Below are 57,515 nucleotides of genomic sequence, written 5' to 3'. Positions count from 1 at the left end.
GCCCGTGCTTACTGGCAAGCCTCGCACTCGTCGAAGCCAGGATCGCCCGGACGCATCATGCAAACCGGACCATCGGCTTCGGGTGCCGCTTCGACCGCGGCCGCGGCAGTCGCTGCCGCCGCTGCCTGGAAGCCGCCGCCCACGCCACCCGTCGCGCCGCTCACGCCGAAGCCGCCTGCCGCGCCGCCTGCGCCACCCGAGCCTTCATGACCGGAGCTCACCGCGTTCAGCGCGCCGTGCGCGACCGTCGACTTCTCGACGTGCGTCGCCGCCATCGTGCGGAGGTAGTAGGTGGTCTTCAGACCGCGCAGCCATGCGAGCTTGTAGATCTCGTCGAGCTTCTTGCCCGATGCGCCCGCCATATAGATGTTCAGCGACTGCGCCTGGTCGATCCACTTCTGACGACGCGAGGCCGACTCGACGAGCCACACCGGATCGACTTCGAACGCGGTCGCGTAGATCGCGCGCAGGTCGGCCGGGATGCGGTCGATGCGCGACAGCGTGCCGTCGAAATACTTCAGGTCGGCGACCATCACTTCGTCCCACAGGCCGCGCGCCTTCAGGTCGCGCACCAGGTAGTCGTTGACCACCGTGAACTCGCCCGACAGGTTCGACTTCACGTAAAGGTTCTGATAGGTCGGCTCGATGCACGCCGACACGCCGATGATGTTCGAGATCGTCGCGGTCGGCGCGATCGCCACGCAGTTCGAGTTGCGCATGCCGTAGGTCGAGATGCGCGCGCGCAGCGCGGGCCAGTCCATCGACTCGCTCGAATCCACCTCGACATAACCGCCGCGCGCTTCGGCGAGCAGCGCCACCGAATCCTGCGGGAGGATGCCGCGGTCCCACAGCGAACCGCGGTAGCTCGAGTAGCGGCCGCGCTCTTCGGCGAGCTCGGTCGACGCGTAGTACGCGTAGTAGCAAACCGCTTCCATCGAGCGATCGGCGAACTCGACCGCTTCCTGCGACGCGTACGGCGTGCGCAGCATGTGCAGGCAGTCCTGGAAGCCCATGATGCCGAGGCCGACCGGACGGTGCTTGAGGTTCGAGTTACGCGCCTTGGCGACCGCGTAGTAGTTGATGTCGATCACGTTGTCGAGCATGCGCATCGCGACGCTGATCGTGCGCTTGAGCTTGTCGTGGTCGAGCACGAGCGTGCCGTCGGCCTGCTCCTTCAGGTGCGCGACGAGGTTCACCGAGCCGAGGTTGCAGACGGCGATTTCGGCGTCGCTCGTGTTCAGCGTGATTTCCGTGCACAGGTTCGACGAGTGGACGACGCCGACGTGCTGCTGCGGCGAGCGCACGTTGCACGGATCCTTGAACGTGATCCACGGATGGCCGGTTTCGAACAGCATGCCCAGCATCTTGCGCCACAGCTGCGCTGCCGGAATCTTCTTGAACAGCTTGATCTCACCGCGCGCGACCTTGTCTTCGTAAGCCGTGTAAGCCACTTCGAATTCGGCGCCGAACTTGTCGTGCAGATCCGGGCAGGTGGACGGCGAGAACAGCGTCCAGTCGCCGCCTTCCATCACGCGCTTCATGAACAGGTCGGGAATCCAGTTCGCGGTGTTCATGTCGTGCGTGCGACGACGGTCGTCGCCGGTGTTCTTGCGCAGCTCGAGGAATTCCTCGATGTCGAGGTGCCACGATTCGAGGTACGCGCACACCGCGCCCTTGCGCTTGCCGCCCTGGTTCACGGCGACCGCCGTGTCGTTGACGACCTTCAGGAACGGCACGACGCCTTGCGACTTGCCGTTGGTGCCCTTGATGTGCGAGCCGAGCGCGCGCACGCGCGTCCAGTCGTTGCCGAGGCCGCCGGCGAACTTCGACAGCAGCGCGTTTTCCTTCAGCGCTTCGTAGATGCCGTCGAGGTCGTCGTCGACCGTGGTCAGGTAGCACGACGACAGCTGCGAGCGATGCGTGCCCGAGTTGAACAGCGTCGGCGTGGACGACATGAAGTCGAAGCTCGACAGGATGTTGTAGAACTCGATCGCGCGCGCTTCGCGGTCGATCTCGTTCAGCGACAGGCCCATCGCGACACGCATAAAGAATGCCTGCGGCATTTCAATGCGCACGCCGTCGTGATGCAGGAAGTAGCGGTCGTACAGCGTCTGCAGACCGAGGTAGCCGAACTGCAGGTCGCGGTTCGCGTCGAGCGCGGCACCCAGACGCTTCAGGTCGAACTGCTGCAGCTTGTCGTCGAGCAGGCCGGCGCCGATGCCGCGCTTGATGAACTGCGGGAAGTACTCGGCATAGCGCACGCCCATTTCGGCTTGCGTGACTTCTTCCTCGAGGATCTCGCGGCGGATCGTATGCAGCAGGATGCGCGAGGTGACCTGGCTGTAGGCCGGGTCCTTTTCGATCATCGTGCGGGCAGCGAGGATGGCCGAGTCGTACACCTGGCTCATCGGCACGCCGTCGTACAGGTTCTTCACCGTTTCCGCGACGATCGGCTCGGCGCTCACCGCGTCGCCGAGATTCGCGCACGCGGACTCGATGATGCCGCGCAGCGCGGCCATGTCCAGCGGACGCGTGATGCCGTTGTCGGTCACGTTCAGGCCCGGCGTGCCGGGGGCCTCCGCATGCTCGTCATGCGCGCGCGCCTGGTTGCGCTTCTCGCGATACAGCACGTACGCACGCGCGACGTTGTGCTCGCCGCCGCGCATCAGCGCGAGTTCGACCTGATCCTGAATGTCTTCGATATGGAACGTGCCGCCGTTCGGACGGCTGCGCACCAGCGCGCGCACCACGTTCTGCGTGAGTTGCTCGACCAGTTCGCGCACCCGCGCCGACGCCGCGCCCTGACCACCGTTGACGGCGAGGAACGCCTTCGTCACGGCGATCGCGATTTTCGACGGCTCGAACGACACCACGGTGCCGTTGCGGCGGATCACCTTGTAGTCGGCGTAGTTCGCTTGCGGCGCGAGCGACTGGGCGCCTTGAGTCTGGCCGAACGCCTGGCCAGTCGGTGAGCCCTCGTACCGGGTCGTCACGTTGTCGGTGGTTTGCATGTGCAAAGCTCCTGGTCTTGGAAATGGCGGCGAGTGCCGCGGATTAAAACGAACGCCGCGCCGCCGCGTGCGCGTGCGATGAGGTGCAGGAAGGCCGGCTACGCCGGTTGGCGGGATGCAACTGCGAGGAAGCCTGGTTCGATTTGATGACGGTCTTCATCGGGTCGGTCGCGATCACTGGCTGGTCCTTTCCTGAATGCTTCTGGATGCGGCCGGAGATCCCCCACCGGCTGCGCCCCAGGAATTTTTTGTTCGCTGTCTGGAATGCTTGCGGCGCCATGCTCGGGAAGCGGGGCGCCGCAGACTTATCCACTCTTATTCACTCGGTTATGCACATGGTTATTCACAGCACAACACAAGATATAGTGCGAAACTCAGTTGTCGGCACCAAGTATAGTGGAGATTCGAGGCAGGTCAAACCGTTTTATTTGCGTTCGAAGTCTTGACTTTTGCGTCGCGCAACGCGCATAAGCTCCCCGGAGAAGCAGGCTGCGCCTCGTTCTCTGCGGATCACGCAAGATCGTGCGAAGGGGGATTACCGCGTTTCGGAAAACTTGAGATAGGGGAAATACCGACCGTCGAGCGACGTGTCGCTTTGCAGCCGGGGCCACTCGAAATGTGGACCGGGATCGGTCTTGCGACCGGGCGCGATGTCGGAGTGACCGGCAAGCGCGTCGATCGGATAGCGCGCCTTCAATGCGCTCACGAGCGTGGCGAGCGTGCGGTATTGCGCCGCCTCGAAGGCGGTGGTGTCGCTGCCTTCGAGCTCGATGCCGATCGAGAAATCATTGCAGCGCTCGCGGCCGAAAAAGTTCGACGGCCCCGCGTGCCACGCGCGCTCATTGCACGACACGAACTGCTCGAGCGCGCCGTCGCGATGAATCACGAAATGCGCGGACACGCGCACGCCGCGCAGATGGGTGTCGTAGTACGGGTGAGCATCGCAGTCGAGCGTGTTCTGGAACAGCTCGGCAATCGCGGTGCCGCCGAACTCGTTCGGCGGCAGGCTGATGTTGTGAACGACGATCAGCGTCGGCACCGCGCCTTGCGGCCGCGCTTCGAAGTTCGGCGACGCAAGCTTGCGCGCGGCGGGAATCCAACCGTCGGCATCGACGGTGTACGCGCCGCTCATCGGGCGTCGCGGCCGCTCGGACGCGCGCCGTGGCGCTGCGCGTGCGCAGTGCAGCAGAACGTCTGCCCCGCGACGCTGACGGAGTCGCTCTTCGGCGCATGCACGCCGCACTCGACGCAGCGGATCATCGGCTCGGCAAGCTGCGGCGCCTGGCCATTCGAAGCACGCGCGCCGCCCTGCGCGGCGCCGGCACCGTTGGCGCCATGGGCACCGGTGCGTTGCGCGGATTGCGCGTCGTGGCGGCGCAGCGCCTTGACGATCCATTGACCGACGATGAACAGCAGAATCAGCAAAAAGATTTGTCGCATGGGGACACTCACACTACAGGCCGGTGCAACAGCACCTCTAAAACAAAACGGCTGCCGACGTACGCGAGCAACAGCGCGACGAACGAGGCCAGCACCCAGCGCAACGCCGCACGGCCGCGCCAGCCGGACACCTTGCGCGCGGTCAGCAGCGCGCCGAACATCACCCACGAAAGAATCGCGAACACGGTCTTGTGATCGAGCCGCAACGCGCGGTCGATCAGTTGCTCGCTGAACAGGATGCCCGATAGCAACGTCAGCGTCAGCAGCACGAAGCCGGTGCCGATCAGACGGAACAGCAGCTTCTCGAGCGTGAGCAGCGGCGGCAGCGTGTCGAGCCAGCTCGACCACCAGCCGTTGCCCGCCGCCGCGTGTCGCTGCGCGAGACCGCCACGCATCGAATGCAGACGCCGTTCGACCGCCAGCATCAGCACCGCGTGCAGCGCCGCGATCGCGAACAGACCGTACGCGATGTTCGCGATCAGAAAGTGCAGCTTGAACATCGGCGCGGCCGCATACGGCAGCACGCGCACGCCGCCGAACGCGAGCGGCAGCAGCGACGCGACGCACGCAAGCGGCAACACCAGCAGGCGCAGTCCGTCGAGCGGGAAAAAGAAACTTTCGATCCAGTAGATGCCGGCGCCGAGCCAGAACATCGCCGACAGCGCGAACGCGAAGCCGAACACCATCGCGTTCTGCGGGAAGATCGTGGTGTGCAGCAGCACGCCGTGTGCGAGCAGCGCGACGAACAGAAGCGCGCGCCCGGGCGCGCTCATGCCGGTAGCCACCGAAGCGCCCGCGCTCACGGCATGAGCGGGCAGCGGCGGCACGCTCTCGAGCAGCGGATGCACGGCCGCGTGCCGGTGCGAGCGCCAGCCGGCCACGGCAAGGCCGCCGTAGAGAAGCGCGGTGAGGGCATACAGTACAATATCCATATTCGAAGTTTACACTAGGGCCCTGCTCCGCGACGTCTAGCGCTTCGCGCACTGCGCGGGCCCCACCGTTCATCGCTCCCCATGCTCGACAATCTGACTCAACGGATGGCGCGCGTCGTCAAGACGCTGCGCGGCGAAGCCCGGCTCACCGAGGCCAACACCCAGGAAATGCTGCGCGAGGTGCGTCTCGCACTGCTCGAGGCCGACGTGGCGCTGCCCGTCGTGCGCGAGTTCATCGCGAAGGTCAAGGAGAAGGCGCTCGGCGAGGAAGTGCTCGCCAGCCTGTCGCCGGGTCAGGCGCTCGTCGGCGTCGTGCAGCGCGAGCTGACCGCGGTGATCGGCGGCGATTACGAAGGCAAGGCCTCCGAGCTCAATCTCGCGGTCACGCCGCCCGCGATCATCCTGATGGCAGGTCTGCAGGGCGCCGGTAAGACGACCACGGTCGGCAAGCTCGCGAAACTGCTGCGCGAGAAATACAAGAAGAAGGTGCTGACCGTCTCGTGCGACGTCTATCGTCCCGCCGCTATCGCTCAGCTGAAAACGGTGACCGAGCAGGTCGGCGCGGACTTCTTCCCGTCGGAGCCGAACCAGAAGCCGGTCGACATCGCGCGCGCCGCAGTGGACTGGGCCAAGCGTCACTACCACGACGTGCTGCTCGTCGACACGGCCGGCCGTCTCGGTATCGACGAAGCGATGATGAACGAAATCGCCGCGCTGCACGCCGCGCTGAAGCCGGCGGAAACGCTGTTTGTCGTCGACGCGATGCTCGGTCAGGATGCGGTCAACACCGCGAAGGCGTTCAGCGACGCGCTGCCGCTCACCGGCGTCGTGCTCACCAAGCTCGACGGTGATTCGCGAGGCGGCGCGGCGTTGTCGGTGCGTCACGTGACGGGCAAGCCGGTCAAGTTCGTCGGTGTCGCCGAAAAACTCGACGGCCTCGAAGTGTTCCACCCGGACCGCATGGCGAGCCGGATTCTCGGCATGGGCGACATTCTCGCGCTCGTCGAGGAAGCGCAGCGCGGCGTCGACGTGCAGGCCGCGCAGAAGCTCGCCGACAAGGTCAAGAAAGGCGGCGACTTCGATCTCAACGATTTCCGCGCGCAACTCACGCAAATGAAGGGCATGGGCGGCCTGTCGTCGCTGATGGACAAGCTGCCCGCGCAGTTCCAGCAGGCCGCGGCGGGCGCCGACATGAGCCAGGCCGAGAAGCAGATGCGCCGCATGGAAGGCATCATCAATTCGATGACGCCGGCCGAGCGCGCCAAGCCCGAACTGATCAAGGCGACCCGCAAGCGGCGCATCGCCGCGGGTGCGGGCGTGCAGGTGCAGGAAGTCAACCGCATGCTGAACCAGTACGAACAGATGCGCACGATGATGAAGAAGCTCAAGGGCGGCAACCTGCAGAAGATGATGCGCGGCATGAAGGGCATGATGCCCGGCATGCGCTAAGCTTGATCGGGACGGCGCGCGCTAGCGCCGATGCGCGGCGCGGCTGACTTCGGCATCGTGCGGGTTTATTCCGTAGCGCATTGCGCCGTCCCTCGCAGGAACGTCCCTCGGGACGTGGCCACCCACACTATGTATACAGTTACCGTCCGTCAGACGTCATGAACCGCGAAGAAGCCCTCCATATTTTTCAACATTCCGAAGAGATCGTTTCGGCCTCGGACGTCGGTGCGTCGATCGTCCGCATGGCGGGCGCCATCCGCGACGAGATGAGCGAGGACTTCCCGCTCGTGCTGTCGGTGATGGGCGGCGCCGCGGTATTCACCGGCATGTTGCTGCCGCACCTCGATTTCCCGCTCGAGTTCGACTACATCCACCTGACGCGCTACCGCAATACGACCAAGGGCAGCAACGACATGCAATGGCGCGTCGCGCCGGCCGAGTCGGTCAAGGATCGCGTGGTGCTCGTGCTCGACGACATCCTCGACGAAGGCGAGACGATGGCGGCGATCCGTGACCGCATCCTCGCGATGGGTGCGAAGCGTTTCCTGTCCGCGGTGCTGTGCGAGAAAATCATTCCGAAGGCGAAGCCGCTGCGCCCCGATTACTGCGGCTTCGAAGTGCCGGACCGGTACGTGTTCGGCTGCGGGATGGATGCGAAAGGCTACTGGCGCAACCTGCCGACCATTCGGGCGTTGACCGAGGGCGCGTGAGCGGCGCATCCGAGTTGATCTCGCCAACCGGCGAAAAAAAAGCAGCCTGCGAGGCTGCTTTTTTATGGCTGCTTTTCTACGACCGGGAAGGTGGCAACTTGCGCACCCGCTGCCGCTTCACAGCTTGTGCACGAAAGCGCGGATCCCGCCGAGCATCATCTCGACTGAAATCGCGACGAGTACGAGCCCCATCAGCCGCTCGAACGCCGCCATCACCCGTTCGCCGAGCCACGCCTGAATGCGCTCGGCGAGCATCAGCACGATCGCGCAGATGATCATCGTGACGGTCAGCGCACCGACCCACTCGAACGTCTTGCCCGGCGCCTGCGAGGTCAGCAGCATGACCGTGGCCAACGCCGACGGCCCCGCCAGCGCCGGAATCGCGAGCGGCACGATCAGCGGCTCGCCGCCGCGCGCGTCGCCACCGAACGGACCGTCCGGATGCGGAAACACCATGCGCAGCGCGATCAGAAACAGCACGATGCCGCCGCCGATCCGCAACGACTGGTCACTCAGGCTCATCATGCGCAGAAAGCTCTGCCCGAGCACCATGAACACCAGCAGGATCGCAAACGCGATCGCGACCTCGCGCAGGATCACGATCGTGCGACGCTCCGGCGTCACACCGCGCAGACAGCTGACGAAGATCGGGATATTGCCGAGCGGATCGGTGATCAGGATCAGCAGCACCGTCGCGGACAGGAAGGTGTACTCCACTGCCCGCTCCGCTTAGTTCGCGAGCGCCGCGCGCACTTTCTCGATCACGGTCTGCGCGGCGTCCGCGACCGGCAGCAGCGTCGCTTCGGCGTCACGGCGGCCCTGATACTCGAGCTTGCCGTCCTTCAGACCTCGGTCGCCGATCACCAGCCGATGCGGCACGCCGATCAGCTCCCAGTCGGCGAACATCACGCCCGGACGCTCGCCGCGATCGTCGAGAATCACGTCGATGCCGGCCGCGACGAGTTCCGCGTACAGCTTGTCGGCCTGTTCACGTACCGCATCGCTGCGGTCATAGCCCATCGGGCACAGCACGACTTCGAACGGCGCAATCGACTCCGGCCAGATGATGCCCTTGTCGTCGAAATTCTGTTCGATCGCGGCGCCGAGGATACGCGTGACGCCGATGCCGTAGCAGCCCATTTCCATCGGGCGCGGCTTGCCGGTTTCGTCGAGGCAGGTGGCGTTCATCGCTTCGGAGTACTTCGTGCCGAGCTGGAAAACGTGACCCACTTCGATGCCGCGGCAGATGTCGAGCACGCCCTTGCCGTCCGGCGACGGATCGCCCTTCTTCACGTTGCGGATATCGGCGACGACCGGCTCCGGCAGGTCGCGGCCCCAGTTCACGCCGGTGGTGTGATAGTCGACCTCGTTCGAGCCGACCACGAAGTCGCTCATGTTCGCGACCGTGCGGTCCGCGATCACCTTGACCGGCTTCTTCGTGTCGATCGGACCGAGATAACCCGGCGGCGTGCCGAACGTCTCGATGATCTCGGCTTCGGTGGCCATACGGAAGTCGGCGAGACCGGGCAGCTTGCCGACCTTGATCTCGTTCAGATCGTGGTCGCCGCGCAGCATCAGCAGCCAGATGGTCGGCTCGGCGCCTTCGTTTTCGGTGGCGAGAATGACCGACTTGATCGTGCGCTCGAGCGGAATGTTCAGCAGTTCGGCGACGGCCTCGCACTTCGCCTTGCCCGGCGTCGCGGTCTTTTTCGCGTCTTCAGTGGGCGCGGCGCGTTGCGCGATCAGCGGCAACGCGTCGGCGGCCTCGACGTTCGCAGCGAAATCGGAGGTCGGGCAATAGGCGATCGCGTCTTCGCCGGTGTCGGCGATCACGTGGAACTCATGCGAGCCACTGCCGCCGATCGAGCCGTTGTCCGCCGCCACCGCGCGGAACTCCAGGCCGAGGCGCGTGAAGATGCGCACGTACGCGTCGTACATCTTGCGATACGTCTCGCGTAGACCTTCCGCGTCCTTGTCGAACGAGTACGCGTCTTTCATGATGAATTCGCGGCCGCGCATCACGCCGAAACGCGGACGGATCTCGTCGCGGAACTTCGTCTGGATCTGATAGAAGTTGACCGGCAGCTGGCGATAGCTCTTGATCTGGTTGCGCGCGATGTCGGTGACGACTTCCTCGTGCGTCGGGCCCATCACGAAGTCGGCCTGCTTGCGGTCCTTGAAGCGCAGGAGCTCGGGGCCGTACTTCTCCCAGCGGCCCGATTCCTGCCACAGCTCGGCCGGCTGCACGGCCGGCATCAGCAGTTCGATCCCGCCGGCCCGGTTCATTTCCTCCCGCACGATCGCTTCCACCTTGCGGATCGAACGCAGGCCAACCGGCAGGTAGTTATAGATGCCGCCCGCGACGCGACGGATCATGCCCGCGCGCACCATGAGCTTGTGGCTGATGATTTCGGCGTCGGCGGGCGCTTCTTTGAGGGTGCCGATAAAGAAACGGGAGGCTTTCATTCAAGGTGTCCAAAAGCGGCGGCTTCCGGTGGGACCGCCAGAAAAAGGTGAAAACATGGGAAAAATCGACACAGATCCGCGGCGAAGCCGGCATGGTTCGCCCGACCGGCGGCGCGCTGCCCCTGAGCAGCGCTGAAACTGCCGCACAAGCCTGTCTCACAAGGGATAGCGCACGGAAAACCAACAGGCTACCGCAAACACGGGCCTGTTGCGGCGAATCGGTCCATTCTTATGCGATTCGGTGCGTAGGGTCCGTTATCTGTTTATAATCAAAGCAATTTTAAAGGATTCGAAGGTGGTTGTATGCTGGATCGTGAAGGCTTTCGCCCGAACGTCGGCATCATCCTCTTGAACGCGCACAACGAGGTGTTTTGGGGCAAACGGCTCCGTGAACATTCCTGGCAGTTTCCGCAGGGGGGCATCAAATATGGTGAGACCCCCGTGCAAGCGATGTATCGGGAGTTACACGAAGAGACCGGACTGCTTCCTGAGCACGTCAAGGTGATCGGTCGCACGCGCGACTGGTTGCGTTATGAGGTGCCTGACAAGTTCATCAAGCGCGAAGTACGCGGTCATTACCGCGGCCAGAAGCAAATCTGGTTTTTGCTCCGGATGGTAGGACGCGACTGCGACATCTGTTTGCGCGCCACCGACCACCCTGAGTTCGATGCGTGGCGTTGGAACGAATATTGGGTGCCGCTCGACTGTGTGATCGAGTTCAAGCGGGATGTGTATCAGTTGGCGCTGACGGAGTTGTCCCGTTTCATGCGCCGGCCTGCGCCGCGTGCGGAAAAACCTGGCGGGCATCATGGGTCGCGTTATCCCCGGATAGCGTCGTCGATGCAAAGCCCGCCGGATTCCACGGTAAGCACGGTGGTCACTACCGTCACTACCGTGAGTTCGGTCAGCGTCGAAACCTCGACGCGCGTGCTGATTGTGCCGGATTGCGGCCCCGCCTCACGGGATGCGAACCTGGCACCTGAGCCTGAGCGCGAAACGGCCGAAGCCGACGAGGCCATCGCCCCGTCAGTCCGACGAGGCTTGCTCGATTAATCAGTCCAGGCGGCGGCTCACGCCGCCCCTCTCTGGCGCGGCTTTCGGGCCGCGCCCGTATTTCGAGGGAATCATATTGAAAGCATTTGCACTCGCCGTGGCGTGCGTTGCCACCGGCGCCCTGCTGGCAGGCTGTTCGAGCGCCGGCCAACCGAGCAACAAAGACGACAGCGCGTTCACCTATCTGTTGGATCGCAAAAGCAACTGGGTTGAAAACAAGGTCGACACGTTGCCGCCGCTGCCCTCCGACGCGAACCTGCTGCCGTTCGAGGTCTCCGGCAATACGCCGCTGCAATTCGCAATCGACCCGAAGTCGGTCAGTGTCGGCGACGACGGCGTAGTGCGTTACACGGTGGTCGTCACGAGCCCGGGCGGTGCCCGCAACGTCAATTACGAGGGCATCCGCTGCGACACGTACGAATGGCGTCAGTACGGGGCCTTGAACGCCGATCACGACGGCTGGGACACGACGGTCGCGAACCAGTTTTCGCGCATCGAAAACGGCGCGCTGAACGCATACCAGGCCGCGCTGTATCAGGACTATATGTGCGCGAACAAGATTCCGACCGGCACGGCGCAGCGCATCGTCGAGAACATTCGTTACAAGCGCACTCAGACGTCGCAGATTCATTGAATCCGTTCTCGCGGCGCGCACCTGAGTCGGGCGCCGCTGCTTGTGCGTAACGATAAAAAGCCGTTCCAGCCTGCGCTGGAACGGCTTTTTTGCTAACTCTTTAAGCGCACGCCGCCTGAAAGATCAAAGCAGCACGAGATTGTCGCGATGAATCAGCTCGGGCTCGAGCATGTAGCCGAGCACCGACTCGATTTCGCCGCTCGGACGCCGCTGGATCAGTTTGGTTTCCGCGCTGCTGTAGTTCGTCAAGCCTCGTGCGACCTCGCGGCCCGACGCGCTCAGACAAGCGATCACCTCGCCGCGCGCGAACGCACCCTGCACGCCGACGATGCCGATCGGCAGCAGGCTCTTGCCGCCGGCGGTCAGTTTTTCGACCGCGCCGTCGTCGATCACGACGTGGCCGCGCACCTGCAGGTGATCGGCCATCCATTGCTTGCGTGCTGCCATGCGCGCGGTGCGCGCGATCAGCTGCGTGCCGATCGCCTCGCCGGCCGCCAGTCGCAGCAGCACGTCTGCCTCGCGCCCACTCGCGATCACCGTATTGGCGCCGCTATGCGCTGCTCGCTTGGCGGCGAGAATCTTGGTCAGCATGCCGCCGCGGCCGAGGCTCGAGCCCGCGCCGCCCGCCATCGCCTCGAGCTCGGGGGCACCGGCGTCGGCTTGCTGGACGAGAGTCGCGTTCGGGTCTTTGCGCGGATCGGCGGTGAAGAGGCCTTGCTGGTCCGTCAGAATGATCAGCGCGTCGCCCTCGATCAGATTAGCGACCAGCGCGCCGAGCGTGTCGTTGTCGCCGAACTTGATTTCGTCGGTGACGACCGTGTCGTTCTCGTTGATGATCGGCACGACACCGAGCCGCAGCAGCGTGAGCAGCGTGGAGCGAGCGTTCAGATAGCGCTCGCGGTCGGCGAGATCGGCGTGAGTAAGCAGGATCTGCGCAGTCTGGATGGAATGTTCGGCGAAGCGGCTTTCATACACTTGCGCGAGGCCCATCTGACCGACCGCCGCGGCCGCCTGCAGCTCATCGATTTCGCGCGGCCGCCTCGTCCAGCCGAGGCGCTGCATGCCCTCGGCGATCGCGCCCGAGCTGACCAGCACCACTTCCTTGCCCTGCGCGCGCAGTGCGGCAATCTGCGCGGCCCAGCGGCCGATCGCCGCATGATCGAGGCCGCGCCCGTCGTTCGTGACGAGGCTCGAACCGACTTTGACGACCAATCGCCGTGAATCTGCGATGACGGAACGCATTGTGCGCTGTCTCCCAAGATGACGCGTGATGCATGCCGGCACCCGCCGCTGGCGCCGACGCTCGAGTTGTTATTCCTGCGGATCGGTGCCGGCTTCGCCGGTCGCGGCCGGTACTTGTGTCCCTTCGCGGAAACGCACGTCGGAGGCGAGGTCTTCAGCCTCGGCCGCGCGTTGCGCGTCGGAGTGCTCGGCGAGGTAGTCGAACACTGCGTAGCAAAGATTTTCACAGCCCTGGCCGGTCAGAGCCGAGATCTCGAACACCGGACCATCCCAGCCGAACCCTTCCAGGAAAGACGCCACTCGCGCTTCGCGATCGTCCTCAGGCACCATGTCGAGCTTGTTCAGCACGAGCCAACGCGGCTTCTGAAAAAGCTCTTCGTCGTACTTGCGCAGTTCGTTGACGATGGCCTTCGCTTCCACGACCGGATCGACCGATTCGTCGAACGGCGCGATATCGACGATGTGCAGCAGCAGCCCGGTGCGCTGCAAGTGGCGCAGGAACTGATGGCCGAGGCCGGCGCCTTCCGCCGCGCCTTCGATCAGACCCGGAATGTCCGCGATCACGAAGCTGCGGCTCGGTCCGACGCGCACGACGCCGAGATTCGGCGCGAGCGTAGTGAACGGGTAATCCGCGATTTTCGGCTTCGCGTTCGATACCGACGAGATAAACGTCGACTTGCCCGCATTCGGCATGCCAAGCAGACCGACGTCGGCCAGCACCTTGAGCTCGAGGCGCACCATGCGACGCTCGCCCGGCTTGCCGTCGGTCTTCTGACGCGGCGCGCGGTTCGTGCTGGACTTGAAATGCAGGTTGCCGAGACCGCCGGCACCGCCTTGCGCGATTTGCACGCTCTGGTTGTGCTCGGTCAGATCGGCGATCAGCTCGCCGGTTTCCATATCCGTGATGGTGGTGCCGACCGGCATACGTAGCGTGATGTCGTCGCCGCCCTTGCCGTAGCAATCCGAGCCGCGGCCGTTTTCGCCGTTGCGTGCCAGATGCTTTTTTGCGTAGCGGTAGTCGATCAGCGTGTTGATGTTGCGGTCAGCAACCGCGATCACGCTGCCGCCCCGGCCGCCGTCACCGCCATCAGGGCCGCCGAACGGAACGAATTTCTCGCGGCGCATCGACGCGCTGCCATCCCCTCCGTCGCCGGCGATGACTTCAATCCTCGCTTCGTCAATGAACTTCATGCGTTACTCCGTCCCGTGGTGTACTGCCCGATTCGATGCAGGGGTTGATACTGATTGGATTCTGCTATTTTGCCGCGCGCGCCGCGCGTTGATCAATCTACCGAACGGCATAGTCGCCGGTGACAAGCGGTTGGCTGCACGGCTTCGGCGCCACGAGAAAGAGGCGCCGCAATAAAAAAAGGCCCCGCGAACTTCGCGGGGCCTTTTCCGGTCCTGAAGCCCGTGCCTGATAAAACTCAGGCTGCCGGGACGACGGAAACGGTGTGCTTCTTCGCCGCGCCCTTCGTCGAGAACTGGACGTGGCCGTCCTTCAGCGCGAACAGGGTGTGATCCTTGCCCATACCGACGTTCTCGCCAGCGTGCATGCGCGTACCGCGCTGACGCACGATGATGCCACCAGCGTTGATAGCCTGGCCGCCGTAAACCTTAACGCCGAGGCGCTTCGATTCGGAGTCGCGGCCGTTCCGGGACGATCCGCCTGCCTTTTTGTGTGCCATTTGATTTGCTCCTTAACCGGTGCGCTTACGCGTTGATCGCGTCGATGCGCAGTTCGGTATAGTTCTGGCGGTGGCCGCCATGCTTCTGGTAGTGCTTCCGGCGACGCATCTTGAAGATCGTCACTTTGGCGTGACGGCCTTGCGACACGACGGTAGCCTTGACGGAAGCCCCACTGACCAGCGGCGTACCGAACTTAATCGATTCGCCTTCGCCCACTGCGAGAACCTGGTCGAGCGTGATTTCAGCGTCAATGTCTGCCGGTATCTGTTCTACTTTAAGTTTTTCGCCGACGGCAACTTTGTACTGCTTGCCACCGGTTTTTATGACCGCGTACATTGAGAACCTCACTCTGTATTCATTTTTCCCACGCACCGCGCGCGGAAACTCTCAATTATACATAGAGTTAGCTGCTCGGTCAAAACCTGCTTACCAAACCGTCTTCCGTCCGGCTTCGGCCTGTCTCGCAGGCGCTCGCAGATGGTAAATCAGCGACGCGCGGCGCCCCGCAGACGCCCTTGGGAGGCGGCCCTGGCGCCATGCGGAAAGCATCCGCGCCGCAGCCGACGACCCGGAAGCGCCCCGATCGCCTTATAATTCGCGGCACTACCCAATTCAGCCATCATGTCGTCGACTGCCACCTCCTCCCCCAACGTCGCCAGCCTGCTCGCTCCGATCTTCGAAGACATGCAGCAGGTCAATCGCGTCATCCGGCAACGTCTTGCGTCGGACGTGATGCTGATCAATCAGATTTCCGAGTACATCATCAGCGCCGGCGGCAAGCGGCTGCGGCCCGCGCTGCTGTTGCTGGTGGCGGGCGCGCTGGGCGATGCGACGGGGCACAGGCACGAACTGGCGGCGGTCGTCGAATTCATTCACACGGCCACGCTCCTGCACGACGACGTGGTCGACGAGTCCGACCTGAGGCGCGGCCGCCAGACCGCCAACGCGCTGTTCGGCAACGCGGCGAGCGTGCTGGTCGGTGACTTCCTTTACTCGCGCTCGTTCCAGATGATGGTCGGCGTGGGCAAGATGCGCGTGATGGAGATTCTGTCGGAGGCGACCAACATCATCTCCGAAGGCGAAGTGCTGCAGTTGCTGAACATGCACGATGCGGACGTCGACGAAACCCGCTACATGCAAGTGATCCGCTACAAGACCGCCAAGTTGTTCGAGGCGGCCGCCCAGCTCGGCGCGGTGCTGGCCGGCGCGGACGCGAAAACCGAAGCCGCCGCCGCCGAATACGGCCGCCGCATCGGCACCGCGTTCCAGATCATGGACGACTGGCTCGACTACACAGGTACGGCCGAGTCGATGGGAAAGAACGCCGGCGACGATCTGCGCGAAGGCAAGCCGACGCTGCCGCTGATCTATCTGATCGAACGCGGCACACCCGAGCAGTCGGCGCTCGCGCGCGAAGCCATCGAGCAAGGCGGCACCGACCGTTTCGATACGATCTTCGACGCGATCACGCGCTCGGGCGCGCTCGATCACACGCTCGAGTGCGCGAAACACGAGGCACAGGCGGCCGCGGCCGCAATTTCTTCATTTCCCCATTCCATTTTCAAAGAGAGCCTGCTAGAATTATGTTCTTACTCGACGGCAAGACAGTCTTGAACGAGACTGAAACGCCGAATTAGTCCGAGTCAAGTCAGCAGTACCAAATCGGGGTGTAGCTTAGCCTGGTAGAGCGCTACGTTCGGGACGTAGAGGCCGGAGGTTCGAATCCTCTCACCCCGACCAGATTCTCCTTGTTAGCTCAAGGTTCAAAAACCGCCGCAGCACTGCTGGGCGGTTTTTTTGTTTTGCGCGACGCTTTTCGCTTCCCTCGCGCTGTGCATCGCCGAGTTCATTGGCGTCCGGCTCGAATGGCAGCGCGTACATTGCCACGTTGTCGATCTCGCGCCGCCAGCCGCCGTCCACGGCGGAACGCCCAGCCCCCTCTGCTATATTCTCTCCATCCTTTCCCTCATTTTTCACGACGCGTGGAACAACTTCCCTTATGGGCGCAGATAGGCGCCGTCCTTCTGCTGCTTGTCTGCTCCGCCTTCTTTTCCATTTCCGAGACAGCGATGATGGCGCTCAACCGTCATCGCCTCAAACATCTCGCCAGCAAGAACACGCTCGGCGCGAAGACGACCCAGGGCCTGCTCGCAAAAACCGATCAACTGCTTAGCGTGATCCTGATCGGCAACAACCTGTTCAACACGATCATTCCGGTACTGACCACATCGCTCGCGCTGCATACGTTCGGCCGCAATAGCCTCGTGCTGTCGATCGCGACCGGTATCGTCGCGTTTCTCATTATCGTGTTCGCGGAAATCACGCCGAAAATCGTCGGCGCGACGTTTCCCGAGAAAATCGCGCTGCCCGCGAGCCTGCTGATCGCACCGCTGATGCGCGTCGCGAGACCGCTGATCTGGTTCGTCAACCTGTTCGCGACCGGCATCCTGCGCGTGCTCCACATCAATACGAAAGGCGCGCGCGACCAGCGGCTGTCCACCGAAGAACTGCGCACCATCGTGCTCGAGTCGGGCAGCTTCATGCCGACCAAACACCGCAGCATCCTGTTGAACCTGTTCGACCTCGAAAACATCTCCGTAGATGACGTGATGATCCCGCGCCGCCGTATCGAGGCACTCGACTTCGACGCGCCGTTCGAACAGATCCTGCATCAACTGGAGACCTGCTATCACAACAAGCTGATCGTCTACCAGGGCGACATCGACCGCGTGCTCGGTGTTCTGCATGTGCGCAAGACGCTGTCGGCGCTGCACAACCAGGAGCTCGAACGCGATACCTTGCGCGAACTGCTCGCCGAGCCGTACTTCGTGCCGAGCGGCACGCCGGTGTTCCAGCAGTTGCAATACTTTCAGGAGAGCCGGCACCGCATCGCGCTCGTCGTCGACGAGTACGGCGAACTGCAGGGTCTTCTGACGCCCGAAGACATCATCGAGGAGCTGATCGGCGAATTCACCACGTCGATTCCGCGCGGCGCCAGCTCGCGCGGAGGCTGGAACGACGCCGGCGAATGCATCGTCGCGGGCAGCATGCCGTTGCGTGAGCTGAACCGCTGGCTGCAACTTGCGCTCCCCACCGACGGCCCCAAAACGCTCAACGGCCTGATTCTCGAAATCCTCGAAGACATTCCCGACGGCGACGTCTGCGTGCGCATCGGCGACATCAAGCTCGAGGTGATGCGCAGCGACGATCAGGCGATCCGCACCGTCAAGCTGTTCAAGCCGCCGTCGCGCACGAAGGGCGGCAAAGCACGGTCGGGCTGAACTCCGCGCCTTCGCTCGCCGACTCACAGGCAGCATCGCACACGCTCGCGACACGCGCCATTAGCCGAATGGCCGAATGGCATTCGGACGCCCGCAACCGGAAGATGAAGCCGTCATGTTCTACAGGCGGCTCATCACCGGTTTCTCATGCAAACACCCTTCGTCTCCGCGGCGGCATTGCCGCGCCCACTCGCTGCCGACGGCGAATCCAGCGCAACGAGTCTGAACGATCCGGACAACGCCCCAGCCGTGCGTCTGTTGACCGACACGTTGCAAGAAGCGACGCGGCGCAATGCGTCGGATATCCATATCGAGGCGGCCGAACATGGCTGGCGCGTGCGCCTGCGTATCGACGGCGTGCTGCATGAAATCCCGCGGCCGCCCGCGCATCTGCGCGACGCGTTCGTCACGCGGGTGAAGGTGCTCGCTCGCATGGACATCGCCGAGCGGCGGGTGCCGCAGGACGGCCGGCTACGCCTCGCGACGTCGCCAGGACGACTCGAGGACTACCGCGTCAATTCGCTGCCGACACTATTCGGCGAAAAGCTCGTGCTGCGACGGCTCGACGCGCTGCCCGCCGATCTTTCGCTCGACTCGCTCGGCCTCGATCCGCGGCAGCGCGAAGCCGTCGACGCCGCGATCCGCGCGCCGCACGGTCTGATGCTGGTCACCGGACCAACGGGCAGCGGCAAGACGCTGTCGCTGTACTGCTTCCTGAACCTGCTGAATGACGAGGCGCGCAACCTCTGCTCGGTGGAAGACCCGGCCGAAATCCAGCTTGCCGGCATCAACCAGGTCAGCGTGCGCGAAAAAGCCGGGTTGACTTTCGCGGTCGCGCTGCGCGCGTTCCTGCGTCAGGACCCGGACGTGATCATGGTCGGCGAGATCCGCGACAACGAGACCGCCGACGTCGCCGTGAAGGCCGCCCAAACCGGCCATCTCGTGCTGTCCACACTGCATACGAACGACGCGCCCGCAGCCATCGCACGGCTCATCGATATCGGTGTCGAGCCGTACAACCTGGCCGCCGCGCTACGCATGGTGACCGCGCAGCGCCTCGTACGGCGACTGTGTGTTGCGTGCCGCGCACCCGTGCCGCATTCGGCGGCGGCGCTCCACGCCGCGGGCTTCGGCGAACATGAGCTCGACGGCTGGCAACCGTATGCGGCGACCGGCTGCGTGGTTTGCCATGGCATCGGCTATCGGGGGCGCGTCGGCATTCATCAGGTGATGCCTGTCTCCGACGCGATGCGTGAGCTGATCGTCGCAAGCGCGGGCGCGCACGAGCTGGGCCGCCTCGCGCAGACCGAACAGGTCGCAACGTTGCGTGACGCAGCGCTAGCGCGCGTGCGCGACGGCACCACGAGTCTCGCCGAAGCGCTCGCTGCCACGGAGGTTGCATGAGCACCGCCGCGCTTTCGCCAACACGGCCCGTCGCAGCCGACCTGCGCTTCAGATGGCGCGGCGTCGACGCGGACGGCACGCGCCGCAGCGGCACGCTGATCGCGCCCGACGCGAGCGCCGCGCGCACGATGCTCAAACACGACAACCTCTTTATCCTCGAACTCGCAACGCAAGGGCCGGCGCCGCGCCCGAAGACCAGCGCGGCCGATGTCACGCTGTTCACGCGACAACTGTCCAGTCTGCTGCGCGCCGGATTGCCGCTCGCGCCCGCGCTCGAACTGCTCGCACAGGCGCCGAGCTCGGGCCAGCGGCAAGGCATGCCGCGCATCGTCGGCACTGTCGCGCGCGACATCACCGCCGGCCTGCGCTTTTCGGCGGCCTTGCAACGGCACCCCGCGCAGTTCAATGCGCTGTATTGCCAGCTCGTCGAGGTGGGTGAAGCGGCGGGCGCGCTCGTCACCGTGCTCGGCCGCCTCGCCGACGATCGCGAACGCGCCGCCGCGCAGCGCGCGAAGGTGCGCGCTGCGCTGACCTATCCGGTCGTGATCCTGCTGCTCGCGATCGCGATAACCGCCGCGTTGCTGGTGTGGGTCGTGCCGACGTTCAAGCAGATCTTCGATGGCTTCGGCGCGAAGCTGCCCGTGCCCACGCAGTTCGTGCTGGCGCTCTCGGCGGGCGCCGCGCGCTGGAGTGTGCCGCTGTTCGTACTGCTGCTCGCAACGAGCTCGGCGATCACGTTCGTGCTGCGTCGTTCGGCAAGCGCGCGCATCCGTTTCTCGCGCATGTCGCTCAGCCTGCCGGTGGCTGGCCCGCTGCTGCGCACGCTGTGTGCGGCTCGCTGGAGTCGCGCGCTCGGAACGTTGCTGTCCGCCGGCACACCGCTCGCCGACGCATTCGACTCGCTCACGCAGGCAACCGGCAATGCGTTTTTCGATCGCGCGACGGCAGGCATCGCGGTCAGACTGCGGCGCGGCGAACGACTCGCCGCGGCTATGCGCGCGGCCCACTGCTTTCCTCCCGAGGTCGTGCAGCCCGTTGCGGTCGCCGAGGAATCCGGCGCGCTCGACAGCATGCTGCTCGATGTCGCATCGCTTGCCGATCGCCAGGTCGACGACAGGATCGGCACGCTATCGAGCCTGTGCGAACCGCTCGTGATCGTCGTGCTCGGCACGCTGGTCGGCGGCCTCGTGATCGCGATGTATCTTCCCATTATTCAACTCGGCAACGTGGTGTAGCATCGCAGCCGAATCCCCTCCATCACCATGCAGGCTCCTCTTCCACTCGTGTCACAAACTTCCTCCAGCCTGCTCGCGGGCTTACTGCCAGGCCGCTTTGCCAGCGATATCGGTCTCGCGTTCGCGAGCCTGCCCGCCGCCGTGCAGATCGCGTTCGCGATCGTGCTCGGCCTCGTATTCGGCAGTTTTCTCAACGTGGTCGTGCATCGATTGCCGATCATGCTCGAGCGTGCGTGGCGCGCCGAGATCAGCGAGACCACCGACGAGCCTCAGCCCGACGACGGACTGCCCGTGCGCTACAACCTGTGGGTGCCGCGCAGCGCGTGCCCGCATTGCGGCCATGTACTGAGCGCGTGGGAGAACTTGCCGGTGCTGAGCTACCTGCTGTTACGCGGACGTTGCTCCGCTTGCGGCACGCACATCAGCGCGCGCTATCCGCTGCTCGAAATCGCGAGCGCCGCTTTCGCGGCAGGCGCACTGATGGCGTTCGGCCCGACGCTGATGGCACTCGCCGCGTTCGGCCTATGCGCAACGTTGCTCGCGATGAGCGCGATCGACATCGACACGCATCTGCTGCCCGACTCCTTGACGCTGCCACTGTTGTGGGCTGGCCTGATCGTCAATTTCAACGGCATGTTCACGAATCTGCATGATGCGGTGCTCGGGGCTATCTTCGGATATCTGGTGTTGTGGGCCGTGCATTGGGTATTCAAGCTCGTGCGCGGCATCGAAGGCATGGGTTACGGCGACTTCAAGCTGCTCGCCGCGCTTGGCGCGTGGCTCGGCTGGCCCGCGCTGCCGCAGATCGTGCTGATCGCCGCGGTGGCCGGTGCCGTGATCGGCCTCGTGGCGACGTGGCGCGGCCGTATGCGGTTCGAGGAGCCGCTGCCGTTCGGGCCGTTTCTCGCCGCGGGCGGTGCGCTGACGCTGTTCGTCGGCACGCCGCTTTACCTCGCTCTGGGAGGCTGAAGTATGTTCGTCGTAGGACTAACCGGTGGCATCGGCAGCGGCAAATCGACGGTGGCCAACCTGTTCGCCGCGCGCGGCGTACCGCTCGTCGATACGGACGTGATCGCGCATCGCATCACCGCGCCGCATGGCCTCGCGATGCCGCACATCGCCGCCGAATTCGGCGCGGAGTTCGTCGCCGCCGACGGCTCGCTCGATCGCGCGCGCATGCGCACGCTCGTGTTCAGCGACGAGAGCGCGCGCAAACGTCTCGAGGGCATCACGCATCCGCTGATTCGCGCGGAAACCGAGCGCGAAGAGCGCGAAGCACAAGGGCCGTACGTGATCGTCGTGGTGCCGTTGCTGGTCGAATCCGGGACCTGGAAGAACCGCGTGAATCGCGTGCTCACCGTCGATTGCAGCGTCGACACGCAGATCGAGCGCGTGATGAGCCGCAACGGCTTCAGCCGTGAGCAGGTGCTCGCGATCATCGCGCGCCAGGCCACACGTGAAGCGCGCCTCGCCTCCGCCGACGACGTGATCGTCAATGACAATGCGTCGCTCGAAGAACTCGAGGCGCAGGTGGATGCTCACCATCAAGCGTATCTGTCGCTCGCGAAGGGCGATGCCGAGTTGTAACGCGAGCAGGCATCAATCGCATACGAAACCTCGTGGACGCAGATACCCACCCTCGCCACGCGCCATCACCGACACATTGAACTTTGCGCGCACGCGGGAGCCGAAGCGCTCATAACACCGGGAACTCACAAAAAAGTTGCGAAAGCGCGCAGAAAGAGTGCGTGATTGCCTGGGTAGTCCCACGGCATTAGAATGCTTTGCATTCCTGTCACCGACCACGCCCGAGGCGAGCCCGCTTGATCCTTTACGAGTACCCCTTCAATGAGCGAATCCGGACGCTGTTGCGGCTCGAAGATCTGTTCGAGCGCTTCACGTTCTTTCTGACTCAGGAAGACGCGCGGGAACATCACGTCGCACTGACAACGCTGTTCGAAATCTCCGAAGTGGCCGGTCGCGCGGATCTGAAGTCGGATCTGATGAAAGAGCTTGAGCGGCAGCGGCAAACGCTCGCGCCGTTTCGAGGCAATCCCGGCATCGAGCAGAACGCGCTCGAAGCAGTGCTCGGCGAAATCGAGCAGACCCTGGCGGGACTCACGCAGATGCAAGGCAAGACCGGCCAGCATCTTGCAGACAACGAGTGGCTCGCGAGCATTCGCAGCCGCGCAATCATCCCCGGTGGTACCTGCAAATTCGACCTGCCCTCGTACTATGCATGGCAACAGTTGCATCCCGATCAGCGTCGCCAGGACATCGCAAAGTGGGTGACACCGCTTCTGCCGCTGCGCGACGCGGCCACGATCGTGCTGCGGCTCGCACGCGAGTCGGGCCAGGCGTCGAAGGTGATGGCGATGCAAGGCAGCTATCAGCAGATGCTGTCGGGCCGCTCGTATCAGTTGATGCAGGTTCGCGTGGCACCGGAATTGCGCGTGATTCCCGAAGCGAGCGCCAACAAGTACATGCTGTGGGTGCGCTTCACGGTACAGGACGGCGATCTGCGGCCGCGCGCGGTCGACGTCGACGTGCCGTTCCAGCTGACGCTCTGCAGCCTGTAACAGCCTCTCAACCACCGCTGCATTGAGTAGCGCACGCCGGATTTGACCGAACGCGGCTTTGAACCGGCGCGAAATAGCCCTATATTCGTTACTTGTTCCGTTTGCGATTGACCGTCCGACCGTATGCCTACCGTCGTCAAATGTCCTACCTGCGGTAAAGATGTCCGCTGGACCCCTGAAAGCCGCTTCCGTCCTTTCTGCTCCGAGCGCTGCAAGCAGATCGATCTCGGCGCATGGGCCGCCGAAAAATACAAAATTGGCGGCAACGAACAGGAAGGCTCTTCGTCCGAAGAAGAAACGCCGCGCGGCGACTACAACCCGCACTGAGCGAGCCAGAAAAAAACCACGCGAACCGACGCTGCCGATACAGCGTCCGTTACCGCGTGGCCTTTTCAGTCACTGCCTTCAATCAATCACTTTTTCTCGGCTGCGAGCCACTCCAGCACCGGGATCGTGGCCGGCAGCAGCGGCGAAACATCGGCAGGCAAGCTCTGCCACACGAAGGCCTGACCTTCACGCCCGTGCGGCTCGCCCGACCACTGCGTCACCTTGCAGAAGAAGAGGCGCACATAGGCGTGCGGATAATCGTGTTCGAGCGTATGCCACAAATGGCTCGCCTCGACCTCGATTCCCAGTTCCTCGTGCAGTTCGCGCGCAAGCGCGGCCTCGACCGATTCACCCGTTTCCAGCTTGCCGCCCGGAAACTCCCAGTAGCCCTCGTACGGCTTGCCTGCCGGACGCTGCGCGAGCAGATAGCGCCCGTCCGGTTGCACCAGCACGCCTACCGCGACTTCGGTGACCGGACGGCCCGCGCCGTTGGTGTCGGGGCTATTGCCCGCGCGATCGCCCGCGCGTTTGCTAGCGTCGCTCATGCCGGCGTCTTACGGCCGGACCAGTCGCGCGCGAACTGCCACGCGACCCGCCCCGAGCGCGAACCACGTTCGAGCGCCCACACGAGCGCATCGCCGCGTGCCGATTCGATCTCGGCGTCGTCGCAACCGAAATGGCGCAGCCAGTGCGCGATGATCGTCAGATAGTCGTCCTGCTTGAACGGATAGAAGCTGACCCACAGCCCGAAACGCTCGGACAGCGAAATCTTCTCTTCGACCAGTTCGCCCGGATGTATCTCGCCGTCCGACGTGTGCTTGTACGTCTCGTTGTCGCTCATGTACTCGGGCAGCAGATGGCGGCGGTTCGAGGTCGCGTAGATCAGCACGTTGTCGGACTGCGCGGCGACCGAGCCGTCGAGCGCGACCTTCAGCGCCTTGTAGCCCGACTCGCCCTCTTCGAACGACAGGTCGTCGCAAAACACGACGAAACGCTCCGGCCGCTTCGCGATCAGATCGACGATATCGCCGAGATCGTGCAGATCGTCCTTGTCCACTTCGATCAGGCGCAGGCCGTCTTTCGCGTACGCATTCAGACACGCCTTGATCAGCGACGACTTGCCGGTGCCGCGCGCGCCTGTCAGCAGCACGTTGTTGGCCGGCTTGCCGCGCACGAACTGGCGCGTGTTCTGTTCGATCAGCCCTTTCTGGCGATCGATGTTCTGCAGGTCGTCGAGCGTGATCGACGAAATGGCGGGCACCGGCTGCAGGTAGCCGCGCCCTTGGCGCTTGCGCCAGCGAAATGCGACCGCGGCCGACCAGTCGATGTCCGGTGCGGCGGGCGGAAGCATCGCTTCGAGGCGGCCGAGCACGGCTTCGGCCCGGGTCAGAAACTGTTCGAGTTTGTCCATGGTAAGTAGGCGGCCAGCGGCCGTGCTTTGAACCTGATTACGAGCGGTAGTCGGCGTTGATGCTCACGTAGTCGTGCGACAGATCGCAGGTCCAGATCGTGGCTTGCGCATTGCCGCGGCCGAGCACGACGCGAATGCCGATCTCGCTCTTTTTCATCACGCGCTGGCCGTCTTCTTCGCGGTAGGCCGGGTTGCGGCCGCCGGCAGTCGCGACCAGCACGTCGTCCAGATACAGATCGATCTTGCCGACGTCGAGATCGTCGACGCCGGCATAGCCGATGGCCGCGAGAATGCGGCCGAGGTTCGGGTCCGACGCATAGAAGGCCGTCTTCACGAGCGGCGAGTGGCCGATCGCGTAGGCGATCTGACGGCATTCGCCGACGCTCGAGCCGCCTTCGACATGCACGGTCATGAATTTGGTCGCGCCTTCGCCGTCGCGCACGATCAGTTGCGCGAGGCTCTGGGCGACCTCGGTCACCGCATCGCGCAGCGCTGCATAAGCGGGCGAATCGGTGGACGTGATCGCGGGCAGGCTCGATTTGCCCGACGCGATCAGGATGAACGAATCGTTGGTCGACGTATCGCCATCGATCGTGATGCAGTTGAACGAGCGGTCAGCGACATGCTTCACGAGCACGTCGAGCACCGGCTGCGCGACGGCTGCGTCGAACGCAAGGAAGCCGAGCATGGTCGCCATGTTCGGCTTGATCATGCCCGCGCCCTTGCTGATACCCGTCAGCGTGACCGTGTGGCCGTTGACCGTGACCTGGCGCGAGACCGCCTTCGGCAGCGTGTCGGTCGTCATGATCGACTGCGCAGCGTCGTACCAGTTCGCTTCCTTGCGGTTCGCGAGCGCGGCCGGCAAGCCGGCCTTCAGACGATCGACCGGCAGCGGCTCGAGAATCACGCCGGTCGAGAACGGCAGCACCTGCTCCGGCGCGATGTCGGCGAGACGCGCGAGTTCCGCGCAGGTTTCGCGCGTCGCCGCGAGGCCCGGCTCACCGGTGCCCGCATTCGCGTTGCCGGTGTTGATGACCAGCGCGCGAATCGGCTTGCCGCCCGCGCGCACGCGTTGCAGGTTCTCGCGGCAGACCGTGACGGGCGCCGCGCAGAAACGGTTCTGCGTGAACACGCCGCCTACCGTCGCGCCTTCGTCGACGGCAATGACGAGCACGTCCTTGCGGTTCGGCTTGCGGATGTTCGCTTCCGCCCAGCCGAGCGTGACGCCGGCGACGGGGTGGAGTTGAGCGGGATCGATCGAGGGAAAGTTGACAGCCATGGTCGCGACCTGTCGAAGAAAATGCCGGCGGGCGCCGGCATCGGGGAAACGGAACTGATGACCCGGGTGTGTTGCCGGGTCACCCGCGAAATCAAAACGGCCAAGCGTCGCTCAAAAACGACGCGGCGCGCCCGAAAGCGCGCCGTGTCGGCAATTATGCGATCTTGCCGTGGCACTGCTTGTACTTCTTGCCGCTGCCGCACGGGCACGGGTCGTTGCGACCAACCTTCGGCACGTTGTCGGTGTTCATGTGCACGGCCGCCTGCGGCGCCGCGCCGTGGCCGTGGCTCATCGCGTCGCCGATCATCGCGGCGGCGGCCGCTTCGGCCGCGACGGGCGCGGCTGCGCCGGCCTCCGCGAATTCGGCATGACGGAACTCGACGTTCTCCAGATGCGAGCCCTGCTCTTCCATCTGCTCCGCGGCCGCTTCGAGCTGCTCCGGCGACTGGATCTGCACGTTCATCACGATGCGCGTGACTTCGAGCTTCACGGCGTCGAGCATCGCGGCGAACAGTTCGAACGCCTCGCGCTTGTATTCCTGCTTCGGGTTCTTCTGCGCATAGCCGCGCAGATGGATGCCCTGACGCAGATGATCGAGCGCGGCCAGATGCTCGCGCCATGCGCGGTCGAGCGTCTGCAGCATGATCGAGCGCTCGAACGCGCTGAACGATTCGCGGCCGACCAGCTGGACCTTCGCCTCGTAGCCCTCGTCCGCCGCGGCCTCGACCGCTTCGAGAATTTCGTCCGGGCTGATCGAGTTCGACTCGTTGATCATTTCCTGGATCGCGAGGTCGAGCTGCCATTCGTTGCGCAGCACTTCCTCGAGCTCGGGCACGTCCCACTGCTCTTCGATGCTGCCCACCGGCACGAACTGATGCACGATGTCGGAAATCACGCCATGACGCATCGCGGTGATGGTCTCGGTGATGTCGTTGGCTTCGAGCAATTCGTTGCGCTGCTGGTAGATCACCTTGCGCTGGTCGTTCGAGACGTCGTCGTATTCGAGCAATTGCTTACGAATATCGAAGTTGCGCGCTTCGACCTTGCGTTGCGCCGATTCGATCGAGCGCGACACGATGCCCGCTTCGATCGCCTCGCCTTCCGGCATCTTCAGGCGGTCCATGATCGCGCGCACCCGGTCGCCCGCGAAAATGCGCAGCAGCGGATCTTCCAGCGACAGATAGAAGCGCGACGAACCCGGGTCGCCCTGACGGCCGGCACGGCCGCGCAACTGGTTGTCGATCCGGCGCGACTCGTGACGCTCGGTGCCGATGATGTGCAGACCGCCCGCGGCCTTCACCTGATCGTGCAGCGTCTGCCATTCGTCGTGCAGCTTCTGGATGCGGCGCTGCTTTTCGTCGTCGGCGAGCGTTTCGTCCTGCTCGATAAACGACGCCTGCTTCTCGGCGTTGCCGCCGAGCACGATGTCCGTACCACGGCCGGCCATGTTGGTCGCGATCGTGATGCGCTGCGGACGGCCCGCTTCGGCGACAATCGCCGCTTCGCGCGCGTGCTGCTTCGCGTTCAGCACTTCGTGCGGCAAGCCGGCCTGCTTCAGCAGATGCGACAGCAGCTCGGAGTTCTCGATCGACGTCGTGCCGACCAGCACCGGCTGACCGCGTTCAAAGCATTCGCGGATGTCGCGGATCACCGCATCGTAGCGTTCCTTCGCGGTCTTGTAGATCTGATCCTGCTTGTCGATCCGCTTCGGCGGACGGTTGGTCGGGATCACGACCGTTTCGAGACCGTAGATCTCGTTGAATTCGTACGCCTCGGTGTCGGCCGTGCCGGTCATGCCGGCCAGCTTCGCGTACATGCGGAAGTAGTTCTGGAACGTGATCGATGCGAGCGTCTGGTTCTCGCTCTGGATCTTCACGTGCTCCTTCGCCTCGACCGCCTGGTGCAAACCGTCGGACCAGCGGCGGCCGGCCATCAGACGGCCGGTGAATTCGTCGACGATGATCACTTCGCCGTTCTGCACGACGTAGTGCTGGTCCTTGAAGAACAGCGTGTGTGCGCGCAGCGCCGCGTACACATGGTGCATCAGCGTGATGTTCTGCGGCGCGTACAGGCTTTCGCCCTCGCCGATCAGGCCCCACTCGGAGAGCAGGCGCTCGGCCTTTTCGTGGCCCGACTCGGTCAGGAATACCTGACGGCCCTTTTCGTCCAGCGTGTAGTCGCCCGGCTTCTCGACGCCGGTACCGTCCGCCTTCTCTTCGCCGATCTGGCGCTCGAGAAGCGGCGGCAGCGCGTTCATGCGCACGTAGAGTTCGGTGTGGTCTTCGGCCTGGCCGGAGATGATCAGCGGCGTACGCGCTTCGTCGATCAGGATCGAGTCCACCTCGTCGACGACCGCGAAGTTCAGGCTGCGCTGCACGCGCGCGTCGGTCTCGTAGACCATGTTGTCGCGCAGGTAGTCGAAGCCGAATTCGTTGTTGGTGCCGTAGGTGATGTCGGCGGCGTAGGCTTGCTGCTTCGCCGTGTGCTCCATCTGCGACAGGTTGATACCGACCGACAGACCGAGGAAGTTGTACAGACGCGCCATCCATTCGGCGTCGCGCTGCGCGAGGTAGTCGTTGACCGTGACCACGTGGACGCCACGGCCCGACAGCGCATTCAGGTAGACCGGCAGCGTCGCGACGAGCGTCTTGCCCTCGCCGGTGCGCATTTCGCTGATCTTGCCGTAGTGCAGCGCCATACCGCCGATCAGCTGCACGTCGAAGTGGCGCATCTTCAGCACCCGCTTGCTGGCCTCGCGGCAAACCGCGAACGCCTCCGGCAGGAGCTTGTCGAGCGATTCGCCGCTCGCAACGCGCTGGCGGAATTCACCCGTTTTGGCGCGCAGTTGGTCATCCGTCAATTGCTCGATCTGCGGCTCGAGCGCATTGATCGCCGCGACGGTCTTTTGATATTGCTTGACTAGCCGCTGATTACGGCTGCCAAAAATCTTCTGTAGAAAACCGGTGGTCATCGGATCGGTGTCTGCGTCGCGGCTTCGGCTGGCTCGCGGTGTGCGCTTCGCGCATACCGCGCCTGGGTCGGAAAGTCCTCGGCGGCTTAGTCCAAGAGTGAATTCGAATCGGGCATTTTAGCACGCGCCTCCGGCTGCGCTCGTGTCGCAGCCGTGACCGAGCCGACCTCCGCCAGCCCCGCCCGGCAACCTCCAGCGCGCCACGGACCGGCCTCGCAAGCTGCCCGCACGGTACAATCGCGACGTGAGCGCGCATGGGGCGGGCTCACGTCGTCAATCCCAAACATGAGCCGTTTTTCGTCCTTTTCAAGGCCGCCGAAGCAGTTCGATCTGCGCCGCCCGCAACCGCTCGCCGAGGTACTCGGCCGCACGGACGCGTTCGCGGCGTTGCGCGCGGGCGTCGAGCAGATCGCCGCGCTCGAGAAGGATCTGCGCGAGCTGCTGCCCGATTATCTGGCGACGAGCGTCGAGCCGGGCTTCATCAAGGAGGGCGTGCTGGCCCTGTTCGCCGCGCACAATGCGCTCGCGGCGCGTCTGCGGCATCTGGAGCCTCGACTTCTGGCGGATTTGCAGCAGCGCGGCTGGCCCGTGCAGGCGCTGAAGATCCGCGTGCGGCCGCAGCCGCTGAAGGAACCGCCGCCAGCCAAGCAGGCGCGCATGACGCCGGCCGGCGCCGCCGCGCTGCAGGCGTTGAGCGAATCGCTCGAGCCGTCGCCGCTGCAGGAAGCGCTCGCGCGCATGGCCGCGCGGCATCGGCGCAATCGCTGAACGAAAAAACGGCCCCGAGGGGCCGTTTTTCATTTGCTTGCCTGTCGCCGGCGTTACGCGAACGCCGTCTGCGTTTCGTACGCGAAGCCGCGCGGTGCCTTTTGCGAATCGTCGAAGGTGACGATTTCGTACGAGTCTTCATGCGCGAGCAGCTCGCGCAGCAGCGCGTTGTTCAGACCGTGGCCCGACTTGTACGCGGTGTACGACGCGAGCAGCGGGTGACCGACCACGTACAGGTCGCCGATCGCGTCGAGCATCTTGTGCTTGACGAACTCGTCGTCGTAACGCAGGCCGTCATTGTTCAGGATGCGGTACTCGTCGAGCACGATCGCGTTGTCCATGCTGCCGCCGCGCGCAAGGCCGAGCTCGCGCATCATTTCCACTTCATGCGCGAAGCCGAACGTGCGGGCGCGCGCGATTTCGCGGACGTACGACGTGTTGGCGAAATCCACTTCCAGCGCCTGGCCGGTCTTGTCCACGGCCGGATGACGGAAGTCGATCGTGAATTTGAGCTTGAAACCGAAGAACGGATCGAGGCGCGCGAACTTGTCGCCGTCGCGGATTTCGACCGGCTTCGTGACCTTGATGAATTTCTTCGGCGCGTTCTGCTCTTCGATGCCCGCCGACTGGATCAGAAACACGAACGAACCCGCGCTGCCGTCCATGATCGGGATTTCTTCGGCGGTGACGTCGACGTAAAGGTTGTCGATGCCGAGACCGGCGCAGGCGGACATCAGATGCTCGATGGTCGACACGCGCGCGCCGTCTTTCTGCAACACGGAAGCCAGACGCGTATCGCCAATCGCCATCGCCGACGCAGGAATGTCCACCGGCGTGGGCAAATCCACGCGCGAAAACACGATGCCAGTGCCCGGCGCCGCCGGGCGGAGCGTCAGATTGACCTTACGGCCGGAGTGCAACCCGATGCCGACGGTCTTGACGATCGATTTGATTGTGCGCTGCTTCAACATGGTGGTCTTCTGTTCGATTGAAAATCCTAATCAGGATTTTTTATTCCATAGCGCGAATTATACTCCAATCCCCTGACCAGCGTCTTTGCGGGGAACGTGACAATCTGTTTCGCTGCATTACCCACTGGGCACAGCGACGGAAAGCGTGACGGGCCGATGCCCCGGAACGGAGGCGTTTCCGGTCATCGGCCCGCGTAACGGCCTGTCACAAAAGCGTCGCAATCACCGTTGCCGTGGCGCCACGCAGCATAAGCGTGCGGGGTCGCGGCGAAGGTGCGACGTCAGCAACTAGCTCAACGTAGCGAGAATACTCGCTGCATCGCTGACTTCAAATTTGCCGGCAGCCTCGACGTTCAGCGTCTTGACCACGCCGTCGTCGACCACCATCGCGTAGCGCAGGGAACGAATCCCCATGCCGCGCGCCGACAGATCCTGCTCCAGACCAAGCGCCCGCGTGAAAGCCGCACTGCCGTCCGCCATCATGCGCACCTTGCCCGAGGTGTGCTGATCGCGTCCCCACGCGCCCATCACGAACGCGTCGTTGACGGACACGCACCAGATTTCGTCGATGCCGGCAGCGCGCAACTGCTCAGCCTGCTCGACATAGCCCGGTACATGTTTGGCCGAACAGGTCGGCGTGAATGCGCCGGGCAATCCGAAGATCACCACGCGCTTGCCCGCCGTCTGCTCGCGCACGTCGAAACTGTTCGGTCCGATCGTGCAGCCCGCCCGGTCGTCTTCGACATACTCGAAGAGCGTCGCGTCGGGCAGCTTTTCACCTTCCTTGATCATGCTCAGTCCTTTGCATCGATGCGAAGCACGCTCGCACGTCCTCGTGTCGCAGTGAATATCGGCTCGGCCAGTTCAACTATAGGCCACGCCGTTCGGCGGCAGTCACTCCGTCCGTTTCGCGAATCCGCAGAGGGCAGTTGCCCCTGCCGCGAATCAGACGATACGCGACCTGCTTGCCGTTCACCCGCCACGCTCGTGCATTCGTCCGCCAGCGCTGCACCTGCGATACAACTCGCAGCGCGGCAACGAAGCCTGCCCGTGCGCTCAGTCCGCCTGCTTGCGCAGGAATGCCGGAATGTCGTACGTATCGACGCCCTTTTCCTGCAGCGCCTGCACGTGCGAGGCCGCGGTGTCGCGCGACGTGCGCCACACTGCCGGCGTGTCGAGCGCGCCGTAGTCGGCCGTGCTGGCGTGGCCCGCTGCCGGTGCGTACGCCGCATGCGCCATCGCGCCGATCGGCTGGTTGTCGGTGCCGGTACGCAGCAGCGTCATCGGTGCCGATTGCTGCTTCTTCGCCGCGCGGCCCAGACCCGTTGCCACGACCGTCACGCGCAGCGCGTCGCCCATCGCGTCGTCGTACACGGCGCCGAAGATCACGGTTGCATCTTCCGCGGCATAGCTCTTGATCGTGTTCATCACTTCGCGCGTTTCCGACAGACGCAGCGAACGGCTCGACGTGATGTTGACCAACACGCCGCGCGCGCCCGACAGATCGACGCCTTCCAGCAGCGGGCTCGCGACGGCCTGCTCGGCCGCGAGACGCGCGCGATCGACACCGGCGACCGTCGCCGTGCCCATCATCGCCTTGCCCTGCTCGCCCATCACGGTCTTCACGTCTTCGAAGTCGACGTTGACGAGACCGTCGACGTTGATGATTTCCGCAATGCCCGCAACCGCGTTGTTCAGAACGTCGTCAGCGCACTGGAAGCACTTGTCCATCTCGGCGTCGTCGCCCATCACCTCGAACAGCTTGTCGTTCAGCACGACGATCAGCGAGTCGACGTGATCCTCCAGTTGCTGCGAACCGGCTTCCGCCACGCGCATACGCTTGCCGCCTTCGAATTCGAACGGCTTGCTGACCACACCGACGGTCAGAATACCCATTTCCTTGGCGATCTGCGCCACGACCGGTGCCGCGCCCGTGCCGGTGCCCCCACCCATGCCGGCGGTGATGAACACCATGTGCGCGCCGCGCAGTGCGTCGGCGATGCGCTCGCGTGCTTCTTCAGCGGCAGCGCGGCCCATTTCCGGCTTGGCGCCTGCGCCCAGACCCGTGTTGCCGAGCTGGATCACCGCGGTGGCGCGCGAACGCGACAGCGCCTGCGCGTCCGTGTTCATCACGATGAAGTCGACGCCTTGCACGCCTTTGTTGATCATGTGCTGAACGGCATTGCCGCCAGCGCCACCGACTCCGACGACCTTGATGATGGTGCCGTTCGTTTCGGTTTCCAGCATCTGGAATTCCATGTTGCCTCCGTCAAGATAAAAAGTTACTGCCACTCGGCGTTATCCGGCAGGAGATCGGGCAACCCCCTGTCGCGCACCAGCCGCCGGCACCAGCGCGAATTTCTCGAAACCTGTGGTCAGAAGTTGCCGAGGAACCAGTCCTTCATACGCGAGAACACCTGTCCCATCGACCCCGACTGCACCGCGACCTTGCGCCCGCGCATCCGCTGCGAGCGGCCTTCGACGAGCAGGCCCATCGCCGTCGAATAGCGCGGATTGCGCACGACGTCGGCGAGACCGCCCGCATACTCCGGCACGCCAATGCGCACCGGCTTCAGGAAAATGTCCTCACCGAGCTCGACCATGCCGATCATCATCGACGCGCCGCCCGTCAGCACGACGCCGGAGCTCAGCAGTTCTTCGTAACCCGACTCGCGCACCACCTGCTGCACGAGCGAAAACAGTTCTTCGACGCGCGGCTCGATCACGGCCGCCAACGCCTGGCGCGACAACGTGCGCGGACCGCGCTCGCCGAGCCCCGGCACTTCGATCATCTCGTCCGGATCGGCGAGCGCCTGCTTGGCGATGCCGTAGTCGACCTTGATGTCTTCGGCATCCGGCGTCGGCGTGCGCAGCGCCATCGCGATGTCGCTGGTGATCTGGTCGCCGGCGATCGGAATCACGGCCGTATGGCGGATCGCGCCTTCGCTGAAGATCGCGATGTCGGTCGTGCCGCCGCCGATATCGACCAGCACCACGCCCAGTTCCTTTTCGTCTTCCGTCAGCACCGCGAGCGACGACGCGAGCGGCTGCAGGATCAGATCGTTCACTTCGAGGCCGCAGCGGCGCACGCACTTGACGATGTTCTGCGCCGCGCTGACCGCGCCGGTGACGATATGCACCTTCACTTCGAGGCGGATACCGCTCATGCCGATCGGCTCGCGCACATCTTCCTGACCGTCGATGATGAATTCCTGCGTGAGGATATGCAGCACCTGCTGGTCGGTCGGGATGTTGATCGCCTTGGCCGTTTCGATCACGCGCGCGACATCCGCCTGCGTGACTTCCTTCTCCTTGATCGCGACCATGCCGCTCGAATTGAAGCTGCGGATATGGCTGCCGGCGATGCCCGTGAACACATTCGTGATCTTGCAGTCGGCCATCAGCTCAGCCTCTTCGAGTGCGCGCTGAATCGACTGCACGGTGGCTTCGATGTTCACCACCACGCCCTTCTTGAGCCCCTTCGATTCGCTCTGCCCGAGACCGATCACCTCATAGTGACCCTCGCCCTTCAACTCGGCGACGATGGCCACCACCTTCGCCGTTCCGATGTCGAGGGAGACCAGCAGATCTTTATAGTCTTTACTCATAGCGTGCTCAGTGCGTGTGATGTCCGTTTACTTCTTGCCCTTGTCGGGTTCGCTGATGAAGCGCATGCCAGCGGCACGAATCGCGAAACCGTTCGGATAGCGCAAGTCCGCATACTCGATATCCTTTCCCCAACGTTGCGTCACCGCGCTCCATGCCGCGGTCAGGCGCTTGCTGCGATCGGCCAGCGTGTCCTGATTGCGTTCGCGGCCCAACTCGACCTGCGTGCCGTTCGACAGCTTCACCGTCCACGCGTAGCGCGGCGACAGCGTCACTTCCTCGGGCGCCTCGTGGATCGCCGCGAACCACTTCTGGAAGTCGTGATACCGCGCGACGACTTCCTTCGCCGTGCCGTCCGGACCGTCGAACGCGGGCAGGTCTTCGTCGAGCTCGCCCTGGTTCGCGGTGAACAGCTCGCCGTCGACGCTCACGAGCTGATCGCTGCCCCACGTCCCAAGCGGCTTGTACTCCTCGAGCGTGACAGCCAGTGCATTCGGCCACACGCGCCGCACGCTCGCGTGACGCACCCACGGCATCTGCTCGAACGCCTGACGCGCAACGTCGAGATCGACCGTGAAGAAGTTGCCCTTCAGGCGTCCCACGACGCCGGCGCGCACCGTCGGCGAATTGATGTGCTCGGTATCGCCGTCGATCTGGATCTCGCGCAGCGCGAAATTCGGGCGCTGGATCAGCCAGTAACCGCCCGCCGCCAGCAGCACGAGCACCAGCAACGCGTGCAGCGCGTTGGTGGCGAGATTGAGCTGGCGAACGTTGTTCCACATGGGCTTGCTTGCGGTTACCTTGGTTAATCCTGCAGCGTCAGCGCCAACACGCCGACCACCAGTTCCTGATAGCTGATGCCGACCGCGCGCGCCGCTTTCGGCGGCAGCGAGTGATCGGTCATGCCGGGCGCCGTGTTCACTTCGAGGAAGTACGGCTTGCCTTCGCCATCGAGCATGAAGTCCGCGCGGCCCCAGTCGGTGCAGCCGAGCACGTCGAACGCGCGGCGCGCGAGCACCTTCAGGCGCGCTTCCTCTTCGGCGGCGAGACCGCACGGAATCAGATACTGCGTGTCGTTGGCGATGTACTTCGCGTGGTAGTCGTAGAACTCGCCGGCCGGCACGATGCGGATCACCGGCAGGTCCAGATTGCCGGCGATGCACGCGGTGTACTCGCCGCCGCCTTCGATGCTCTTCTCGACCACGACGATGCGGTCGTACTTCACGGCTTCGATCAACGCAGCCGGCAACGCGTCCGCGCTCTTCACCTTGATCACGGCGACGCTCGAACCTTCGCTTGCCGGCTTCACGAACAGCGGCAGACCGAGCTTCGCGACGATCTCTTGCGCGCGCGCTGCGTAGTCGTCGCCGCGCAGCACCGCTTCGAACGGCGGCGTCGGAATGCCGAGCTGCTGCCACACGAGCTTGGTGCGGAACTTGTCGAGACCGAGCGCCGAGCCGAGCACGCCGCTGCCGGTATAGCGGATGCCATAAAAATCGAGCGCGCCCTGGATCTGGCCGTTCTCGCCGTAGCCGCCATGCAGCGCGTTGAACGCGCGCACGAAGCCTTCATCCTTCAACGCGGAGAGCGGACGCTCGGCCGGATCGAACGGATGCGCGTCGACGCCCGCGTCGCGCAGACCTTGCAACACCAGACGCCCGGAATTGAGCGACACCTCGCGCTCGGCGGAATTACCGCCGAGCAGCACTGCAACCTTGCCGAATTGTTTGGGATCGATACTGCTCATCTCACACCTTCTGTTCCTGAGCGAGTCGAACCGGCACACCGCCGATCGAACCCGCGCCCATCGTAATCACCACATCGCCGTCGCGCACCACCGTAGAGAGCGCGTCCGGCACTTCATCCACCGTATCGACGAACACCGGCTCGACCTTGCCCGCCACGCGCAGCGCGCGCGCCAACGCGCGCCCGTCGGCCGCGACGATCGGCGCTTCGCCGGCCGAATAGACTTCGGTCAGCACGAGCGCGTCGACGGTCGACAGCACCTTCACGAAATCCTCGAAGCAATCACGTGTGCGCGTGAAGCGGTGCGGCTGGAACGCCAGCACCAGACGACGGCCCGGAAATGCGCCGCGCGCCGCCGCCACCGTGGCGGCCATTTCGACCGGGTGATGACCGTAGTCGTCCACCAGCGTGTAAGAGCCCACGGCCTCGCCGTCGCTGACGACCGGCACTTCGCCGTAGCGCTGGAAGCGTCGGCCGACGCCGTTGAAATCCGCGAGCGCTCGCTGGATATCGGCATCTTTCACTTCAAGTTCAGTCGCAATTGCAATTGCGGCCAACGCGTTCTGCACGTTGTGCTCGCCCGGCAGGTTCAACGTGACGTCGAGCGGCGCCGCGTCCTCGCGCATCACGGTGAAATGCATGCGGCCTTCGCGCGCTTCGACGTTGACCGCGCGCACCTGCGCATCGGCCGCGAAACCGTAGCGGATGATCGGCTTCGACACGAACGGCAGGATCTCCTTCACGTTCGGATCGTCGACGCACAGCACCGCGATGCCGTAGAACGGCAGACGGTGCGTGAATTCGATGAACGCCTGTTTCAGACGCGCGAAGTCGTGACCATAGGTGTCCATATGATCGGCGTCGATGTTCGTGATGACTTCGATCACCGGGAACAGGTTCAGGAACGACGCGTCCGATTCGTCCGCCTCGGCGACGATGAAGTCGCCGGTGCCGAGGCGCGCATTCGCGCCCGCGCTGATCAGCCGCCCGCCGATCACGAAGGTCGGATCGAGCCCGCCCGCTGCGAGCACGCTCGCGACCAGCGACGTGGTCGTGGTCTTGCCATGCGTGCCGGCGATCGCGATGCCCTGCTTCAGACGCATCAGCTCCGCGAGCATCACCGCGCGCGGCACGATCGGAATGCGGCGATGACGAGCGGCCAGCACTTCCGGGTTGTCGCTGCGCACCGCGGTCGACACCACCACCGCGTTCGCGCCTTCGATGTTCTCCGCCGCATGGCCGATCGAAATGCGCGCGCCGAGCCCGGCGAGACGCTCCGTGACCGCGTTGCCCGACAGGTCCGAGCCGCTCACCTGATAGCCGAGATTGACCAGCACTTCGGCGATGCCGCTCATGCCCACGCCGCCGATGCCGACGAAATGAATGTGTTTGACGATGTGTTTCATTGCTTTCCTTCTGGGCTCACGCCCGCCGTCGAACCCGCACCCGCCACCGTCGCGCAGATCTGCGCGACCTGTTCGGTGGCATCCGGTTTCGCGAGCGAGCGCGAACGCTCCGCCATGGCCGCGAGACTTTCCCGCGTCTGGCTGCGCAACCAGTCGGCGAGCTTTTCCGCCGACAGGTCGCGTTGTTGCACGACCAGCGCCGCGCCGTTGTCGGCGAGGAACGCTGCATTAGTGGTCTGGTGATCGTCGACCGCGTACGGGAACGGCACGAACAGCGCCGCGACGCCGACCGCCGAAATCTCCGACACCGTCATCGCGCCCGAGCGGCAGATCACCAGATCGGCCTGCGCATAGGCGCTCGTCATGTCGTCGATGAACGGCACCAGCGAGACGTCCGCGCCTGCCTGCAAGCCTGCGGCCGCATAGTTCTCGCGCAGCGCGTCGATATGCTTGGCGCCCGCCTGATGCACGATGCGCGGCCGCTCGTTGGGGTCAAGCAGCGCGACCGCGCGCGGCACGACTTCGTTCAACGCGGCGGCGCCGAGACTGCCGCCCACGACGAGCACGTTCACCGGACCATTACGCTGCGCGTAGCGTGCTTTGGGTGCATTCGCGCGCGCAAGTTCCTCACGAATCGGATTGCCGGTCCATTCGGCATGCGGCAACGCATTCGGAAACGCGACCAGCACGCGCTTCGCGAGCTTCGCGAGCACCTTGTTCGCGAGACCGGCGATCGAATTCTGTTCGTGCAGCACGAGCGGGCACCCGCTCAGCGCGGTCATCAGACCCGCCGGGAACGTGATGTAGCCGCCCATGCCGAGCACGACGTCGGGCTTCACGCGACGCAGCACCGAGAGGCTCTGCGTGCACGCGCGCAGCAGGTTCACCGGCAGCATCAGCTTGGTCTTTAGACCTTTACCGCGCACGCCGCCGAAGCGCACGTACTCCATTGGAATGCCGTGCTTCGGTACCAGCGTCGCCTCCATGCCCGCGGGGTTGCCGAGCCATACGACTTTCCAGCCCCATGCCTGCATCAGATGCGCGACCGCGAGCCCCGGGAACACGTGTCCCCCGGTGCCGCCGGCCATCACCATCAGCGTGCGTTGTGGCAGAGCCGTCATACTTTGCCCCCACGCATCAACACACGATTCTCATAATCGACTCGCATCAGCACCGCAATCGCCACGCAGTTCAGCAAAATGCCCGACCCGCCATAGCTGACGAGCGGCAGCGTGAGACCTTTGGTCGGCAGAAGACCGAGGTTCACGCCCATGTTGATGAAGGTCTGCGCGCCGAACCAGATGCCGACGCCCTTCGCGACGAGACCCGCGAACGTGCGATCGAGCGCGAGTGCCTGACGGCCGATCTCGAACGAACGGCGCACGATCCAGTAGAACATCAGGATCACGACCAGCACGCCGACGAAACCCAGTTCCTCGCCGATCACCGCGAGAATGAAGTCGGTATGCGCTTCCGGCAGATAGTTGAGCTTCTCGACGCTGCCGCCGAGACCGACGCCAAACCACTCGCCGCGTCCGAACGCGATCAGCGAATGCGTCAACTGATACGCCTTGCCCTGCGCGTAGCGGTCGTCCCACGGATCGAGGTACGCGAAGATCCGCTCGCGACGCCACGGCGACGCCCACACCAGCAACGTGAAGGTGCCCACCGCGGTCGCGACGAGACCGCCGAACAGCTTGCCGTTCACGCCGCCGAGGAACAGCACGCCCATCGCGATCGCCGCGATCACCATGAACGCACCCATGTCGGGTTCGAGCAGCAGCAGCGCGCCGACCAGACCGACCGCGACCGCCATCGGCAGAAAGCCCTTGGCGAAGCTGTGCATGTATTCCTGCTTGCGCACCGTGTAGTTCGCCGCGTAGATCGTCACCGCGAGCTTCATGATTTCCGACGGCTGCATGTTCGTGATGCCGAGCGGAATCCAGCGGCGCGCGCCGTTCACGCCCTTGCCGACGTGCGGAATCAGCACGATCACGAGCGCGACGAGCGAGATCAGGAAGAGCTTCGGCGCGTACTTGTCCCACGTCGAAATCGGAATGCGGAACGACGCGACGCCGACCGCCGCGCCCATCAGCACGAAGATGATCTGGCGCACGAGAAACGCCCAATCGCGGTACGACGAGTACTTCGGCGAATCGGGCATCGCGATCGACGCCGAGTACACCATCACGATGCCGAGCCCGAGCAGCGCGACGACCACCCACAGCAGCGAGTGATCGTAGTCGAGCATGCGCGAGCGCAGCGGCCGCACGCCGTTGACCGCGCTCGCCAGACCGCTGCCGCCCGTGCGGCTGGACGTGCGGGTAGACGTGCCTGCGGCGGTGCCGTTGCCGCCGGCGGCTTCGCGCGAGCCGAAACGTTCCGACCAGCTCATATCATCGCCCCCCGTTCGGCCGCGATCTCTTCGACCGTGCTGCGGAATACCGCCGCGCGGTGTGCGTAACCCTTGAACATGTCGAAGCTCGCGCACGCGGGCGAGAGCAGCACCGCATCGCCGGGCTGCGCGAGCGCAGTCGCCGCGCGCGTCGCGTCTTCGAGCGTCGCGTGATCGGTCATCGCGACGCCGCAATGTTCGAGCGCCGCGCGAATCTGCGGCGCGTCGCGGCCGATCAGCATCACCGCGCGGCACCAGCGCATCACGGGAGCTGCGAGCGGCTCGAATTCCTGGCCCTTGCCGTCGCCGCCGGCGATCAGCACGACACGTTGCGCCAAGCCGTCCAGCGCGGCGACCGTCGCGCCGACGTTGGTGCCCTTGCTGTCGTCCACGTAGTCGATGCCGTCGATCGACGCGATCAGCTCCACGCGATGTGGCTCGCCGCGGTATTCGCGCAGGCCGTGCAGCAGCGGCGCGCCCGGCAGGCCGATCGCGCGGGCGAGCGCGTACGCGGCCAACGCGTTCGCGGCGTTATGCAGACCGCGGATCCGCAGCGCGTCGGCGGGCATCAGACGCTTCAACACGATGTCGGGCGTTGCGGCTGTTTCGTTCTTGCGACGGCGCTTCGTCGTGGGCTCATCGCTCGCGTCGCGGTCTTGCGCTTCGACGAGCCACACCATGCCGTTGTCGCGCAGCAAGCCGTAATCACCGTCGTTGTTCGGCTCGGTCACGCCGAACGTGACAACCTCCGCGTCGCCGCTAGCCGGCGCGAGCGACATCACGCGCGCGTCGTCGCGGTTCAGCACGCGCACTGTCCGAGTACCGAAGATGCGGCCCTTCGCGGCCGCGTATGCGTCGAGTCCGCCGTGCCAGTCCAGGTGGTCCTGCGTGATGTTCAGCACGACCGCCGCGTCCGGCGTAAACGTGTGCGAGGTCTCCAGCTGGAAGCTCGACAGTTCGAGCACCCACACGTCGGGCAGCGCGGTCTGGTCGATCGCTTCGGACAGCTTGTCGAGCAGCGACGGGCTGATGTTGCCCGCCACCGCGACCTTCTTGCCCGCGCGTTCGCACAGCAGGCCGGTCAGGCTGGTCGTCGTGGTCTTGCCGTTGGTGCCGGTGATCGCGATCACCTTCGGCGCGTAGCCCGATTCGCCGAGCGTGCGCAGCGCCTGCGAGAACAGTTCGAGTTCGCCCCACACCGGGATGCCCTGCTCGCGCGCCGCCGTGATCAGCGGCAGCAGATCGGCGGCGAGCGGCGACAGTCCCGGGCTGATCGCGACCAGCTCGACACCTTCGAGCAGCACCGGCGAAAACGCGCCGCCGACGAAATCGGCATCGACGCCGTGCGCTTCGAGCGCGGACAGGTTCGGCGGCACTTCGCGCGTATCTGCCACGCGCAGCCGACAGCCGTGCCTGGCGCACCAGCGCGCCATCGCGAGACCGGATTCACCCAGTCCCAGCACGAGCACCATCGGCTTTTGCCGATCCCGAAACTTCTCGCCGAACATCGCCTGCTTCCTTAAATACTGCTGCTTAACGCAATTTGAGAGTGGACAAACCGAACAGGCACAACATCAACGTGATGATCCAGAAACGCACGACCACCTGCGTTTCCTTCCAGCCCGACAATTCGAAATGGTGATGCAGCGGCGCCATCTTGAAGAACCGGCGGCCTTCGCCGTAACGGCGCTTCGTGTATTTGAACCACGTGACCTGCAGCATCACCGACAGCGTTTCCGCGACGAAAATGCCGCCCATGATGAACAGCACGATTTCCTGACGCACGATCACCGCGACCGTGCCGAGCGCGCCGCCGAGCGCGAGCGCGCCGACGTCGCCCATGAACATCTGCGCCGGGTGCGTGTTGAACCACAGGAATGCGAGGCCCGCGCCGCCCATCGCCGAACAGAAGATCAGCAATTCGCCCGCGCCGGGAATGTGCGGAAACAGCAGATATTTCGAGTAGACCGAGCTGCCCATCACGTACGCGAACACGCCGAGCGACGCGCCGACCAGCACGACCGGCATGATCACGAGGCCGTCGAGGCCGTCGGTCAGATTCACCGCATTGCTCGCGCCGACGATCACCAGATACGTGAGCACGATGAAGCCCCACACGCCGAGCGGATAGGTGATCGACTTGAAGAACGGCAGCAGCAGGTCGGCGCGCGCGGGCAAGCCCATCGACAGGCCGCTGCGCACCCACGCCATGAACAGGTCGAACACGCGCACGTTGCTCGCCTCGGACACGCTGAACGCAAGATAAACCGCCGCGAACAGGCCGATCACCGATTGCCAGAAATACTTCTCGCGCGACGACATGCCGCGCGGGTCCTTGTAGACGACCTTGCGGTAATCGTCGACCCAGCCGATCACGCCGAAGCCGAACGTGACGAGCATCACGATCCAGATGAAGCGGTTGGTCAGATCGGCCCACAGCAACGTGGCCACGCCGATGCCGAGCAGGATCAGCACACCGCCCATGGTCGGGGTGCCCGACTTGACGAGGTGAGTTTGCGGGCCGTCTTTGCGAACCGCCTGGCCGACCTTCATCGCGGTCAGCTTGCGAATGACCGCCGGGCCGCAGACGAGCCCGATCAACAACGCGGTGATGGTCGCCATCACCGCGCGAAACGTCAGATAACTGAACACGCGCAAGAAGCTTGCGTCATTCTGCAGCCATTGCGCCAGCGCCAGTAGCATGCCTGGATCCTTCTATTTCAATGTGCAGCGGGCGTCGTGCCCGCGGCGTTGGGTTGTGGACTCGTAACGGCGTCCACCACGCGCTCCATCTGCATGAAACGCGAGCCTTTCACGAGAAGCGTTGCGGCAGCGCCGAAGCCGGCCTGCTGCAATTGCGCGACCAGCGCGCCGACATCGGCGACGTGGTGCGCGCCCGCGCCGTATGCGGTGCAGGCGTCGCGCGAGGCGTCGCCCATCGCATACAGCGCGTCGATACCGCGCTCTTTCGCATACGCGCCGATTTCGCGGTGAAACGCCGGGCCGTTGTCGCCGACTTCGCCCATGTCGCCCATCACGAGCACACGCGGCGATTCACGCGACGCGAGCACGTCGATCGCGGCGCGCATCGAATCGGGATTCGCGTTGTAGGTGTCGTCGATCACGGTTGCGCCCGCGAGCGTGCCGAGTGCGGCCTGCTTGACCTGCAGACGACCCTTCACCGCGCCGAACGATTCGAGGCCGCGCTGGATCGCGTCGAGCGACACACCCGCCGCCAACGCCGCCGAGGTCGCGGCGAGCGCGTTGTGCGCGTTGTGATTGCCCAGCACCTGCAGCGTGACGTCGAGATGCCCTTGCGGCGTATCGATGCTCAACCGCTTGCCGTCGAACCTGCCTTTCACCGCGGCTTCGGTCGTGCGCTCCGCGCTGTTCAGCGCGAAATCGATGATGCGGTTGCCGGTCGCGGCGACGCGCCAGATGCTCGCGTACGCGTCGTCGGCGGGGAACACCGCGGTGCCTTCCGGCGACAGCGCGTGAATCACGCTCGCGTGTTCGAGCGCGACCGCTTCGACGGTCGCCATGAATTCCTGGTGCTCGCGCTGCGCGTTATTGACGACGGCGACCGTCGGCTCGGCCAGTTTCGCGAGCAGTTCGGTTTCGCCCGGATGGTTCATGCCGAGTTCGACCACCGCGAGCCGATGCGCGGCGTGCAGACGGAACAGCGTGAGCGGCAGACCGATGTCGTTGTTGAAATTGCCGGAAGTCGCGAGACGCGCATCCGCGCCGACCGCGGCCGCGAAGATCGACGCGATCATTTCCTTGACGGTGGTCTTGCCGTTGCTGCCCGTGACCGCGACGAGCGGCATCTCGAACTGACGGCGCCAGCCGCGCGCGAGCGCACCGAGCGCTGCGCGCGTATCGGCGACGCGGATCGCGGGCACGCTCCAGTTCTCCGGCGTGCGCGCGACGAGCACGGCCGCGACGTTGCGCTCGGCGACCTGCGGCAGGAAGTCGTGCGCGTCGAAACGATCGCCCTTGATCGCGATGAACAGATCGCCGGGACCGGCGCTGCGGCTATCGGTCGAGACACGCTCGAAGCGCACGCTGTCGTCGCCGGTGACGCTCGCGCCGGGGATCTGCGCAGCGGCTGCGCGTAGCGAGAACATGGTCATTCGCCACCTCCGCGTGTTTGTGTGGCCCGCGCGGCGAGCGCGAGGCGGGCGTGGTCCTGATCGGAGAAAGCGCGTTTCTTGCCCATGATTTCCTGTGTAGCTTCGTGCCCCTTGCCGGCCAGCACGATCACGTCTTCGCGCGCGGCGCCGCGGATCGCCTGCAGGATCGCGCTCGCGCGGTCCTCGATGCGGCGCGCCGTCGACGCGTCCTGCATGCCCGCGGCGATTTGCTCGATGATCGCGAGCGGATCTTCGCTGCGCGGGTTGTCGCTCGTGACGACGACGTTGTCGGCCAGCCGCTCGGCGATCGCGCCCATCAGCGGACGCTTGGTCGCATCGCGGTCGCCGCCGCAGCCGAACATGCAGACGAGGGCGCCGCCGCGCGCGGTTGCGATCGGGCGCAGCGCTTCGAGCGTCTTTTCGAGCGCATCCGGGGTGTGCGCGTAATCGATCACGACGAGCGGTTCGTCGTTCTGCAGACGGCCGCCCAAACGCTGCATCCGGCCGTTCACCGGTTCGAGCTTCGCCAGTTCGGCGAGCGCCGCGTCGAACGGCACGTCGCCGGCAAGCAGCACGCCGAGCACCGCGAGCAGATTGCTGACGTTGAAGAGGCCTAGCGTTTGCACTTCGACTTCGGCGTTGCCCCAGTCCGACGTGCTCAGATGAAACGCGGTGCCGGTGGCGGTCGCACGCACGTTCGAGGCGGTGAGCCATGCGTCGGCTTGCGCTGTGTCTTTAGCGTTGGTGTTGGCTTCTTCGCCCTCGATGCCATAGGCGATCGTGCGCGCGTGGCCACGCGTGCTCGCGAGCAAACGCCGGCCCGCGGCATCGTCGCGATTGATCACGGCCGCGCGCAGTTCCGGCCATGCGAACAGGCGCGCCTTGGCGGATTCATACGCGTCGAACGTGCCGTGATAGTCGAGATGATCCTGCGTCAGGTTCGTGAACACCGCGATATCGAACGCGGTGCCGTTCACGCGCCCCTGATGCAGCGCATGCGACGACACTTCCATCGCCACCGCCTGCGCGCCCGCGTCGCGCAATTGCGCGAGGCTGCGCTGCAATTGCGGTGCGTCGGGCGTCGTGAAGCCGGTGTGCACGAGCTGGCCGACGAGCCCCGTGCCGAGCGTGCCGACGATCGCGCAGCGCGTGCCGAGCGCGGAGAGCGCCGCGGCGACCCACTGGCTGCACGAAGTCTTGCCGTTCGTGCCGGTGATGCCGACCGCGAGCATCGCGTCGCTCGGATCGCGATACCACGCGCTCGCGATCGTGCCGGCGAGTTCGTTCAATGCCGGCACCGCGTGCGCGACGGACGCGTCGAGCTTGCCGCTGAAGCCTTCGGGCTGCACCAGCACGGCGGCCGCGCCGCGCTCGATGGCCGCGTCGATGAACGCGCGGTTGTCGGCGCCGTCGACCGCGTACGCGAAGAACGCGTCGCCGGCCGCGAGCGAGCGCGTGTCGGCGTGCAGATGCGCGCCTGGCTGCACGTGCGCGTGCAGCCAGGCGAGGGCGTCGGCGATCTGCCGGTGCGCTGGATGTTGCTCGCGCAGCGCGCTCATCGCTCGACTCCTGGATGATTTTTCGGATTGGCGGAAATGGTCAGCTTCTTCACGCCCGGGCTCGTCGACAGCTTCTTTGCCGCGGGCTGTGCGGCCGGCGCGGCCGGCGCGCCGGCCGCAGGCGGCGCCGAATCGTCGGACACGACCATCTGCTTGACGGGCATGTCGGGCGGCACGTTCAGCGCGCGCAGCGTATCGCCGACGATGCCCGAGAACACCGGGCCCGACACCTGACCGCCGAAGTGGCTGCCCGCCGTCGGCTCGTCGACCGACACCGCGACGACGATGCGCGGATTCGGCATCGGCGCCATGCCGACGAACGACGCGCGATATTTGGAGTGGTCGTAGCCGTGCGGCCCGTGCTTGTACGCGGTGCCGCTCTTGCCGCCGACGCGATAGCCGGGCACCGCCGCGTCCGGCGACGTGCCTTGCGCCGACACGACGGTTTCGAGCATCGTGCGCACTTCACGCGCGGTGGTCGGCGAAAAGATCTGCGGACCGACGGCCGGCTGGTCGCCCGGCACATGGAAAATCGTCACCGGCATGATCTGGCCGTCGTGCGCGATCGCGGTGTACGCGCGGCCGAGCTGGAACAGCGACACCGACAGGCCGTAGCCGTACGACATCGTCGCCTGCTCGATGCGGCGCCAGCTCTTCCACGGACGCAGACGGCCCGCCGCCGCGCCCGGGAAACCGACCTTCGGCGCCTGGCCGAGACCGATGCTGGTGTACATGTTCCACATCTCTTCGGGCCGCAGCTGCATTGCGATCTTGGTCGCGCCGATGTTGCTCGACTTCTGGATCACGCCGCCGACCGTCAGCACGCCGAAGCCGCTGTCGTCGGTAATCGGCGCGCCGTCGAGTACGAAGTGGCCGTTGCCCGTATCTACCAGTGTAGTCGGCGTCACGCGGTGCAGATCGAGCGCCAGCGACACCGTGAACGGCTTCATGATCGAGCCCGGCTCGAACGTGTCGGTCAGGATGCGGTTGCGCAGCTGGTCGCCGGTCAGGTGCGAGCGGTCGTTCGGGTTGTAGGTCGGGTAGTTGACGAGCGCGAGCACTTCGCCGGTGCGCACGTCGATCACCATCGCCGCGCCGGCCTTCGCCTTGGTTCTCTCGACGGCCGCTTTCAGGTTCGTATAGGCGATGTACTGGATCTTGCTGTCGATCGACAGATCGACGTCCTTGCCGTTGTGCGGCACGACCTGCTCGTCGACGTCCTCGATGATGTGGCCCATCCGGTCCTTGATCACGCGGCGGCTACCCGACATGCCCGCGAGCAATTTCTGGTCGCCGAGCTCGACGCCTTCCTGCCCCTCGTCCTCGACGTTCGTGAAGCCGATCAGGTGAGCGGTGATTTCGCCTTCCGGATAGAAGCGCTTGTACTCGTCGCGCGAGTAGATGCCGGGGATGTCGAGCGCGACGACTTTGTCGGCGACGTCGACCGGCACCTGGCGCTTCACGTAGACGAAGGTCTTGTCTTCCGACAGCTTCGAGCGCAGCTCCTTGGTGGTCATGCCGAGCAGCTTGCCGAGCGCGTCGAGTTTGTCGGCGCCGAGGTCGTCGGGCACCGATTCCGGAATCGCCCAGATTGCGCGCACCGGCAGACTCGTGGCGAGCACGAGGCCGTTGCGGTCGAGAATCTTGCCGCGCGTGGCGGGCATGTCGATGCGGCGCTGATAGCGGATTTCGCCCTGCTTCAGATAGAACGCGTTGCCCGGGCCCTGAATCCAGAACGCGCGCGCGGCGAGCGCAACGAATGCCATGAACAGCAGGAACACGACGAGCTTCGAGCGCCACATCGGCAGACGCACCGACAGGATCGGGTTGGCCGAAAACGCTACGCTCTTGTGGGCCGACGATTTTTTCATCGCGTGGCTCCGCGACGGGTCGCGACCGGCGCCGAGGCCGGCGCGGAAGTCGGAATGGGGGCGTCGATCGCCGTCGCGGCGCCCGGGTCGAGCGTCAGGTACTGGGTGCGGCCCGTGGTGACCGATTGCATCTTCAGCGAGGCGGTGGCGAGCTGTTCGATGCGCGAGGTCTTGGACAGCGCGCTCTGCTGATATTGAAGCTGCGAATAGTCCTGCTGCAGCTGACGCTCCTGCGACTGCGCGCGCTGCAGCTGGATAAAGATCTGACGCTGCTGATTGGTCGCGTTGATGACCGACAAGGCACAGCCCATCACGATGATCAGCAGGAATATATTGAGACGGTTCATGGCGCGATCCGCTCCGCCACGCGCATCACGGCAGAACGGGCGCGCGGGTTGTCGGCGACTTCGGCGTCGCTCGCGAATACGCGGCCGATGATCTTGAGCGGAGGGCTCGGCAGGTCGACCGCACGGATCGGCAGGCGGCGGTCGACCGCCGGCGTGCTTGCGTGCGCCTGCATGAATCGCTTGACGATACGGTCCTCGAGCGAATGAAAGCTGATGACCACCAGCCGCCCCCCTTGCTCCAACAACGACAACGCTGCTTCTAGAACGACTTGCAGCTCCGCAAGCTCTTGATTGACGTGAATCCGTATAGCCTGAAAGGTGCGGGTTGCCGGGTCCTTGCCCTTCTCACGGGTTTTGACGACGTTAGCCACGATTTGGGCAAGCTCGCCCGTGCTGACGAGAGGCCCAAGACGGTCGGACTCTGCCCGGCGAGCAACAAGCGCCTTTGCAATCTGAAAAGCAAACCGTTCTTCCCCATAATCTCGTATCACCTCCGTCAGTTCCTGCACCGTAGCCCGCGCGAGCCAGTCAGCCGCGGACTCGCCGCGCGTCGGGTCCATCCGCATGTCGAGCGGGCCGTCGGCGCGAAAGCTGAAGCCCCGCTCCGGATCGTCGACTTGCGGCGACGACACGCCCAGATCCAGCAACACCCCCGACACACGCCCTACCCCGCGCTCCGCCATCGCGGCGCGCAGTGAAGCAAAACTCTCGTGGACGATGGCAAAGCGCGGATCGGCGATTTTCTGCGCCGTCGCGATCGCGAGCGGATCTTTATCGAACGCGATCAGCCGCCCCGCCTCACCGAGCCGTTCCAGCACGAGGCGGCTATGGCCGCCACGGCCGAACGTGCCGTCCACATACGTGCCGTCGGCGCGCGTGACCAGCGCATCGACCGCTTCGTTCAACAGCACCGTGCGATGCTGCAATTCGTTTCCCATCGCTGAAGCCATATAGATAAGCCGCGATCAGAACGTGAAGTCTTTCAACGCGTCGGGCATGCCCTCGGCGATCGCCGCCTGTTCCTTCGCGGCGTAAATCTGTGCGTCCCACAGCTCGAAGTGACGACCCATGCCGAGCAAGGTCACTTCTTTTTCCAGCGAGCCAGCCGCGCGCAACTCCGGCGACACGAGCACACGGCCTGCGCCGTCCATATCCACATCCATTGCATTGCCGAGAAAAATGCGTTTCCACCAGGCTGCGTTCATGGGCAGCTTGTCGACCTTGTCACGGAAGATTTCCCATTCGGGGCGCGGAAAGAGCAACAGGCAGCCGTCCGGGTGCTTGGTGATCGTCACCCGGCCCTCTGCCTGTGTTTGCAGCGCATCCCGATAACGAGAGGGAATCGACATCCGCCCTTTCGCATCGAGCGTCAGCGCCGACGCCCCTTGGAACACTTTGCTCTCCCCTGTTCGACGCTATTTGCGCCGCCCGCCCCGTCCGTGAAAATCTACCTGAAAGTGATGTCGCGAACACACAAAAATACACTTTCTCACACTGTCTCCCACTTTAGAGGAACGCTAAACAGGGGTCAAGGGAGCGGACCGCTTTTCGAGCGGATTTTGTTTGCTAGAACAAGGACTTAGCGCGACTCCTTCACGTCCCGCATAAAACGGAAAACCGTTATAAATGAATGGGCTAGTGCAACTTGTGAAGGTGATACGTGAAAAGTGCGGGGAAACAGCGTGGATTGAAAGAGATCGTTAAGGGCGTGTGGAAGGGAAAACGCGGCGTTGCGGGGACGGATGACGAACGGCGCGTGCGGCGCCGTCCCACGTGCGAAAAATGCGTTCAGCGATAGTTGAAGCGATCCGTGCGTTGCTCCGGTGTGCGGAGCGAAGCGGGTGAAACGCTCATATGTAATAGGCGGTACGCGTCATCACTTTCGACATCGCGCGCATCAACGCGCGCGCCGGAAACGGCAACTCGATGCCGCCCGCGTCCATCGCGGCCTTGCCGTGCTGCGCTTCATCGACGCGCATCTGCTCGACGATCGCGCGCGATTCGTGGTCCGCGGCCGGCAACTGGTCGAGATGACTGTCGAGATGCTGCTCGACCTGGCGCTCCGTTTCGGCCATGAAGCCGAGACTCACGCGATCGCCGAGACGTCCCGCGGCGAGTCCGATCGCGAGCGCGCCGGTGTACCACAGCGGATTAAGCAGACTGGGACGCGAGTCGAGCGCCTCGAGGCGTTTGGAGGTCCACGCCAGATGGTCTTCTTCTTCCGACGCGGCGTGATCGAACATGGCGCGCAACGAAGGCGAATCGGTAGCGAGTTTCTGCGCCTGGTAAAGCGCCTGCGCGCACACTTCGCCGACGTGGTTCACCCGCATCAAACCCGCCGCATGCGCACGCTCCGCGGGCGAGAGTTCGGGCGCCTCGGCCGTCGCCGCAGAAGCCTGCGGAAGCGGCAGTGGACGGCTCATCCGCGAGACCCCAGTCAGTGAGCGTAAACCCCGATCAAACTCGCCAATCAACTCGTCCAGCCACATAAAGCGCTCCCTGATTCGACAACCGCCGCATCGTTCCGGAAGGTCCGTGCGACAAGGCCTTGCGACGCAACACCCGCGGCCCGGCCGGCACCAATCCGCATGAAATCAACGGTTAATTTCGGATTCTAGACCATGTTGCGTAAACGAAACAGCAGCCCTCCGGCGCGCCTCCTTTTTCTTTGTCCCATGTATGCCTTTTGTTACATTACGTGGCAACTTCTCGCGAAGTTGGACAAGCAAGGCCCTCAGCACCAACAAAATATTTCGCCTTGTACAAAAGATTCGCAGTAATCCTTGGAGATCATTCGATGAAAAAGTCGCTTCTCGCTCTCGCAGCACTGGGCGCATTCGCAGGCGTCGCTCATGCGCAGAGCAGCGTGACCCTGTACGGCATCGTTGACGTTGGTATCACGTTTAACAATAACGCCGGCGCCGGCAGCAAAGTCCCCGGCGGCTACCAGCAATACGCCATGACCAGCGGCGTCCTGCAAGGCTCGCGTTTCGGCCTGCGTGGCACGGAAGATCTGGGCGGCGGTCTGAAGGCTCTGTTCGTTTTGGAAAACGGCTTTGACACGACCAACGGCAAGCTCGGTCAAGGTGGCCTGATGTTCGGTCGTCAGGCATACGTCGGTCTGTCGAGCCAGTTCGGCACGGTCACGATGGGTCGTCAGTACGATTCCGTCGTCGACTACGTGGGTCCGTTCGAATCGGGCGACCAGTGGGGCGGCTACATCGCCGCTCACCCGGGCGATATCGACAACTTCAACAACGCGTATCGCACCAACAACACGGTCAAGTACACGAGCGCGAACTACAACGGCCTGACGTTCGGCGGCACGTATAGCTTCGGCGGCCAGGCAGGCAACTTCAGCGCAAACCAGATCTGGTCGTTGGGTGCTGGCTATACCAACGGTCCGTTGGCATTGGGCGCTGGTTACTTGAACGCACGTACGCCGGCAGCTTCGGGCGGCCTGTTCAACAACGGCGGCACGATCGCAGCGCCGGGCTCGGCAGTGAGCTCGCCGGTCTATGCCGCTTACACGTCGGCTAACACGTACCAGGTCATCGGTGCAGGTGGTGCGTACACGTTCGGCGCCGCAACGATCGGCCTGACGTATTCGAACATCCGCTTCGCAAACCTGGGCACGACGTTCGCGCAACCGGGCGTCCGCGGTCAGTCGGCTACCTTCAACAACGGCGAAATCAACTTCAAGTATCAGTTGACCCCGGCATTGCTGATCGGCGCTGCATACGACTACACGCGCGGCGCGAGCATCAACGGCGCGTCGACCGCTCAGTACAACCAAGGCGCTATGGGCGTGGACTACTTCCTGTCCAAGCGTACGGACGTGTATGTGGTCGGTGTGTACCAACACGCATCGGGCCAAGTGCTGAATGCAGCAGGCAGTGGCGTTGTCTCGGCAACCGCAGGCATCAACGGCCTGACGGGTTCGACGACGGACAACCAGGTCGCCGCTCGTGTCGGTATCCGCCATAAGTTCTAATAAGTCGTAAAAACGTAGTTTGTCTCAAAGGCGCCTTCGGGCGCTTTTTTTATGCGCGGTTTTTGTAGCGGGCAACAAAAAGCCCGGCGCACTTTCGTGCGCCGGGCTTTTGTTTCTTCGCTCGCTTAAGCCCTGCCGTCGCGCAGCTCGCGCCGCAGGATCTTGCCGACGTTGCTCTTCGGCAGCTCGGTGCGGAATTCGACCACCTTGGGCCGCTTGTAGCCGGTCAATTGCGTTTTGCAGTACGCGAAGATCTGTTCGTCGGTCAGCGACGGATCCTTCTTCACGACGAACAGCTTTACCGCCTCGCCGGAATGCTGATCGGGCACGCCCACCGCCGCGACTTCGAACACGCCCGGCAGCTTGGCGACGACGTCCTCGACTTCATTCGGATACACGTTGAAGCCGGACACCAGAATCATGTCCTTCTTGCGATCGACGATTTTGACGAAGCCGTCCGCGCTCATGATGCCGACGTCCCCCGATTTGAAGAAACCGTCCGCCGTCATCACCTTGGCCGTTTCGTCGGGCCGGTTCCAGTAGCCCGCCATCACCTGCGGGCCGCGAATGCAGATCTCGCCGGGCTGGCCGGGCGGCACTTCGTTGCCTTCGTCGTCGCGGATCGAGATCTCGGTCGACGGCAGCGGCAGGCCGATCGTGCCGTTGTATTCAGTGGCGGTGACGGGATTGCAGGTCACGCACGGTGACGTTTCCGACAGCCCGTAGCCCTCGACGATCGGCGTGCGCGTCAGCTCGAACCAGCGCTTGGCAACCGCCTCCTGCACCGCCATGCCGCCACCGTTCGCGGTCAGCAGCTTCGAGAAGTCGAGCTTGTGGAAGTCGGGGCTGTTCAACATCGCGTTGTACAGCGTGTTGACGGCGGGAATCGTCGTAATCGCGTAACCCTCGAGCGACTTGATCATGCCGGGGATATCGCGCGGGTTCGGAATCAGCACGCCGAGCCCGCCGGTGCGGATCGTCAGAAGCCCGCACACGGTCAACGCGAATACGTGATACAGCGGCAATGCGACGACCGTGATGCATTGGTCGATATCGGTGCGGTTCGCGCGCACCGGATTGAGCCAGACCTCCGACTGCAGCACGTTCGCGATCAGGTTCCGGTGCAGCAGCGTCGCGCCCTTGGCCACGCCGGTGGTGCCGCCCGTGTACTGCAGAAACGCGATGTCGTCAGGCCCCTGCTGGACCGGCTTGAACGTCAGACGTGCGCCCTGCGAAACCGCGTCGTTGAACTTGACGTGCCCGGGCAGGCTCCACGCCGGCACCATCTTCTTCACCTTGCGCACGACGAAGTTCACGAGCGGGCCCTTGATGCCCATCAGGTCGCCCATCGCCGCGACGACAACATGCTTGACCGGCGTGTTGCGCGCGATTGCCTGCAAGGTCCCCGCGAAATTCTCGAGCAGGATGATCGCCTCAGCGCCGCTGTCCTTCAGTTGATGTTCGAGTTCGCGCGGCGTGTACAGCGGATTCACATTTACGACCACATAGCCCGCGCGCAGAATCGCGGCGATCGCGACCGGATACTGCAGCACGTTCGGCATCATGATCGCGACACGCGCGCCGCGCGTGAGTCCCTTCGACTGCAGCCACGCCGCAAGACTGCGCGAAAGCTGGTCGAGTTCACCGTAGCTGATCTGCTTGCCCATGCACACGAACGCCGGCTTCGCACGGTGTTCGCGAAAGGCTTCCTCGAGCAGCTCGGCCACCGACGAATAGCGCGTCGGGTCGATCTCTGCGGGAACGCCGGGTGGATAAGATTTCAGCCAGATTTTCTCCATGCAGCGTCTCCTGAATTCTTTTCGAATGGTCGTGCTAAAAACGCATCGTAGCATGGGCATATTGCGGCCAATGGCCAAAGCGATGAGGTTAGACGGCAGCCTCGAACTCGCGAGGCCGGGTGCCGGCTTCAATGTGCGCGCGGTTTTCAGGCCCGCTCGACTTCGACGAGACAGTCGTAAAACGTCGCGGATCCGCCGAGATCGGTGAGTGCCTGACTCGTCAGCTGGTTGGCGTTGCGGCCGTCCGGCGCCAGCTTCTTCCACCAGATCGACAACCCGACGACCAGCCCTTCGCGCGCCCGATCGGTCACGCGGGCGCGCGCCTGCATCGAGCCGCGGTCGTTGAAGATGCGAACCTGATCGCCGTCGCCGATGCCGCGCGTCTGCGCGTCCGTCGGGTGGATGTCCAGATGCGGTTCGCCTTCGGTCGCGCGCAGACTCTCGATATTCACGAAGGTGCTATTCAGGAAGTTGCGCGCGGGCGGCGAGATCATCGCGAGCGGATAGCGGGCCGCCAGTTCGGGCGCGCCGTCGGCCGATTCGTAGGGTGGCAGATAGTCGGGCAGCGGGTCGATGCCTTGTCGTGCAAGGCGCTCGCTGTAGAACTCGCACTTGCCTGACGGCGTGCGAAATCCACCGTCGGCAAATGGCGCGTCCGGCAGATTAAGACGGGCCCAGCCGGCTTGCTTCAGCGTCGGCCAGTCGACGCCGGCCAGCGTGTTGTCGTCCCAGTCAAATGCGGCTTGCGCGACGGCTTCATCGCTGTCGAAGAGCGCCGGTTCCGTCAGGCCCATGTGACGCGCGAGGCCGCGAAAGATCTCGGTATTCGGGCGTGCGTCGCCGATCGGTGCAATGGCGGGCAGGTTGACCATCACGTGCGTGTGGCCGTACGACTTGTGCACGTCGAGGTGCTCGAGCTGCGTCGTGGCGGGCAGCAGCAGGTCAGCGTAATCCGCGGTGTCGGTCTGGAAATGCTCGAGCACGATCGTGAACAGATCCTCGCGCGCGAAGCCGGCCGCGACGCGCTCGGAGTCCGGTGCGACCGCGACCGGATTCGAGTTGTAGACGACGATCGCCTCGACTTTGGGGCCGAACGTCGCGTCGCCCGGATGCAGCAACGCGTCGCCGACCGCATTCATATTGATCACGCGGCTCGGCTTCGACGGCCAGCCCGGCATCAGGTCGGGACGCTGCAACGCGTGCGAGTCGACCGGTGCCCAACCGCTCGACGACAACAGCGCCCCGCCCGCACGCTCGCGCCAGGCGCCCGTCAGCGCGGGCAGACAGGCGATCGCGCGCACCGCATTGCCGCCGCCGCGCACTCGCTGAAGACCGTAGTTCAAGCGGATCGCGGCTTTCTTCGTGCTGGCGTAAAGTCGCGCAAGTTCGGTTATTTCCTGCTCTTTAACACCGCAAATTTCACTAACGCGCGACAGCGGATAGCCGAGCGCGCGCGCCTTCAAGTCGGCGAACCCGAGCGTGTGCGCCGCGATGTATTCGTGGTCGAGCAGATCCTCGGTGATCAGCACGTTCATGACGCCGAGCGCCAGAGCCCCGTCTGTGCCTGGCTTCAGCGGGATGTGTTGATGGCATTTCTCCGCGGTCAGCGAGCGATACGGATCGATCGCGATCAGCCTGGCGCCGCGACGCTTGGCTTCTTGCGCGCGGGTCCAGAAATGCAGATTCGATGCGATCGGATTGGCTCCCCAGATCAGGATCACCTCGCTCTCGGCGAAAAACTCGGTGTGCATCCCGAGGCCGCCGCCATACGTATATTTGAGGCCAGCCGCGCCGGCAGCCGCGCAAATCGTCCGATCCAGCTGCGATGCGCCGAGCTTGTGGAAGAAGCGCTGCGCGATGCTGTCGCCCTGCACCAGGCCCATCGTGCCCGCGTAGCTGTACGGCAGAATCGCTTCGGGCGCCCGTTGGGCAATTTCGCCGAGGCGGCTTGCGGCGAGGTGCAACGCTTCGTCCCAGCTGATCGGCTCGAAGCGGCCCTCGCCCTTGCGGCCGACGCGCTTCATCGGCGTCGTCAAGCGGTTCGGATGGTACACGCGCTCCGCGTAGCGGCTGACCTTCGTGCACAGCACGCCTTGGGTCGGGGGATGGTCGGGATCGCCGACGACCTTGATTGCCCGTCCGTTGTCGACGGTCACGCGCATCGCGCAGGTGTCGGGGCAATCGTGCGGGCACACGGCGCGCGCGAATTCGGTCGGGGCGTTCATCGGCAATGTGTCCTGGCGAGCAGTGAGCGGTCGGTCAAAATGGAATTTTATTACGTCGATAGGCCGCCGACCTGGATGGTGCCGCTAAAAATGCCTTCGGCGTAGAATGAATTATCCGCAACGCCCGGGCCGACCTGGTCCGCAGCGATCTCATCGCTAGTCAAGCACAAACGCATAATCACTCCATCATGAAACTGATCCCCGAAATTCAGGCCGCTCGCGGCGAGATTCAAACCCTTCGACGAACCATCCATGCCCACCCGGAGCTGCGCTATGAAGAGACGGCGACTGCTGATCTCGTCGCGCGTTCGCTCGAGTCCTGGGGCATCGAGACTCATCGTGGATTGGGCAAGACTGGCGTAGTCGGCGTATTGAAGCGCGGTAATGGGTCGCGCGCGATTGGTCTGCGTGCCGACATGGACGCGCTGCCGATCCAGGAACTCAACAGCTTCGATCATCGCTCGACGAACGACGGCAAGATGCACGCGTGCGGCCATGACGGACATACGGCGATGCTGCTCGGCGCCGCGCACTATTTATCCAAACACGGTGATTTCGACGGCACGATCGTGTTCATTTTCCAGCCGGCCGAAGAAGGCGGCGCCGGCGCGAAGGCGATGATGGACGACGGCCTATTCACTCAATTCCCTGTGGACGCCGTGTTCGGCATTCATAACTGGCCTGGCATGCCGGCGGGCCACTTCGGCGTGACCGAAGGCCCGATCATGGCATCGAGCAATGAATTTCGCATCGAAATCAAGGGCGTCGGCTCGCATGCAGCGCTACCTCACAATGGCCGCGACCCGGTCTTTACGGCGGTGCAAATTGTCAGCGGGCTGCAAAGCATCATCACGCGAAACAAAAAGCCGCTGGATACCGCGGTATTGTCGATTACGCAGATACATGCCGGCGATGCGGTCAACGTCGTGCCGAATGACGCATGGATCGCGGGGACCGTGCGGACCTTCACAACCGAAACGCTCGACCTGATCGAGTCGCGCATGCGCAAGATCGCGCAGAGCACAGCCGAAGCATACGATTGCTCCGTTCAGGTCCAGTTCCACCGGAACTATCCCCCGACGATCAACAGCAGCGAGGAAGCGCGTTTTGCGGCGTCGGTCATGAAAGAGGTCGTTGGCGCGGAAAATGTCGATGACGCAGTTGAACCGACCATGGGAGCCGAGGACTTTTCGTTCATGCTGCTGGCGAAACCGGGTTGCTATGCGTTCTTGGGCAACGGCGATGGCGGCCACCGGGAAGCTGGCCACGGAGCGGGCCCTTGTATGTTGCACAACGCGAGCTATGACTTCAACGATGAATTGTTGCCGGTCGGTTCGACGTACTGGGTTCGGCTGGCGCAGAAGTTTCTGGCCCAGGGAAAGTAGAGAGTCGTGATGTGTTGAGGCGGGTGGAGATATCGCTTGCCTCAATGCTGCTTGTTAATTTCGGGCGCGTAAACGCAGAAACCCCACCGCTGGGGGTGGGGTTTCTGGCTTTGGAGGAGCCTGACGATTACCTACTTTCACACGGGCAATCCGCACTATCATCGGCGTGGAGTCGTTTCACGGTCCTGTTCGGGATG

At 64.2% G+C, this 57,515-nt stretch carries 51 protein-coding genes and 1 tRNA gene; 16 read left to right on the top strand and 36 right to left on the bottom strand.

All coding sequences use genetic code 11. The features are described 5' to 3' along the window. Window positions 1-8: 8 nt before the first annotated feature. From EVC45_RS09670 to EVC45_RS09650, 5 genes are all read right to left on the bottom strand, one after another. Entirely contained in the window at window positions 9-3,011 is a 3,003-nt protein-coding gene (locus tag EVC45_RS09670; protein ID WP_129957778.1) for a ribonucleoside-diphosphate reductase subunit alpha, read from the bottom strand. 43 nt (window positions 3,012-3,054) lie between these two features. Further along, window positions 3,055-3,324: a hypothetical protein gene (locus tag EVC45_RS09665; RefSeq protein WP_129957777.1), complete on the bottom strand. Its 270-nt coding sequence runs from the start codon at window positions 3,322-3,324 to the stop codon at window positions 3,055-3,057. A 222-nt stretch (window positions 3,325-3,546) separates the two neighbouring features. Further along, window positions 3,547-4,143 carry a 1,6-anhydro-N-acetylmuramyl-L-alanine amidase AmpD gene (ampD, locus tag EVC45_RS09660; protein ID WP_129957776.1) on the bottom strand — a complete coding sequence of 199 codons (597 nt, stop codon included), beginning with the start codon at window positions 4,141-4,143 and terminating at the stop codon, window positions 3,547-3,549. Further along, window positions 4,140-4,451 (bottom strand): PP0621 family protein, encoded by a 312-nt coding sequence (locus EVC45_RS09655; protein WP_129957775.1) that lies wholly within the window; start codon window positions 4,449-4,451, stop codon window positions 4,140-4,142. The genes ampD and EVC45_RS09655 overlap by 4 nt, the downstream gene beginning before the upstream one ends. Before the next feature lie 8 nt (window positions 4,452-4,459). Continuing rightward, window positions 4,460-5,383: an inner membrane protein YpjD gene (locus EVC45_RS09650; protein ID WP_129957774.1), complete on the bottom strand. Its 924-nt coding sequence runs from the start codon at window positions 5,381-5,383 to the stop codon at window positions 4,460-4,462. A gap of 81 nt (window positions 5,384-5,464) precedes the next feature. Here EVC45_RS09650 and ffh point away from each other — a divergent pair, with 81 nt between their 5' ends. Together ffh and EVC45_RS09640 are read left to right on the top strand one after the other, a co-directional pair. Then, window positions 5,465-6,832: a signal recognition particle protein gene (gene ffh / locus EVC45_RS09645; protein ID WP_129957773.1), complete on the top strand. Its 1,368-nt coding sequence runs from the start codon at window positions 5,465-5,467 to the stop codon at window positions 6,830-6,832. A 158-nt stretch (window positions 6,833-6,990) separates the two neighbouring features. After that, entirely contained in the window at window positions 6,991-7,542 is a 552-nt protein-coding gene (locus EVC45_RS09640; protein WP_129957772.1) for a hypoxanthine-guanine phosphoribosyltransferase, read from the top strand. Between the two features lie 117 nt (window positions 7,543-7,659). Here EVC45_RS09640 and EVC45_RS09635 read toward each other — a convergent pair whose 3' ends face one another. Together EVC45_RS09635 and EVC45_RS09630 are read right to left on the bottom strand one after the other, a co-directional pair. Continuing rightward, window positions 7,660-8,259: a MarC family protein gene (locus EVC45_RS09635; protein ID WP_129957771.1), complete on the bottom strand. Its 600-nt coding sequence runs from the start codon at window positions 8,257-8,259 to the stop codon at window positions 7,660-7,662. A 12-nt stretch (window positions 8,260-8,271) separates the two neighbouring features. Continuing rightward, window positions 8,272-10,008, bottom strand: coding sequence for a proline--tRNA ligase (locus EVC45_RS09630; protein WP_129957770.1), 1,737 nt, complete (start codon window positions 10,006-10,008; stop codon window positions 8,272-8,274). A gap of 303 nt (window positions 10,009-10,311) precedes the next feature. Here EVC45_RS09630 and EVC45_RS09625 point away from each other — a divergent pair, with 303 nt between their 5' ends. Next, window positions 10,312-11,061 carry an RNA pyrophosphohydrolase gene (locus EVC45_RS09625; RefSeq protein WP_129957769.1) on the top strand — a complete coding sequence of 250 codons (750 nt, stop codon included), beginning with the start codon at window positions 10,312-10,314 and terminating at the stop codon, window positions 11,059-11,061. A gap of 76 nt (window positions 11,062-11,137) precedes the next feature. Beyond that, a complete protein-coding gene (locus EVC45_RS09620; protein WP_129957768.1) occupies window positions 11,138-11,695 on the top strand; it encodes a CNP1-like family protein in 558 nt (185 codons plus the stop codon). A gap of 123 nt (window positions 11,696-11,818) precedes the next feature. Here the strand turns inward: EVC45_RS09620 and proB are convergent, their stop codons facing one another. The 4 genes from proB to rplU form a co-directional block, all read right to left on the bottom strand. Then, window positions 11,819-12,937: a glutamate 5-kinase gene (proB, locus tag EVC45_RS09615; protein ID WP_129957767.1), complete on the bottom strand. Its 1,119-nt coding sequence runs from the start codon at window positions 12,935-12,937 to the stop codon at window positions 11,819-11,821. Between the two features lie 69 nt (window positions 12,938-13,006). Next, on the bottom strand, window positions 13,007-14,128 hold the full coding sequence (gene cgtA, locus EVC45_RS09610) for an Obg family GTPase CgtA (protein WP_129957766.1): 1,122 nt from the start codon (window positions 14,126-14,128) through the stop codon (window positions 13,007-13,009). 236 nt (window positions 14,129-14,364) lie between these two features. Further along, the gene (rpmA, locus tag EVC45_RS09605) at window positions 14,365-14,625 is read right to left on the bottom strand and encodes a 50S ribosomal protein L27 (RefSeq protein ID WP_008923994.1); all 261 of its coding nucleotides are present in this window, start codon (window positions 14,623-14,625) and stop codon (window positions 14,365-14,367) included. A 25-nt stretch (window positions 14,626-14,650) separates the two neighbouring features. Then, the gene (gene rplU / locus EVC45_RS09600; RefSeq protein ID WP_007180329.1) at window positions 14,651-14,962 is read right to left on the bottom strand and encodes a 50S ribosomal protein L21; all 312 of its coding nucleotides are present in this window, start codon (window positions 14,960-14,962) and stop codon (window positions 14,651-14,653) included. 285 nt (window positions 14,963-15,247) lie between these two features. Between rplU and EVC45_RS09595 the strand changes: the two genes are divergently transcribed. Then, a complete protein-coding gene (locus EVC45_RS09595) occupies window positions 15,248-16,240 on the top strand; it encodes a polyprenyl synthetase family protein (RefSeq protein ID WP_129957765.1) in 993 nt (330 codons plus the stop codon). 49 nt (window positions 16,241-16,289) lie between these two features. After that, a tRNA-Pro gene (locus EVC45_RS09590) sits at window positions 16,290-16,366 on the top strand. Here EVC45_RS09590 and EVC45_RS09585 read toward each other — a convergent pair. Continuing rightward, window positions 16,355-16,546, bottom strand: coding sequence for a hypothetical protein (locus EVC45_RS09585; RefSeq protein ID WP_129957764.1), 192 nt, complete (start codon window positions 16,544-16,546; stop codon window positions 16,355-16,357). The genes EVC45_RS09590 and EVC45_RS09585 overlap by 12 nt on opposite strands. Window positions 16,547-16,608: 62 nt before the next feature. Between EVC45_RS09585 and EVC45_RS09580 the strand changes: the two genes are divergently transcribed. The 7 genes from EVC45_RS09580 to yacG all read left to right on the top strand — a co-directional run bounded on the left by EVC45_RS09580 (window position 16,609) and on the right by yacG (window position 23,452). Beyond that, window positions 16,609-17,907, top strand: a complete 1,299-nt coding sequence (locus EVC45_RS09580) for an HlyC/CorC family transporter (protein ID WP_129957763.1) — start codon at window positions 16,609-16,611, stop codon at window positions 17,905-17,907. Window positions 17,908-18,054: 147 nt separating this feature from the next. Then, the gene (locus EVC45_RS09575; protein WP_129957762.1) at window positions 18,055-19,311 is read left to right on the top strand and encodes a GspE/PulE family protein; all 1,257 of its coding nucleotides are present in this window, start codon (window positions 18,055-18,057) and stop codon (window positions 19,309-19,311) included. Continuing rightward, window positions 19,308-20,546 (top strand): type II secretion system F family protein, encoded by a 1,239-nt coding sequence (locus EVC45_RS09570; RefSeq protein WP_129957761.1) that lies wholly within the window; start codon window positions 19,308-19,310, stop codon window positions 20,544-20,546. Before EVC45_RS09575 ends, EVC45_RS09570 begins: the two co-directional genes overlap by 4 nt. Window positions 20,547-20,573: 27 nt before the next feature. After that, a complete protein-coding gene (locus EVC45_RS09565; RefSeq protein WP_129957760.1) occupies window positions 20,574-21,515 on the top strand; it encodes an A24 family peptidase in 942 nt (313 codons plus the stop codon). Between the two features lie 3 nt (window positions 21,516-21,518). Beyond that, a complete protein-coding gene (gene coaE, locus EVC45_RS09560) occupies window positions 21,519-22,133 on the top strand; it encodes a dephospho-CoA kinase (RefSeq protein ID WP_129957759.1) in 615 nt (204 codons plus the stop codon). A gap of 236 nt (window positions 22,134-22,369) precedes the next feature. Further along, window positions 22,370-23,125, top strand: a complete 756-nt coding sequence (gene zapD / locus EVC45_RS09555) for a cell division protein ZapD (protein ID WP_008921182.1) — start codon at window positions 22,370-22,372, stop codon at window positions 23,123-23,125. 123 nt (window positions 23,126-23,248) lie between these two features. Then, complete coding sequence (gene yacG / locus EVC45_RS09550) at window positions 23,249-23,452, top strand: DNA gyrase inhibitor YacG (protein WP_075643654.1); 204 nt, start codon at window positions 23,249-23,251, stop codon at window positions 23,450-23,452. Between the two features lie 86 nt (window positions 23,453-23,538). Here the strand turns inward: yacG and EVC45_RS09545 are convergent, their stop codons facing one another. From EVC45_RS09545 to secA, 4 genes are all read right to left on the bottom strand, one after another. Further along, window positions 23,539-23,997 carry an NUDIX domain-containing protein gene (locus tag EVC45_RS09545; protein WP_129957758.1) on the bottom strand — a complete coding sequence of 153 codons (459 nt, stop codon included), beginning with the start codon at window positions 23,995-23,997 and terminating at the stop codon, window positions 23,539-23,541. Continuing rightward, window positions 23,994-24,863: an ATP-binding protein gene (locus tag EVC45_RS09540; protein WP_129957757.1), complete on the bottom strand. Its 870-nt coding sequence runs from the start codon at window positions 24,861-24,863 to the stop codon at window positions 23,994-23,996. Before EVC45_RS09540 ends, EVC45_RS09545 begins: the two co-directional genes overlap by 4 nt. Before the next feature lie 37 nt (window positions 24,864-24,900). Then, complete coding sequence (gene argJ, locus EVC45_RS09535) at window positions 24,901-26,142, bottom strand: bifunctional glutamate N-acetyltransferase/amino-acid acetyltransferase ArgJ (protein ID WP_129957756.1); 1,242 nt, start codon at window positions 26,140-26,142, stop codon at window positions 24,901-24,903. Window positions 26,143-26,296: 154 nt separating this feature from the next. Continuing rightward, window positions 26,297-29,113 (bottom strand): preprotein translocase subunit SecA, encoded by a 2,817-nt coding sequence (secA, locus tag EVC45_RS09530; RefSeq protein ID WP_129957755.1) that lies wholly within the window; start codon window positions 29,111-29,113, stop codon window positions 26,297-26,299. 285 nt (window positions 29,114-29,398) lie between these two features. Here secA and EVC45_RS09525 point away from each other — a divergent pair, with 285 nt between their 5' ends. After that, complete coding sequence (locus tag EVC45_RS09525) at window positions 29,399-29,881, top strand: DciA family protein (RefSeq protein WP_129957754.1); 483 nt, start codon at window positions 29,399-29,401, stop codon at window positions 29,879-29,881. Window positions 29,882-29,934: 53 nt separating this feature from the next. Here the strand turns inward: EVC45_RS09525 and lpxC are convergent, their stop codons facing one another. From lpxC to coq7, 18 genes are all read right to left on the bottom strand, one after another. Further along, complete coding sequence (gene lpxC / locus EVC45_RS09520; protein ID WP_129957753.1) at window positions 29,935-30,852, bottom strand: UDP-3-O-acyl-N-acetylglucosamine deacetylase; 918 nt, start codon at window positions 30,850-30,852, stop codon at window positions 29,935-29,937. A 288-nt stretch (window positions 30,853-31,140) separates the two neighbouring features. Beyond that, complete coding sequence (locus EVC45_RS09515; RefSeq protein ID WP_129957752.1) at window positions 31,141-31,644, bottom strand: peroxiredoxin; 504 nt, start codon at window positions 31,642-31,644, stop codon at window positions 31,141-31,143. Window positions 31,645-31,908: 264 nt separating this feature from the next. After that, entirely contained in the window at window positions 31,909-33,111 is a 1,203-nt protein-coding gene (ftsZ, locus tag EVC45_RS09510) for a cell division protein FtsZ (RefSeq protein WP_008921173.1), read from the bottom strand. 116 nt (window positions 33,112-33,227) lie between these two features. Then, entirely contained in the window at window positions 33,228-34,460 is a 1,233-nt protein-coding gene (gene ftsA, locus EVC45_RS09505; protein ID WP_129957751.1) for a cell division protein FtsA, read from the bottom strand. Between the two features lie 27 nt (window positions 34,461-34,487). Beyond that, window positions 34,488-35,240 carry a cell division protein FtsQ/DivIB gene (locus tag EVC45_RS09500; RefSeq protein WP_129957750.1) on the bottom strand — a complete coding sequence of 251 codons (753 nt, stop codon included), beginning with the start codon at window positions 35,238-35,240 and terminating at the stop codon, window positions 34,488-34,490. A 23-nt stretch (window positions 35,241-35,263) separates the two neighbouring features. Beyond that, window positions 35,264-36,205 (bottom strand): D-alanine--D-alanine ligase, encoded by a 942-nt coding sequence (locus EVC45_RS09495; protein ID WP_129957749.1) that lies wholly within the window; start codon window positions 36,203-36,205, stop codon window positions 35,264-35,266. Between the two features lies 1 nt (window position 36,206). Beyond that, window positions 36,207-37,610 (bottom strand): UDP-N-acetylmuramate--L-alanine ligase, encoded by a 1,404-nt coding sequence (gene murC, locus EVC45_RS09490; RefSeq protein WP_129957748.1) that lies wholly within the window; start codon window positions 37,608-37,610, stop codon window positions 36,207-36,209. Then, entirely contained in the window at window positions 37,607-38,731 is a 1,125-nt protein-coding gene (murG, locus tag EVC45_RS09485; protein ID WP_129957747.1) for an undecaprenyldiphospho-muramoylpentapeptide beta-N-acetylglucosaminyltransferase, read from the bottom strand. The genes murC and murG overlap by 4 nt, the downstream gene beginning before the upstream one ends. Next, on the bottom strand, window positions 38,728-40,005 hold the full coding sequence (ftsW, locus tag EVC45_RS09480; RefSeq protein ID WP_129957746.1) for a putative lipid II flippase FtsW: 1,278 nt from the start codon (window positions 40,003-40,005) through the stop codon (window positions 38,728-38,730). The genes murG and ftsW overlap by 4 nt, the downstream gene beginning before the upstream one ends. Further along, window positions 40,002-41,513: a UDP-N-acetylmuramoyl-L-alanine--D-glutamate ligase gene (gene murD / locus EVC45_RS09475; RefSeq protein WP_129957745.1), complete on the bottom strand. Its 1,512-nt coding sequence runs from the start codon at window positions 41,511-41,513 to the stop codon at window positions 40,002-40,004. The genes ftsW and murD overlap by 4 nt, the downstream gene beginning before the upstream one ends. 25 nt (window positions 41,514-41,538) lie before the next feature. Beyond that, a complete protein-coding gene (gene mraY, locus EVC45_RS09470) occupies window positions 41,539-42,708 on the bottom strand; it encodes a phospho-N-acetylmuramoyl-pentapeptide-transferase (protein WP_129957744.1) in 1,170 nt (389 codons plus the stop codon). A 17-nt stretch (window positions 42,709-42,725) separates the two neighbouring features. Continuing rightward, window positions 42,726-44,138 carry a UDP-N-acetylmuramoyl-tripeptide--D-alanyl-D-alanine ligase gene (murF, locus tag EVC45_RS09465; protein WP_129957743.1) on the bottom strand — a complete coding sequence of 471 codons (1,413 nt, stop codon included), beginning with the start codon at window positions 44,136-44,138 and terminating at the stop codon, window positions 42,726-42,728. Then, window positions 44,135-45,697, bottom strand: coding sequence for a UDP-N-acetylmuramoyl-L-alanyl-D-glutamate--2,6-diaminopimelate ligase (locus tag EVC45_RS09460; RefSeq protein WP_129957742.1), 1,563 nt, complete (start codon window positions 45,695-45,697; stop codon window positions 44,135-44,137). The genes murF and EVC45_RS09460 overlap by 4 nt, the downstream gene beginning before the upstream one ends. Next, window positions 45,694-47,568, bottom strand: a complete 1,875-nt coding sequence (locus EVC45_RS09455) for a penicillin-binding protein 2 (RefSeq protein ID WP_129957741.1) — start codon at window positions 47,566-47,568, stop codon at window positions 45,694-45,696. Before EVC45_RS09455 ends, EVC45_RS09460 begins: the two co-directional genes overlap by 4 nt. Continuing rightward, the gene (gene ftsL / locus EVC45_RS09450) at window positions 47,565-47,915 is read right to left on the bottom strand and encodes a cell division protein FtsL (RefSeq protein WP_129957740.1); all 351 of its coding nucleotides are present in this window, start codon (window positions 47,913-47,915) and stop codon (window positions 47,565-47,567) included. The genes EVC45_RS09455 and ftsL overlap by 4 nt, the downstream gene beginning before the upstream one ends. Next, window positions 47,912-48,865, bottom strand: a complete 954-nt coding sequence (rsmH, locus tag EVC45_RS09445; protein WP_129957739.1) for a 16S rRNA (cytosine(1402)-N(4))-methyltransferase RsmH — start codon at window positions 48,863-48,865, stop codon at window positions 47,912-47,914. Before rsmH ends, ftsL begins: the two co-directional genes overlap by 4 nt. Before the next feature lie 15 nt (window positions 48,866-48,880). Next, the gene (gene mraZ, locus EVC45_RS09440; RefSeq protein ID WP_013090620.1) at window positions 48,881-49,309 is read right to left on the bottom strand and encodes a division/cell wall cluster transcriptional repressor MraZ; all 429 of its coding nucleotides are present in this window, start codon (window positions 49,307-49,309) and stop codon (window positions 48,881-48,883) included. A gap of 456 nt (window positions 49,310-49,765) precedes the next feature. Beyond that, window positions 49,766-50,404, bottom strand: a complete 639-nt coding sequence (gene coq7 / locus EVC45_RS09435; protein WP_129957738.1) for a 2-polyprenyl-3-methyl-6-methoxy-1,4-benzoquinone monooxygenase — start codon at window positions 50,402-50,404, stop codon at window positions 49,766-49,768. 308 nt (window positions 50,405-50,712) lie between these two features. Here coq7 and EVC45_RS09430 point away from each other — a divergent pair, with 308 nt between their 5' ends. Further along, a complete protein-coding gene (locus EVC45_RS09430; protein ID WP_129957737.1) occupies window positions 50,713-51,909 on the top strand; it encodes a porin in 1,197 nt (398 codons plus the stop codon). Window positions 51,910-52,034: 125 nt separating this feature from the next. Here the strand turns inward: EVC45_RS09430 and EVC45_RS09425 are convergent, their stop codons facing one another. Continuing rightward, a complete protein-coding gene (locus EVC45_RS09425) occupies window positions 52,035-53,708 on the bottom strand; it encodes a long-chain fatty acid--CoA ligase (RefSeq protein ID WP_129957736.1) in 1,674 nt (557 codons plus the stop codon). Between the two features lie 146 nt (window positions 53,709-53,854). Next, entirely contained in the window at window positions 53,855-55,933 is a 2,079-nt protein-coding gene (locus EVC45_RS09420; protein ID WP_129957735.1) for a molybdopterin-dependent oxidoreductase, read from the bottom strand. A gap of 188 nt (window positions 55,934-56,121) precedes the next feature. Between EVC45_RS09420 and EVC45_RS09415 the strand changes: the two genes are divergently transcribed. Next, window positions 56,122-57,318, top strand: coding sequence for a M20 aminoacylase family protein (locus tag EVC45_RS09415; protein ID WP_129957734.1), 1,197 nt, complete (start codon window positions 56,122-56,124; stop codon window positions 57,316-57,318). The last annotated feature ends 197 nt before the right edge of the window (window positions 57,319-57,515 follow it).

The organism is Paraburkholderia sp. UYCP14C (assembly GCF_004197395.1).
Lineage (GTDB): Bacteria > Pseudomonadota > Gammaproteobacteria > Burkholderiales > Burkholderiaceae > Paraburkholderia.
This window is presented reverse-complemented; position numbering and strand designations above follow the sequence as displayed.

Excerpts from the sequence above, each read along its gene's own strand:
- EVC45_RS09670 (WP_129957778.1), bottom strand. The coding sequence starts at position 3,011 with ATGCAAACCACCGACAACGTGACGACCCGGTACGAGGGCTCACCGACT.
- ampD (WP_129957776.1), bottom strand. The coding sequence starts at position 4,143 with ATGAGCGGCGCGTACACCGTCGATGCCGACGGTTGGATTCCCGCCGCG.
- EVC45_RS09655 (WP_129957775.1), bottom strand. The coding sequence starts at position 4,451 with ATGCGACAAATCTTTTTGCTGATTCTGCTGTTCATCGTCGGTCAATGG.
- EVC45_RS09650 (WP_129957774.1), bottom strand. The coding sequence starts at position 5,383 with ATGGATATTGTACTGTATGCCCTCACCGCGCTTCTCTACGGCGGCCTT.
- ffh (WP_129957773.1), top strand. The coding sequence starts at position 5,465 with ATGCTCGACAATCTGACTCAACGGATGGCGCGCGTCGTCAAGACGCTG.
- EVC45_RS09640 (WP_129957772.1), top strand. The coding sequence starts at position 6,991 with ATGAACCGCGAAGAAGCCCTCCATATTTTTCAACATTCCGAAGAGATC.
- EVC45_RS09630 (WP_129957770.1), bottom strand. The coding sequence starts at position 10,008 with ATGAAAGCCTCCCGTTTCTTTATCGGCACCCTCAAAGAAGCGCCCGCC.
- EVC45_RS09625 (WP_129957769.1), top strand. The coding sequence starts at position 10,312 with ATGCTGGATCGTGAAGGCTTTCGCCCGAACGTCGGCATCATCCTCTTG.
- proB (WP_129957767.1), bottom strand. The coding sequence starts at position 12,937 with ATGCGTTCCGTCATCGCAGATTCACGGCGATTGGTCGTCAAAGTCGGT.
- cgtA (WP_129957766.1), bottom strand. The coding sequence starts at position 14,128 with ATGAAGTTCATTGACGAAGCGAGGATTGAAGTCATCGCCGGCGACGGA.
- rpmA (WP_008923994.1), bottom strand. The coding sequence starts at position 14,625 with ATGGCACACAAAAAGGCAGGCGGATCGTCCCGGAACGGCCGCGACTCC.
- rplU (WP_007180329.1), bottom strand. The coding sequence starts at position 14,962 with ATGTACGCGGTCATAAAAACCGGTGGCAAGCAGTACAAAGTTGCCGTC.
- EVC45_RS09595 (WP_129957765.1), top strand. The coding sequence starts at position 15,248 with ATGTCGTCGACTGCCACCTCCTCCCCCAACGTCGCCAGCCTGCTCGCT.
- EVC45_RS09575 (WP_129957762.1), top strand. The coding sequence starts at position 18,055 with ATGCAAACACCCTTCGTCTCCGCGGCGGCATTGCCGCGCCCACTCGCT.
- EVC45_RS09570 (WP_129957761.1), top strand. The coding sequence starts at position 19,308 with ATGAGCACCGCCGCGCTTTCGCCAACACGGCCCGTCGCAGCCGACCTG.
- EVC45_RS09565 (WP_129957760.1), top strand. The coding sequence starts at position 20,574 with ATGCAGGCTCCTCTTCCACTCGTGTCACAAACTTCCTCCAGCCTGCTC.
- coaE (WP_129957759.1), top strand. The coding sequence starts at position 21,519 with ATGTTCGTCGTAGGACTAACCGGTGGCATCGGCAGCGGCAAATCGACG.
- yacG (WP_075643654.1), top strand. The coding sequence starts at position 23,249 with ATGCCTACCGTCGTCAAATGTCCTACCTGCGGTAAAGATGTCCGCTGG.
- EVC45_RS09545 (WP_129957758.1), bottom strand. The coding sequence starts at position 23,997 with ATGAGCGACGCTAGCAAACGCGCGGGCGATCGCGCGGGCAATAGCCCC.
- EVC45_RS09540 (WP_129957757.1), bottom strand. The coding sequence starts at position 24,863 with ATGGACAAACTCGAACAGTTTCTGACCCGGGCCGAAGCCGTGCTCGGC.
- argJ (WP_129957756.1), bottom strand. The coding sequence starts at position 26,142 with ATGGCTGTCAACTTTCCCTCGATCGATCCCGCTCAACTCCACCCCGTC.
- secA (WP_129957755.1), bottom strand. The coding sequence starts at position 29,113 with ATGACCACCGGTTTTCTACAGAAGATTTTTGGCAGCCGTAATCAGCGG.
- EVC45_RS09525 (WP_129957754.1), top strand. The coding sequence starts at position 29,399 with ATGAGCCGTTTTTCGTCCTTTTCAAGGCCGCCGAAGCAGTTCGATCTG.
- lpxC (WP_129957753.1), bottom strand. The coding sequence starts at position 30,852 with ATGTTGAAGCAGCGCACAATCAAATCGATCGTCAAGACCGTCGGCATC.
- EVC45_RS09515 (WP_129957752.1), bottom strand. The coding sequence starts at position 31,644 with ATGATCAAGGAAGGTGAAAAGCTGCCCGACGCGACGCTCTTCGAGTAT.
- ftsZ (WP_008921173.1), bottom strand. The coding sequence starts at position 33,111 with ATGGAATTCCAGATGCTGGAAACCGAAACGAACGGCACCATCATCAAG.
- ftsA (WP_129957751.1), bottom strand. The coding sequence starts at position 34,460 with ATGAGTAAAGACTATAAAGATCTGCTGGTCTCCCTCGACATCGGAACG.
- EVC45_RS09500 (WP_129957750.1), bottom strand. The coding sequence starts at position 35,240 with ATGTGGAACAACGTTCGCCAGCTCAATCTCGCCACCAACGCGCTGCAC.
- EVC45_RS09495 (WP_129957749.1), bottom strand. The coding sequence starts at position 36,205 with ATGAGCAGTATCGATCCCAAACAATTCGGCAAGGTTGCAGTGCTGCTC.
- murC (WP_129957748.1), bottom strand. The coding sequence starts at position 37,610 with ATGAAACACATCGTCAAACACATTCATTTCGTCGGCATCGGCGGCGTG.
- murG (WP_129957747.1), bottom strand. The coding sequence starts at position 38,731 with ATGACGGCTCTGCCACAACGCACGCTGATGGTGATGGCCGGCGGCACC.
- ftsW (WP_129957746.1), bottom strand. The coding sequence starts at position 40,005 with ATGAGCTGGTCGGAACGTTTCGGCTCGCGCGAAGCCGCCGGCGGCAAC.
- murD (WP_129957745.1), bottom strand. The coding sequence starts at position 41,513 with ATGTTCGGCGAGAAGTTTCGGGATCGGCAAAAGCCGATGGTGCTCGTG.
- mraY (WP_129957744.1), bottom strand. The coding sequence starts at position 42,708 with ATGCTACTGGCGCTGGCGCAATGGCTGCAGAATGACGCAAGCTTCTTG.
- murF (WP_129957743.1), bottom strand. The coding sequence starts at position 44,138 with ATGACCATGTTCTCGCTACGCGCAGCCGCTGCGCAGATCCCCGGCGCG.
- EVC45_RS09460 (WP_129957742.1), bottom strand. The coding sequence starts at position 45,697 with ATGAGCGCGCTGCGCGAGCAACATCCAGCGCACCGGCAGATCGCCGAC.
- EVC45_RS09455 (WP_129957741.1), bottom strand. The coding sequence starts at position 47,568 with ATGAAAAAATCGTCGGCCCACAAGAGCGTAGCGTTTTCGGCCAACCCG.
- ftsL (WP_129957740.1), bottom strand. The coding sequence starts at position 47,915 with ATGAACCGTCTCAATATATTCCTGCTGATCATCGTGATGGGCTGTGCC.
- rsmH (WP_129957739.1), bottom strand. The coding sequence starts at position 48,865 with ATGGCTTCAGCGATGGGAAACGAATTGCAGCATCGCACGGTGCTGTTG.
- coq7 (WP_129957738.1), bottom strand. The coding sequence starts at position 50,404 with ATGTGGCTGGACGAGTTGATTGGCGAGTTTGATCGGGGTTTACGCTCA.
- EVC45_RS09430 (WP_129957737.1), top strand. The coding sequence starts at position 50,713 with ATGAAAAAGTCGCTTCTCGCTCTCGCAGCACTGGGCGCATTCGCAGGC.
- EVC45_RS09425 (WP_129957736.1), bottom strand. The coding sequence starts at position 53,708 with ATGGAGAAAATCTGGCTGAAATCTTATCCACCCGGCGTTCCCGCAGAG.
- EVC45_RS09420 (WP_129957735.1), bottom strand. The coding sequence starts at position 55,933 with ATGAACGCCCCGACCGAATTCGCGCGCGCCGTGTGCCCGCACGATTGC.
- EVC45_RS09415 (WP_129957734.1), top strand. The coding sequence starts at position 56,122 with ATGAAACTGATCCCCGAAATTCAGGCCGCTCGCGGCGAGATTCAAACC.